Raw genomic sequence first — 57,671 nt, 5'->3', positions numbered from 1 at the left:
ATGACATGGGCAACACGTTGGGGTGCAGACACAATTATGGATTTATCAACAGGTAAGGATATACATACAACAAGAGAGTGGATTATTCGCAACTCACCTGTTCCAGTTGGGACTGTTCCGATCTATCAGGCATTAGAAAAAGTAAATGGAATTGCCGAGGATTTAACATGGGAGGTATACCGAGACACTTTAATAGAACAAGCTGAGCAAGGGGTTGATTACTTTACGATCCACGCTGGTGTGCTATTACGCTATATTCCTCTAACTGCAAAACGGACAACTGGAATCGTTTCTAGAGGAGGTTCAATTTTAGCACAATGGTGTCTTGCACATCACAAGGAAAATTTCCTGTATACACACTTCCACGAGATATGTGAAATCCTTGCAAAATACGATATTTCAATATCTCTAGGCGATGGATTACGCCCTGGCTCAATCGCAGATGCAAATGATACGGCACAGTTCGCTGAGCTTGAGACATTAGGTGAACTAACGGAAATTGCTTGGAAGTATGATGTTCAAGTCATGATTGAAGGTCCAGGTCATGTTCCAATGCACTTAATTAAAGAAAATGTTGAAAAACAACAGGAAATTTGTAAAGAAGCACCTTTTTATACATTAGGACCATTAACAACCGATATTGCCCCAGGGTATGACCATATCACTTCTGCGATTGGTGCTGCAATGATCGGCTGGTTCGGAACAGCAATGCTCTGTTACGTGACACCAAAGGAGCATCTAGGATTACCAAACAAGGAAGATGTTCGCGAAGGTGTTATTGCCTATAAAATCGCTGCACATGCTGCTGATCTCGCAAAAGGACATCCCGGTGCCCAAAAAAGAGACAACGCCCTCTCTAAAGCAAGATTTGAATTTAGATGGCACGATCAATTCAATCTATCACTTGACCCAGAGCGTGCACGTGAATACCATGACGAAACATTGCCTGCAGAAGGAGCAAAAACAGCACACTTTTGTTCAATGTGTGGACCTAAATTCTGTTCAATGAGAATTTCACATGATATAAAAGAACGGACATTAGAGCAATCGGAATCTGAATTAGGACTCATCGAAAACGGACTCCGAGAAAAAGCAAAGGAATTTGTCAAAGGTGGTTCTGCTCTATATCGTTAGCTTATAACATTAAGAGGGCTATATTTAGTCCTCTTTTTTCCTATTTTCATAGAAAAATGGATCTACCCCGATTCGATCTATAGTTCTACCTTTAAAACGATGATCATGTTTTGGTTTATCATCTGCAGCATACCAAACTCCACCGTGTTGAATATCTAACGGTTCATCGTAATTAAAATACGTCCTTTCGTTAAATTCATGATAATGACTACCATCAGGTAACGGAATGGCCGGACCAGTTATTCCGTAATAACGATGATAATGGTTATTTTCAAAAGAGGTAATCCCTTGAAAACGGTGGACATGCTTATCAAAGCTATTACCATTTACATTTCGTGTAAACCCTTTAATTACATGAAAATGCCCCTTATCTTCTGTAGTTCTCACGTATATCCGATGGGCATGATGCGGCTTAACGGTGTAATTAAAATAAGTCACTGTTTCCCCTCCCTTATACTTCTTACTATGCAAAAATTAGTTTATTGTGAAAAAGTTGATCAATGATTTGATAGTATAATTATTAAATAACAACCCTCGCAAATTGTTATCAAATGGCCATTTTTTAAGTCAAAACTTTAGAGCCTCAAAATTTTATAGCTTTCTTAAATGACTCCACATTAACACCACTCGTATTTTTAAAAAAATTTTGCTAGAATTTAAATGAAACCTTTTATTAATATATCCGTATAGTAAGATAGAAATATGATAGATTTTGAGGAGGAGTTTTTACATCATGATAAAAAAATTATTATCAGCAATGCTCGTTATGACTCTAGTATTCACACCAGTTGGTGGATTTTTACTAGGAGATCACATAACAACAGTTAGTGCAAAAGGATATAAATCTGGTAAGAAATCATTTAATTCAAACACAAATAATAACTCATCTTTTTTCAAAAAGGATGACACACAGCAAAAATCTTCGACGATCACAAAAAGTAGTAAAACTACTAAATCTAAAACTGGAAGCATTATGAAAGGCTTATTTTTAGGTGGACTAGCTGGGTTACTACTAGGTGGATTATTAAGTAATCTTGGTATTTTAGGCTCGATTATTGGATTATTTATAAATGTGATTGCGATTATCGCTGTCATTGTTATTATTCGAAAACTATTTACCTTCTTTAAAAAGAAACGTAAAGAAGAGGAAGATTCAGTATGGGGAAGATAAAAATAGCTGAGCAGGATATTGTCAATGCCCTTTGCCTTCATATTGCTCATAAAAGACAAATTACGCCACAAGAAGTTGAAATTGAGCTTATTTATGATGATGATTACGGCTTTTCAGCTGAATCATATGTAAATGGTAGAAAGCAAATTCTTATTACAGCTAATATTATCGAAGCATTGCGATATTGGCTTGATACAGTTATGGAAATTGATCCTTATTCAGCAGCTCTTGAGCTTGTTTTGGATGACGAAGAAGGAATTATTGCATATGCGGATTAAAGACGAGTGGCTTTTGCCCTCGTTTTTTGCTAATTAAGATAAGAAAAGAATAAAGGAATGTTGTTATGCGTTCAATGAAAGTATATATCATCGGCTCAATCGTAACAGATATCATTTTAATCGGTTATCTTTTTACCCTATTGGACAGTATTGGAATCGGATTTTTCCTTCTTTTATCAATACTATTGCTTGCTGGCTCCTTTTTATCAGTCTATTTTATGAAAAAAAATTCGTAAGAACTTATAACCAAAAGAGAGTGACTCAAAAAGTTCAGAACCTTTTGAGTCACCCTCATTCATTACCAATTTTAATAAGTCATATCTGATTGTACATAATAATAAAGTAAATTAGCTGTATGTATCAATGAAGAAGTATGCGTTCTTTCAAACGCATGTGATGCATCAATTCCTGGTCCGACTAAGCCGTGAACAATATCATTTCCTGAACGAATTGCAGCAGATGCATCTGAACCATAATAAGGGTAAATGTCCACTTTATAATCGATATGATGCATACGAGCCAGATTTACGAGCTTTTTTCTAAGACCGTAATGGTAAGGACCACTCGCATCTTTGGCACAAATTGAAACCGTGTATTCATCTGTTGCTTGTCCATCACCGATTGCTCCCATATCAACTGCTAGATACTCAACCGTCTCTTTAGGGATATTTGAATTTCCACCATAGCCAATCTCTTCATTATTTGAGATGAGAAAATGAGTTGTATAAGGTAATGAAATGTTTTCCGTTACAATTTGTTTAATAAGATTCAATAAAATAGCAACACTTGCTTTATCATCTAAGTGGCGCGATTTAATAAAACCAGTTGGTGTGATTTCTACCCTTGGGTAAAATGAAATAAAATCTCCTACCTCAATTCCTAGCTTGCGTACATCGTCAGCATTTTTCACGACAGCATCAATTCTTACTTCGATATTTTTTTGATTTCTCTCTAATTTCCCAGCATCTTTATAAACATGAACAGATGTTTGATGCATCAAAATCGTCCCAGTATAGATATCTCCATTTGCTGTTTCAATTTGACAATATTCACCTTCAATGGAGTTATACTGGAAGCCTCCAATAAGATCGATCATTAATCTTCCATTTGCTTTAACCTCTTTAACCATTGCCCCAAGCGTATCGACATGAGCTGTTAACATTCGCTGCTTCGTTGTATCTTCACCAGGCAAGGTAATAATTAACCCTCCCTTATGATTCCGCTTCATTTCAACATGTAAATCTGCTACATATTTCTCAACATATGATATAACGTTTTCCGTATTTCCTGATGGGCTTGGAATCTTAACCAATTCCTTTATGAGTTGAACAATTTCATCGCTCGTATTCATAGACAAGCTCCTTTCAATTACTAAAAACAAGATAATATCATTTTAACAAAAAATATCGAATACCACATACTTTACGAAAGCTTTCATAATTTAATAATCTCAATCAGCTATTCAAAAAATAATTGGATAATCAAACCAATAGTGGGAAATATAAGTGTAATGTTTATTTACAGTGAAAGGAGGGCCTCTTATATGAAATTGTCTAATAATATGGAGTTTGAATTACGAGGTAGTTTTATTCCGAATATCAGTAACTCTAATCGATTGAAAATTATCGAAGTTAACGATAACAGTATTGTTATCCAAATGAATAATTCTAAGCGTAGAGGTGTTTTTCCGATCGATAGCTTTCAATATTGGATTAAACGAAACTCGTTAATTCAAATCGATCACGAAGAAAAAAGAACATCATAATAATAAAGGGGCTATCTCAAGGTACTTAGCCAGCACCTTAAGTAACCCCCTCTTTAGGAAATTACGATTTACTATTTGGATGTTTTTAGGAAAACGTTGTTGCCTTTAACTTATTTGTCGTTCTTAGTTGATTTCCGCTACTGTGCTCGCTTTCCGCGGTGTGGGTAGTGTGAGAAACTTTTGCGATCTCACTTTTCCCACGCATCCCTCATGAATCTCACAATGCGCTCAAATCAACCTATATATAGTGCAAAAACAACAATCTTTCAGAAAAGAACCGATTTTTAAAACGAAATATCATTGATAGTCACTCTTACTTCACCACCAGGAGTACTTAAGCTCATTGTTTCCCCTAATGACCGAAGCAATAATTGATGGCCGACTGGTGAAAGGAATGAAATAAAACCATTGTCTGGATCCGTTTCCTCTGGGAAACAAATGACAAATTCTTCGATCTCTTCATCATCTTCAAATTTTACACTCACTTTACTGCCTATGAATACCTTCGTTAAAGAAGATTGCTTTTCTAATTGGTTGTTCAATAATGATAAGTAGCTTTCAACTTCTGACGTATACGATGAACAGAAGCTTCTATATTTCTCTCTTTCTGAAGCAAAATAAGTATCCATTAATTCGATACTATTTTCCTCAAGAAATACTAATTGGCTAATAAGAGTCTCTTTTAAAACATCGATCGGATTATGGCTCATGGTAGATAGCCCCCCTTCCATGATGTAACCCTTTGCATAATTTTAACTCACGATTCATAAAAATCCCTCCAGTTACTATTTTTGAGATAATCTACCAATCTCAAAGACCATCATATCATAGCCGTACATAAGTTTCTATCTATGGCATCCCCGTATTTCCCATGAAAAAATAGAGGTACTCAAAAAGGGCTGACCACAAGCCACCCCCAATTTTTTAACAACTCTAATTATTTATATTAGCCTCCAAAAAATAAATCCAATACATTTGATGCTGTTGAAGACTTTTTATTGTAAAACTCTGAGTACCCACAATTATTGCAATAAATAACTAAAAATTGATTATGCTGTACATCGAACATTTTTGATAAACCTGTACCTGTCATTGAAACCTCTTTTGAACTAGCATTTTGGCTCCCACATTTTATACATCCTTTTCCACTCATTCTGTTCAACTCCTTGTTTTCTATAATTGTATTACGTTTATAAACATGCATTTGTTTCACTTTTCATTTATCAATATGTAGATTTTGTTATTACACACCCTTTAACCTTCCAATGCAAATAAAGCCAGTCCTTGAGATTATGACTCTTTAGGAGTTGGCCGCTTGTACTTGACACGAAAACTATGTTTAAATATTCATCCTATCCTACATGAAACGAAAAAGGACTGATTACCTCAGCCCTCTTTCCAATTAGCTTATAACCAAGCTGCACCAACGATAATTAATAAAATGAACAATACAACGATTAAAGCAAATCCTCTTCCATATCCGTAACCGCCACCGCCATAGCCGTAGCCGCCGCAGCCATAGCCGCCGCCGAATCCATATCCGTAACCCATTATAATTCCTCCTTTTAATGGTTTATCACCAAAATGTTGACTACCTAAATAACGGACTTATTTATAATAGTCAAAACCAAAACAAAATTTTAGTACCCAACGAAAGCTGCACCGACAATAATCAATAAAATAAATAATACAACAATTAACGCAAAACCAGCGCCATAGCCATAACCTTTACCTGTACCACTCATAAAACAACACCTCCCTTTCGTTGTACTAATACATTATGTAATTAGGGAGATGTACGTAAGGGCATTCGCACAGAGACATGCTTTTTATTTTTTGCTATGTTAAAAATGATTGTTGATTTTTAACTTTGTTTTAAGTGTCAAGTTTGCTAAATTGTAAGAAATGCGGGTAAAATGAAGAAGTTATAATGATAAAATGATTACTGTTATGAATATTAGAAAGTTAGGGTGAAAAATATTGAAGAAAATACTTTTTATAATGATATGTTTCGTTTTATTTTTTCCATTTATGGCATCAGCACATACAACGCTTGAGTCATCAACACCAAGTGCTGGCGAGGTAGTAACGACGGAATTAAAGGAAATAACACTTGAATTTGCGGGTGAAATTGAAAATAAAAGCACATTTACATTGAAATCAAATAACGACGTCGTTCAAGTAGACTCCATTACAGTTGATGGAAAAACTTTAACAGGACAAATCCCAACACCATTAAAAAATGGCGAATACACAATTACGTGGAACATTGCGGCAACAGATGGACATTTGTTATCAGGAGAAATCCCATTTACAGTAAATATCCCGAACCAGGAGGAGTCTGAAGTTCAAGAGGATCCAGCTGCCGAAACTGATGATGCCCAAGTAAATGAAGAACAATCACCTCAGGTAGACAATGATACTGATTCAAATAATGAAGAAAGCGATGATAACCGTTCTATCATTTCAACTGTTTCAATAATCGTCTTAGTCATTCTCTTAGCAGTTGGAATAGGAATTTTAATCCGTAAAAAGAGGTAGGATATGAATCAATTAATACCAATTACCGAATACATAACATATATGTTATTTTCATACTTGGTAGGCTATGTCTTCCTGCAGTTTATTCCTAGCTCTAAAAAGCCTGAAACGACCGCTTCAAAACAGAGTGTATTAATAGCTGTATTAGGAATCATCATTTTCACTTTTCTTCCAGTGCTTCAGGTGATTTCCTTTTTTTCGACAGAGGGTCTTTTCAGCCTTACATCCTATTCTATTTTAACTGAATTTCAAGTAGGAATAGCATGGTTATACGGTAGCTTCTTTGCCGTTTTCTTATGGATGATTATATATGTTGAAGGATCAAAATATATCCAAGCAGCCCTTTTATTCGTGATGATTATTTCAATCGGATATGCAAGCCATTCAGCTTCAATTTCGTTAATCCCTGGACTAATCTCACATTCGCTCCATTATTTAGTTATTACAATATGGGTAGGTGTTCTAATTCATATTGGCTGGCTGTCAAAAAATACAATTCATTGGCAAGCATTTTTACGTTGGTTTACACCATTATCTATTACATTATTTCTCATTACCATTGTAAGTGGTGTTTCCCTAATGCTTCTTGCAGTTGACTTAAAGGACTATGTCAACGCTTGGGCACTTCCATATGGACAAATGCTGTTATTAAAACATTTAAGTATTATTCCTGTTTTAGCGTTTGCGGTAATTAATGGCTTTTTATCACGAAAAACGAAGCATGATAAAACATTTAATCCAAAGAAATGGATTCAGGCTGAGACTATTTTTCTTATGCTTATCTTTTTCATTACCGGTGTTCTAGGAACCTTACCACCGCCACACCAAGTAAATGCAACAGTCGTTCAATATGGTCCTGCTTCTTGGGTGCAATATTTAATTGGACAAGATATTGTTCCTCCATTTCTTTTTCACATAACACCTGGGCTTCAAGGTATTATGTTGCTTACGATAGCAATCCTTTTTCTAGCGATGATTTTCATAAGCTTTTATAAAAAAATTACACCGTGGATTGCCCTATGCTTTGGATTATTTTTCGTCATAGCCACCTATCTCGGTCTAATGATGTCAGTGAATATCCAATAATGATAGCAGCTTTCATTTTTATAATGAAGGCTGTTTTTCTTTGCTTCGCTTTTAATCTGGATTTCCCGTTTCCAATTCGCTCATCTAAATGGAAAAGAATATACAATATAGGCAAAATTTTTTGAAGATTATTATATTACGATATATTGACTTTTAGAAATTATGAAAATATACTAAACTTTGTGCTTTTTATTAAGTATTTATATTTTTGCAAAAAAACATCTTGGAGGAAATATGCGTTCACTTTTTAGAAAAAAATCAATTACACAGCTTATCCATCAAAGTCAGCAGCGCACACTTGAGCGAACACTTAGTGCGATTGATTTAACAATGTTAGGAATTGGAGCTGTAATTGGAACAGGTATTTTTGTTTTAACAGGTGTGGTTGCAGCAGAGTCTGCTGGTCCTGCATTAATTATTTCATTTATATTATCGGGGATTGCTTGTGCATTAGCTGCATTTTGCTATGCAGAATTTGCTTCAACCGTACCTATTTCAGGCAGTGTGTATACATACACATATGCTACGCTTGGAGAGCTCTTTGCTTTTTTAATCGGCTGGGATTTAATTCTTGAATATTTAATTGCGATAGCCGCTGTTGCTACAGGGTGGTCTGGTTATTTTCAAACCCTCCTTTCCGGATTTGGGATTCACTTCCCAAAAGAATTATCCTCTGCACCTGGAGCAGGTGAAGGAGGAATCATAAATTTACCAGCGGTTATTATTATTTTCCTAATTACAGCATTATTATCTAGAGGGATGAAGGAAAGTAAACGAATCAATAATATTATGGTTGTAATAAAGCTCGCAGTTATCGTTGCATTTATTATTGCCGGAATATTCTATGTAAAGCCTGATAACTGGACACCTTTTGCACCGTTTGGCTTTGAAGGAATCATTACAGGTGCTGCAACAGTGTTCTTTGCCTATATCGGGTTTGATGCTGTCGCAACAGCTGCTGAGGAAGTAAAAAAACCACAGCGCGATATACCGATCGGAATTATTGCTTCTTTAGCAATTTGTACAGCGTTATATATGATCGTATCATTAATTTTAACGGGAATGGTTCCATACACTCAATTGAATGTAGCTGATCCTGTATCATTTACTCTACAATTTGTCGGACAAAACACAATAGCAGGTCTGATTTCCGTAGGTGCCATCACAGGAATTACAACCGTCCTTCTCGTTATGGTATATGCGCAAGTACGCGTTTCGTTTTCGATGAGCCGTGATGGATTACTTCCTAAAAAGCTTTCAAAAGTTCACCCGAAATTTAAAACACCGTATTTAAATACGTGGATCACAGGCTTTATCGCTGCAGCACTTGCTGGATTTATTGATTTAACAACATTGGCACATTTAGTAAATATCGGAACATTAGCTGCCTTCACATTAGTCTCTATAGCAGTCATTGTTTTAAGAAAAACACACCCAACGTTAAAGCGAGCATTTAAAGTACCTTTCGTACCAGTTTTACCATTGATTAGTACGATATTATGTATTCTTTTAATGACAAGCCTTCCTGCGGTAACATGGAAAGCCTTTATCATTTGGATTGTGATCGGATTAATTATTTATTTCACATATTCACGGAAGCATAGTCAGTTGAATAAATAAATTATTACCGCCTTAGTTTCGAAAACTAAGGCTTTTTCTTATGTCCATTGGTAAGTCATATGAACATTCCCCTTACATTTTTTTCATCTGCTCGATCTTTCGCATGAATGTCCTTAAACACTCAGATAACAACTCAAGCAACACAAAAAAGACCGACATCTAAAATGTCGATCACGATATTTAGCTACTTCATATATTCTTACAGACCGACCGGTAGTGATAATTCAAGTTCACAAACTAAGTCATCAAAATGAACAATCTCATATTTTTCATGCTCTTTTTCAGTTTGTTTACTTATTTTGATTATCTCATCACTCGAGTAATTAACTACACCTAAGCCGATGCGTTCGCCATTTTCGTCGATAATCCGAATGACAGCACCTTTGTTAAATTGGCCCTTTACTTCCATAATGTCTGAAGAATAAATACTATGATTATGATCAGCGATTGACAGTTTTGCAGGCTGATAAATGACGAGTTCTCCTTTTGGGCCTGAATGAAAAGCAATCCACTGTCGTTTTTGATTTAAATTTACTGTTTCATCGGTTACTTCAAAATAAGTTCCTTTTGCTTTTCCGCTTACTGCATCAATTAAAATATTCGGAATACTTGCTTTACCTAGAAATGTTGAGATGCCCGATGCCATCGCGATTTTAACTGCATCGATTTTTGACTTCATGCCTCCAGTGCCTACATGGCTCCCCGTCTCACCAGCACCTGCCTCTATTTCGGGAGTAATTTCATACACTTTTTCAAGTAATTTTGCTGCTTCATTTTTACGAGGATCTGAATCGTACAATCCATCAATATCTGATAAAATAATCAATTGTTCAGCACCAACTAAACCGGCGACCTTTGCGGAAAGATTATCATTATCGCCAAATTTCAAGCGGTCGACTGTGACGGTATCATTTTCATTGACGATTGGGATAATGCCTCTTTCTAATAAAACATTTAATGTATTTCTTACATTGTTATAGCGATTTTCATCCGAAAAGTCACTACGGGTAATGAGAATTTGTGATGCTATATAGCCATGAGATAAAAAAATTTCTGAATAAGCCTCGATTAATAAGCCTTGCCCAATTGAGGCAGCTGCTTGTTTTTCAGGTAAAGATGTCGGTCGATCAATAAGCCCTAGCTTACGATATCCAGCAGCAACTGCTCCAGATGAAACAAACACAATTTCATATCCCTCATCTTTCAGCTTTGCCACTTCATCTGCTAGCTTCTCTAATTTACGACGACTTATTTCTCCATGTCGACTTGTTAATGAACTACTTCCTACTTTTATTACAACCCGTTTTTTGTTGTTTAATTGGGTCGACATTGTATCACTCCTGAATTAGTAATCTCTTTAGAATTGGACGTAAAGCTTAACGATACGATTAAATTTGCGCTTCCACTCTAATCAATACTTACTAAAATGCTATCTTTGATTTGAACACTTATTTCCTTTGAGCGTTTTGTTGCATACTCAACAGCTTTTGAGATAGCTAATCCGCCTTGATATACTTCCAAAGCACTTATTCCAGCAGCAGTTGTTCCATTTGGTGATGTAACGTTTTCTCTAAGTAAAGTCGGCGACTCTTCCTGTTCCTGAACCATTTTTGCTGCCCCTACAATCGTTTGCGCAATGATTTGTCTTGCGTTTTCTACCTCTAGTCCTGCTTTCAATGCTTCCTTTTCCATATATTCCATGAAATAATAAAAATATGCTGGGCCACTTCCGGCAATGCCTGTAAAAACATCCATCTTTTGCTCATCGATTATAAATATTCTCCCAATACATTCAAGCAAAGATTTCGCTAATTGGATTTTCTCATCAGTTGTATGAAGACCAGGGGAAATTGCTGTCGCAGATTCGCCAATCATACTTGACGTATTTGGCATAACTCTAACAACTTGTTGGTCATTTTGAAGAATTTGTTCAAAATAAGATGTTGGGATACCTGCTAAAACAGATAATATGAGCTGATTTGCTTGAATATGATGCTTTAGCGTTTCGATTGCTTTCGCAACATCCTTTGGTTTCATCGCAAAAATAAAAATATCTATTTCAGTTAAGGAAAGCTGATTTTGCGTTAACCCAATAACACCATATTTGCTTTCTAATTCGCTTAAACGCTTCTCATTCGTTCGGTTAGTAACAATAATTTGTTTTGGGGAAATTTTTTCTGATTGAACAAAACCTGAAATCATCGCTTCAGCCATGGAGCCTGCGCCTATAAATAAAATCTTTTTGTCAGCTAACATCTCATCTCTCCAATTTCTAAAATTTTGTAAAAAGGGATTAAGGAATAAAAAACGATTTGTCTTTTACGTTTCAATGGTAACATGCTGATATATTTATTCAAGGTAAGACAATAAGGTTGTGAGCATTTCTTCCAATTAGTTAGTGAAAGCGTAAACATCTATTGTTAAATGACGATAAGGACTGTTAATAAGTCATAATCACTTGTCATCGCTTATTTTTAAGTTTTATTGAGTGAAAATTCAATCACTTCATACCATAACAGGAAGAAATTTCAAATTTTTAATAGATTTCTATCATTTATTCAATAGTTAGTTCCTACTCGCTCAAAATGAAGTTAAGCGATGTTTACACTGCCACCAAATATATGGGGAAATATGGTTTAATAACAAATAATTAGAAATCTTTTTTTAATCCTACTATTTATCCTTTTATTTTTCTTCTAACTAGTATACAATTCGACTATGTCCGTCTAAAATAGGCGTGACTTAAAATTTTCGGCTCATAACCTTTCTTACCTGAGGCAAATGAGAGGAACTATATTTATCCCAACTAAAAAAGCGCCTAATAAAGAGATTAACGGGATATTTCTTGGTCATTAACGAAAGGAGAAATATTAATGAAAAAATATGTTTTATTCTTATTAATCGGATTATTCACCTTTTCACTCACTGCATGTAATGATGATGAAAAGAAAGAGTCAGCTAATACTGCGGAAACTAAATCAGATGAAGAAGCAGCTGCAGAAGCAAAGGAAATGCAAAAAAAGCTTGATAAGCAAAAGGTTGAAGAAAATACCGTCGTTGCGATCGTAAATGGTCAAGAACTTAAAGGATCAGATTATAATGCACAATTAAATATAGCACAAACGACGTTTCAACAGATGGGACAAGACCCAACAACTGATGAAGTCGCAAAACAAGTGAAGGATTATACGCTCGAAAACCTTGTTGGACAAACTTTATTGATGCAGGAAGTTGATAAAAAAGGCTATAAAGCAACAGATGAAGCCATTAATAAGAAGCTGGAAACAATTAAAGGACAATATAAAGATGAAAAAGCGTTTGAGCAAGCGCTAAAAAATAACAACATAACACTTGATGAGCTAAAGAAGCAGATCTCAGATGAAGTAAGATATAGTCAATATATCGAAAATGACTTAAAGGTTGAAGAAGTAAAAGAGGAAGATGTAAAAAAATATTACGATACAATGGTTAGCTCATTAAAGGAATCTGATGATAAATCAACAGAAGTTCCAGAGTATAAGGATGTTAAAGAAACATTAAAGGTAAATTTAGAATCCCAAAAAACTCAAGAAAAGCTAAGTGAAAAGGTTGAAGAATTGAAAAAAGCTGCGAAAATTGAATTAAAGATTTGATGCAGATTTTTCAAGTTGCCTGCTACTAGCTCTAGTTCATTAGATAACAGATTACAAAAAGAGCAGTGAGAAAACTATCTCACTGCTCTTTTTAGCTTCACGATTTACGTTTTTTATATAGCTTTAACATCGTATTTGCATGTTTTTGAAATTCATATGGTACATTTACCTCTTCATAATCGATGAGATCCTTTAATTCAGCTAATAGCTGATCGATATAAGGTGAGCGCTTCCCTTCTAAATCTACTAGCGGGAAGATCCGTACTTCATTTTTTGTTACTCGAAGCAATTCCTTTATAGTTTCGATATGAAATGAATAATCTAAACGATCACCGTACGTAAAGAGAAAATGTGCTGATAAGGTTATATTAAATTGTTCATTTTGAAATGGTAACTGTGGCAGAATTGCAGTTACATATTTACTAGGGAATTTCCCAAAATGTTCGACAAAATCTAGCAATGCATTTTTGCGATGTTTGTTTAATTGGTCAAGATTCTTATGAAACTCCCAAACATAGGAATCCTTCACATCATTCATACTCCCAATAACATGATGAATATCATGAAGCCCCTTCTTTTTTATTTGCTCAGCAGGAATCGAATAGACAAGATCACACGCAGTGACATCATATCCCTTTTCAGATGCAATTGCGGTAAAAGAACATGCTCCAGCTGGACAGTCTAAAATTTTCTTCCCGTTTAATAGTTCTTCATTCAAAGAGAACATCTCCATGTATTCCTCATAGCTTCGTCCAATAAATACAATTCTGTCTAAATCTAATTTGTTCTCAACTCTACTCATCTCGTCTCACCTTTCTTTCAATAAAATTAACCCCTAACACCAATTAGTGTAAGGGGTTTTATTGTCTGTTACAACCATTTTTTGAAATGCTATGATAAAGGTTAGTGTTGATAATTTTATGCACTTCTGATCGGAAAAGCTACGTGAGACGAATGCTTGAATCGGAAATCAATAGCCAACCAAGTTAAACAGAGTGTTTTGAAAAATCCCCTAGCTTATTCTCCTACTTTTATAAAGATATCTTCAAGCTTTGGTTCTTTTTCAATTAACCCAGCATCCTTCATCCAGCCTATTATTTCCTGCCATTGCTCTTTATCTTGGCTGCCAAACTGTTGCTCTGATTTCATTAATGGCAGTAAAATATCTAGGCTTTGCACCTCAACTTCCTTTTCTAAAGGAAAATTAGCTTCGTCCTGATTTTTCAATAATATTTCTAACGCTTCCTTTGGATTCTTTGCTGTATATTCATAGCCCTTCGTAGCAGCTCTCCAGAACGCTTCAATGCTCTCTTGTTCTTTTTCCCATGTTTGGTCACTTGTTACAGCGATGAGCTCATAATAGCTAGGGATATTATAATCGGTCGGATTTAGATTTCGAGTTTCATAGCCTTGATGCTTTAAAACTGGAACTTCATGATTTATATATGCCCCAATGACTGCATCTACTTTATTCGTCACAACAGATGATCCTAATTCAAATCCAACATCAATCATTTTTACTTTATTCGGATCTCCTCCATCTGCTTTTACCATTGACTGAATTAATGACTCATTTAACGGGATACCAGGATACCCAACTGTTTTTCCTTCTAAATCCTTAGGTGATTGAATATCACTATCTTCATTAAAAATAACACGATTTAATGGTGAGCGAACAATCGCACCAACTGATTTAATGTTTACATCCTCATTTGCTCGAGCTATTATAACATCTGGTTGATAAGAGATTCCGAGAGTGATTTTCCCTGCTGCTGCTAAATTAATTGGATCTGTTGGATTTGCGGGAAATTGAATATCGAGACTAATTCCCTCTTCTTCAAAATAGCCTTTTTCTTTTGCGACATATAAAAAACTATGAACAGCATTTGGATACCAATCAAGCATAATGCTAACCTTTTTTAATTTCTTATCTTCTTTATTTTCACCCGCAGTTTGATTACTTCCACAAGCTGTTAATAAGCTAAAGATGCTGATTATTAAAATGATGACAAACTTTTTCAATCGAGTTTCCTCCATTTAAGTATATTTTTTTCTACGATTACAACGATAAGAAATAATCCGATTCCAACTGCTGATAACAACACAATTGGCGCAAATACACCGGCACCATCAAATTGCGTCATCATCCGTCTGCTAAAATACCCTAACCCTGCCTGCGAGCCAATCCATTCCCCGATGGCAGCCCCAATGACACTTAGAGTAACGGCAACCTTTAAACCTGAGAAAAAATAAGGACTGCAAGCTGGCACCTGAAGCTTAAAGAAAATGTCCTTCCTATTGGCACCCATTGTTAATAATAAATCCTTATAATCCTTACTCGCCCTTTTTAGACCGTCATATGTATTGACTGTTATTGGGAAAAATGTAATCAGTACAGTGACCATAACCTTACTCCAAATGGAATAACCGAACCAAAGCACAAAGATTGGTGCAAGGGCAATAATCGGGATAGTTTGAGATGAAATGATAAGCGGATAAAACGTTCGTTCAACCGTCTCACTTAAGCTCATCCATACAGCGAGCGCAACCCCAAAGCAAACTGAAATGAGTAGGCCTATTAAGATAATTCCAAGCGTTGCAGGCAAATGTTCAACGAATAGAACGACCTTTAACTCCCATAGCTTAACGATAATATCTGTCGGAGAAGGGAGAATAAATCCCATATTCACTACTCTTGCACCGATTTCCCAAATAATAAGCAGAACGAAAACAAGAAGAATCGATGACAAATATTTTTTTGCAGTTTTCATATTTTCACTTTCTTTCGTAACAGGTCATACAAAAAGTCCTTTTGCTCAAGGATCTTAGGATCATTTAAATCTTTCAGCTTCCTTGGTCGTGATAATGGAACAATTACTTCTTCTAACCTTCTTGCTGGTGTATCGGTAAAGATAAAAATTCGATCAGATAAAAACAGCGCCTCGTTTACATCATGGGTAATGAAAAGAATCGTCTCCTTCCGCCTTTGCCATTGAGCTAATAACCACTCCTGCATTGTTACTTTTGTAATGGCATCAAGCGCACTAAAAGGTTCATCTAATAGCAATACTTTCGATCCGCTCAAAATTGTTCGTAGGAAGGAAACACGCTGTCTCATCCCTCCAGATAATTCATGGGGAAACTTTTTTTCAACCCCTAAAAGTCCAAAATCATCTAAGAGTACAGAAACCTTTTCATAGGCTTCCTTCTTTTTTAATCCCTTTATTTCAAGTGGGAGAGCTGCATTTTCCATAATTGTTCGCCATGGAAATAATAAGTCATGCTGTGGCATATAACCGACTTGACCTAGTCGTTTCGTTGCAAGCTTATTGCGGAGGAAAATTTCCCCTTCTGTAGGCTGTTCAAGTCCTGTTACTAGTTTAAATAACGTGCTCTTACCTGAACCGCTTGGACCAATAATGCTGACAAACTCCCCTTCATTTATATGAAAATCAAAATCTTGTAGAATTGATTGCTTCCCCTTTTCCGATTCATAATGAAAGGAAACGTTTTTGAATTGTAATGCTAAATTATTCATCAAAAGGCCACATCTCTTCTTGATAGGCCATATCCCAAAACATGTATTCAAATCTCGTTGTGTTAAGGAAGATGTCCACCAAATGTCTAAGCTCTGCATCTGATTTCCCCTCTGCTAATTGATCCATTAAATCGATACACCAATTCGCAAGCTTTCCAAACTCATCAGATGCATACATTCGAATCCATTCACCGTAAAATTCATGTTCACTCGCACCAGGTTCTTCATTTAATATTTTTCCAATCTCCCAATAGCTCCACATACAAGGCAGGAGTGAAGCTACAAGCTCAGCAAGTGTACCATTTTGACTTACTTGTAACATATAGTGTGTATAGGCAAGTGTAATTGGTGATGGTTTAGCTTCTTCCAGCTCCTTAGTAGAAATGTTAAACTTCTTTGCATATTGTCGATGTAGCTCCATCTCTTCATGTAATGTCGCATCAAGTAACTTTGAAAACCTCCCCATTGTATCAAGATCCCTTGCCTTAACAGCTCCTAACGCAAACACTTTTGCATATTCAATTAAATATAAGTAATCTTGAATCATGTAAAATCGAAACTTTTCTTTAGCTAATGTGCCATTCCCTATCCCTAGAACAAATGGATGAGTATGATTTTTTTCCCATATTGGTAAAACCTTTTCGCGTAACTGCTCAGTAAATTTCATTTGTTAGCCCCCTAAAGTTTTAAACTCGTTAACGCCTGTAATTAAATCAAATGAAAGCTGTATAGACTCCTGAGGAAAAAGAGCGTATTATAGATGTTTCTACCTCTATCGGTAAGCAAAGCAACTAAACGAGTATCAACTTCAAAATTAGTTTATTGTGATTACATTTGTTTTCGTATGACACCAATCATAAATAAATGATAATAGTACCTTTGTATAAGCTACTAGCTGTTCAATTGACACTTGCTCATTCACGGCATGTGCATGTTGTAAATCTCCTGGGCCATAAATGACTGTTGGTATCCCTGCTTCACCTAACCATCCACCATCTGTTACAGTTGGCGAGACATCAACGATCGCTTGCTTATTCGTTATATTCTGATGTGCCCCCTCCAGCTGTTTCACCCCTGGATGATTTGGGTCAATCTGTAACGAAGGAAAAATTTCACCCCTATCAACAATCATAGACTTACCACCCCATTCAAATTGCGGTGGATTTTCCCTTAACCAAGGATCAGCGTGTGCAACATGCAAAATATGTTCCTCAATTTCCTTAATGATTTGCTCATGTGATTCATCTGGATAATAGTGAACAGTTATCCAAAGTCTACATTCATCAGCTATAAATGCTGCATGTCGACCACCTTCAATGACAGCCGGGTTTATCGTATTTGATCCAGGTGCCATTTTTGGGTAGCTTTTCATGACTGCCCAATGCCGTTCAAGCTCCTGTAAGCCAGCAATAATTTTTGTCATTTTTTCAATCGCACTTGCACCTTTAAGCTTTCCACCCGCATGGATCATTTGTCTTCTTGTTGCATCATGAAAGGTCTCGGTACTTTTTACAGTTATCCACCCTGTAATAACTCCTCCTTGACCTTGAATATGTAAATCACTCGTATCAACAACGATTGCAAAATCAGCTTTATACCCACGTTCACAGCATTGTAAAGTTCCCGCTTCACCGACCTCTTCTCCAATAACTGACTGGAATATTAAGCTACCAGGCAATTCCACACCAGCTTCATGAAGTAATTGGATTGCAAACATTGCTCCAGCTAATCCTCCCTTCATATCAGCTGCCCCCCTCCCAACCACTGCGCCATCTTTCACATATGGTTGAAACGGGTCTTTTTCCCAGTTTTCATCCTCACCTACTTCAGCAACATCGATATGGCCATTGATAATTAAGCTTTTGTACTGTTTTTCATTTACTCCTTTTAAGACACCAACAACATTCGGATCATTTGGATATACATCCCACATATCGATCGAAAACCCTTTTTCACGTAAAAAGCTAGCTACAAAGTGCTGAGCATCTTTCGTATTTCGTGCCGGTGGAGCAGGTGTTTTAAATTCAATTAGCTTTTTTAGTAATGAAATTAATTCATCCTGTCTTCTGTCAACCTCTTTGATAAGATCGGAAATTCTATGTGACAAATGTAACGCTCCTTTCATTTCTTTTTTATTGAAGTAGTTTTAGCCAACAAAAAAACCACTTCCGCAGAGAGAAGTGGTTTGAAATGTAAATATGATAGGCAATTTATACGAAAAACATGCACAAATATGCAATTCCATTATCATTCAAACACCTCTTCCCTACGCTAGTATTATCTAGATCAGGTAATAAGGGTCAAGACAAATGTCTCTCTCAGCTATAAAGCTCCCCTAGTGGTGAAGTCTATTAAATTTTTAAAACTCAAAATCTGTTTAACTAATTATCAATATTAATAACACAATCTACTAAGTTTGGCAAGAAGGAACGACCATTAAGAAACATTCATTTTATTGTCAACAGGTTTAACGGAAATGGATTTTCTTTCGAAGCGATCAAATAAAAAACCGAAAATAGATGCTAAAACCTGTTGAAATAACATACCGATAATAACCGGAACAGCCACAGCTGCCGGAAAGTATTGAACAGCAATAACCGCACCTGCACTTATATTCCGCATTCCACCAGTAAAAATCATGACTGCTGTCGTATCTCTGCTTTGCTTAAAGCATTTTCCAATGAACCAAGCAATTAAATAGCCTATAAAAGCAAGAGCAAACACTGTACAAGTTATTAGCAATAATTTCCTTGTTATATTTACTAAATATGGAGCAACGACGGCACCATTAATCATTACGACAAAGCCAAGCCCCAATTTTGAAAAAGGCGCTAAAGCTGTACCAACCTTCACGCTTTTTCCTTTTGTCCATTGATGAATAAGCATTCCGAGTATTGAAGGAATAACAACCATAAAAAATAATCCATTCATGATTGAGAATGTATTAATCTCTACCTTTTGTCCAACTAATAAAGCTAATGTATGTGGCACAAGAAACGGCGATAAGATTGTATCAAATAAGATAATCGCTAAAGCAAGCGGAATATTTCCCTTATAAATAGTCACCCATATAAAGCTCGTAATCCCGGTCGGAATGACTGCTGCTAATATAAGACCAGTTATCGTAAATTGGTCGTTCGGAAATATAATATGTCCTGTACACCAGGCGATAATCGGCATGATTATATGTAAGATGAGTAAAACTAAAACAAATGGTAAAGGACTTTTTAATACACCCTTTAACGAGGATAAACTCGAATTAAGACTCCCAGAAAATGTAATAAACGCAAAAATCCATGGGATTAAAAACGACAGTGACACGAATTGTTCCGTAAAAACGACGCCAATTACGACGCTCGTAGGTGTGATAAAAGGCATTAATTTTTCAAGTTGTTTATTAATTGATTGAAGCATAAAATTTCTCCTACTTTTACTGTTCACTTTTCTTACGTGAATATTCTTCTATTGTATCAAAGATTTTTCCTCATGTACGCTTACTTAAATAATTACACCTCTTGTTTCCAATTATTCTTAAACATAAGTTTAGCGATATTAACTAACACTATTTCGTAGAACACTCATTTTTAGTGAGGTGAAGTAATGCGTTTTTTTGCGTTTATGCTATTCATTTCTCTTTTTACAAGTACGATGGCTGATGAGGTTTCGCTTACCTTAAATGGTATGGAAATGAAAACAATAAGTCGTTCTGATTTCGCACTATATCCTTTTTCAGAGCTTTTCCTTGATCAAGATAAATATGACAATTTAGTAAAGGAATTAGAAGGCAGTGTTTACGAAAAGCCACAAAATGCTTCATTAGACAAAAACGGAAATATGATTAGCGAAAAAAATGGATACAAGCTTAACCACAAATTATTCAAAAAAAAGTTTAATTCCTTCTTTTTTTCTAAAAATAACGAAACAATTGAAATTCCGCTGCAGACGATTTATCCAAAAGTTGATAGTGAATTGCTTGAGAATATCAGTCAAAAACGAATTAGCTTCTATAAGACAACCTTTAATCCGAAAAATAAAGAAAGGGCGCAAAATATTCACTTAGCCTCAAATGCAATTAACAATTATGTTCTATTTCCTGGAGAAACATTTTCGTTTAATGCGATCGTTGGAGAACGAACAACGGAAAGAGGATATTTACCAGCCCCTGAGATTGTTAAAGGTGAATTAACTGAAGGAATTGGTGGGGGGATATGTCAAGTTTCCTCAACTCTATTCAATGCAGTTGACATAGCAGGGGTAAATATTGTAGAACGATATTCACACAGTCGGAATGTCACATATGTTCCGCCAAAAAGAGATGCTACTGTTAGCTGGTATGGACCTGATTTCAAGTTTCAAAACCTCCATCAGCAACCTTTGCTTATTCGTTCAAAAATCGTAAACAGTCACGTCATCATTGAAATCTTCTCTTCTGAAACATTTAGTATTCAGTAGAGAAGGCACTAGTGACATTTCATTTCAAAAGTTTATTGCTGTACATTGATATAAAAAATAGCACAGTTGTTTAAACTGAGCTATTTTTTATATCTTAAATAAGATTCATTTTAATCATTTAAATAATGTATATTCGCTTCATCATTTTGAACAAATACTTTTATATCCCCTAATGTTTTTTCGTTAACTAAAACCTCTATTTCCCAAATTCCTGATTGCGGAAAGGAAATAGTAGTTGATGAGAGTGAAGCTGGGATATCCCCGTTTATTTTTTTTCCTCTGATAATGTTTTATAACGATTTAAAGGAATTGTAGTATAATTACTAGGCAAATCTTGAATTGGCCCCTTTTTCTCAGAGATTTTCCCTTCGCCTATTACTTTTTGCTTTGTTTCAAGATTTGTGCAGATGATTCGCAAATCCCCTAGAGGTTTTTCATTTTCTAATGACCAAAAAAGCCATTCTATGTTCGTTTCTTTGTTCTTAATCAACGGGTTATTTATAAATCCATATCTATTTTCTTCTCCTCGTACTTCATAAACCATCATTACATCCTTTATTTTTTCACTAATTGTAAAAGTTTGTGTCAAGTCTGAATCATTCAGTTCAGCATTTCCCCTTGAAAATGCCTTAATGCGTTTCTGTGCTTGTTCTTTAATAATTGGTTCTTTCGCTTCAGCAACTAAGTTATTTTTTTCTGATGAACACCCGGATAATAGGATTGTACATATAATTAGAATACCAATGAACTTCATTGCTTCTCCTTTCGAATTTTGATTTTATAGATTAGTCGAAAATATCCGTTCTTGGTTTCACTTTTCCAAATTTTCCAGGCTAATGCATTTCATTGGAATAAGTACATCTATTACACTTTTTTAAGTTCATACAAAAAAATGAGACTATCTCAAGGCGAGATCATTTCCCTCCAATAAACACCGATATAAGGACGTATAATCATTTTTATAAATCCCAATTTTGTGCTTATGGAGTCTGACCCTTTGCTTTTTGAGACAGCCTCATTTTCAATTTATTACTCAATTAAAACATATTTCTTTTGAATAGTTCCTCGTTGTTTTGTTCTACATTAATACTTCTTTACCCTCTTCAATTGCCTGCAAGCACGCTTCAATCACTCGCATGTTTTGAATCGCATGCTCTCCGGTGTAGGAAGGATCTTGATCTTTTAATATAGCTTCTGATAAATGGTCTACTTCTAACACGTAAGTATCTGCAGGGAAAGTCTCAGTTCTTTCACCGTTTCCACTAACAACCTTCACAATGCCATCCCCATTGCCATGTTGATCTGGTCGAAAGGCATATGGTACTGTTATTTTTCCCTTTGTACCAACAACCTCATAATATTGGCCACCAAACATATCAAAGCTGCAATCAAATGTTGCTTGCACACCATTTTCAAGTGTCATTAGAACAGTCGTAGTTATGTCTACACCGGTTTTGTCATCAATCGTAGCTGTTGCTTTTATTAGTTTTGGCTCAGAGCCTGTGATCATTCGGATCACGTGGATGCAATAACAACCAATATCATATAATGCTCCCCCGCCCATTTCTTTTTTCATCCGAATATTTGTATCTCGGTCACTTAAATAAAAGGAAAAGCTTGAGCGAACGATTTTTACCTCTCCGATTTCACCATTTGCAATAATCTCTTTAACTCGTTGATTCATTGGATGAAATTGGTACATGAATGCTTCCATGAATTTAACATTCTGCTCGCGGCACACTGCAACCATTTCTTTCGTTTCCTCTGAATCTAAAGTTGCAGGTTTTTCACAAAGAACATGTTTACCATGCTTTGCTGCTTCAATCACCCATTTTTTATGCAAGTGATTTGGTAATGGAATATAAACAACATCTATTGAAGGATCTCGTAATAGCTCCTCATAGCTTGAATACGTTGTCGGAATATTTAAATCCCTAGCAATTTCGTTAACATTCTCCCTTCCACTTGCGATTGCAGCTACTTCTGCGAGTTTAGACCGATGAATAGCAGGAATAACTTGCTCACGGCCAATTTTTGCCGTACTAAGAATTCCCCAGCGTACCTTTGACATTTAGTTACCTCCTAGAAACAATGGTTATCTTCTAAATTTCGACAACCCTTCATTCAATTCCTTTGTTTGTTTGTAAACATCTTGATATAAAGAAAAGAGCTCTTTATATTTCTCGACGTTTTCTGCAATTGGTTGATAGACATTTGCTTGTTGCACAAAGAGATCGGCAATTTCCTGTAATGTAGAAGACCAGCCAGCACCATAAGCTGCAAGAATAGCGGCCCCTATTCCCGGTCCTTGCTCACTTTGTAATTTAACGACCTTTGCATTAAATATATCGGCCTGTATTTGCAGCCATGTTTCATTTTTCGCTCCACCGCCAATTGAGGTAATTTGCTCAATAACCTTTCCACTTTCACGGAATATTTCAATTGACTCATGTAGGGAGAACGTAATTCCTTCAACTACAGCTCGAGCGAAATCCTTTTTCGTATGAGCTCCCTCCATCCCAATAAAGCTAGCACGGATTGTCGGATCAGCATGAGGTGTTCTTTCACCTGCGAGATAAGGTGTGAACAATAATCCGTTCGCACCAACTGGTACTTCGTCAATCCCATCAAGTAATTGTTCAAAGGATTCGTGCTCAGCGAAAACCTCTTTAAACCAGCTAAGACTATAGCCTGCAGCTAACGTTACACCCATTGTATAAAAGGCATTTTCTTTACCATGATTAAAATAATGTACTTTACCTGCAAAATCACGATCATTTCGTTCTTCATAAGAAAGAACTACCCCTGACGTTCCTACACTACACAATGTTGTCCCTTCTGTTAAAATACCTGCTCCAATTGCCCCACAAGCATTATCAGCACCACCTGCAAACACCTTTGTTTCAGGTGACAAGCCTGTTTGATGAGCAAATTCATCTGTAAGAGTCCCAACACATTCATGTGATTCCACTAATGGAGGACATAGCTCTTCATTTAATTCAAATAACTGACATATTTCTGTACTCCACTTTTTCTCGCCTACATTTAATAGCAAGGTTCCTGCTGCATCTGAATATTCGCTATGAATCTTTCCTGTCATTCGGTAGCGTAAATAATCCTTAGGCAGTAAAAATACGCTAGCTTTTGCAAAAAGCTCAGGTTCATTTTCTTTAACCCACAAAATTTTCGGTAACGTAAAGCCTTCTAATGCTGGATTTTTCGTAATATCTAGCAATCTTTCTTTTCCAACAACATCATAAATTTGCTTGCATTGAGCTGTTGTTCGAACATCATTCCATAGAATTGCATTACGCAATACGCTATGTGATTCATCCAATAAAACAAGACCATGCATCTGCCCTGAATAGCTAATTCCTTCAATATCTGCAACATTACCATTAAATTTGCTAACTAATTCAGCTAACCCTTCACGAGTTTTTTCTACCCATTGCTCTGGCTCCTGTTCGCTATACCCAGATTTCTCATGGATTAGCGGATATGACTTCGAAACTTCCTCAACAATTGTTCCTGTCTGATTAATCAAAATAAGCTTAACTGCACTCGTCCCTAAATCAATTCCAATAACATATTTCACTATAAAAACCTCCAGTTTGTTAATAGAAAAAAACGAGGGATATACCACTTATGTATACTCCCTAAGTAACCCCTTACATTTAATGATTTTATAAAAATGGAATAACATATTCTTCTAATCTAGAAAAATCAAAAGCAAAAAACGTTATCAAAATTATAACATCGGGAAAAATGTTTGTCTATCCATTAAACTAAGTTTATAATGAAACAATACGAGTAAACAGATAGTGGCTCTTTCCTCCCGATAATATATCGAAAAAATCATATGAAAATCGTTTAAATAAGTGGGCAGAAAGTAAAACTACTATATAATGTAAAGAGAAGCAAAACTGTTGAAATTAGGTGAAATCGTTGGAAAGAATGACATGGAATCAACAAGTAGTGAAGAAAAATAATACATCTCTTGTTTTTCGAACAATAACACAGCAAGAGCCGTTATCAAGAGCAGATATCGCACAGGATTCTGGCTTAAATAAAGCAACCGTATCATCACTTGTAAATGAATTGTTAGAAAAACAACTTGTGTATGAATCTGGTCCAGGAGAGTCAAGCGGCGGCCGTCGTCCAGTCCTCCTTCATTATAATCAGTCAGCAGGATATTCAATCGGAATTGATATCGGTGTTAATTATATTTTAGGTGTTGTAACAGATTTAAAAGGTAACATAATCAATGAACAAAAACTATCCATGAAGGATTCAGCATTCGAAGACGTTCTTAATCGAGTAAAAAAAATGGTTTATACGTTAATGGAGCCACTCCCACAAAGTCCGTACGGCGTTGTCGGAATTGGTATCGGAATCCCTGGAATCGTTGATAAGCAAGGAAATATTTTGCTCGCCCCAAATTTAGGCTGGAAAAACTGTGAAATTAAACAACAAATTGAAGAAGAATTCAACATCCCAGTCATTGTTGAAAACGAAGCAAATGCAGGTGCATATGGTGAGAAGCAATTTGGAGTCGGAAAAAGCTTCAATGATATTATTTATGTCAGTGTCGGAATCGGTATTGGGGTTGGATTAATCTTAAACAATCAATTGTACCAAGGAGTAAATGGGTTTTCCGGTGAATTAGGTCATATGGTGATCCAAATGGATGGTGCCCCTTGTCGCTGTGGAAGTAAAGGCTGCTGGGAAGTGTATGCCTCTGAGCACGCACTCATCGATAATGCCAAAGATTTAGACGATCCAACACTTGAATCAATCATCGATTTAGCAAAAAATAACGACGAAAAAGCGATCGCCTTATTTGAAGAAATCGGAAAATACCTTGGCTTTGGCATCAATAATATAATCAATACTTTTAATCCAGAACAAATTATTATTGGCAATCGCTTAGCAATGGCAAAGCAATGGATTGAACAACCGCTCCAAGATATCGTCCAATCACATGCCCTTGCCTTTCAGCAAAAAAACCTACAAATTAGCTTTTCTCAGCATTCAACACATTCAGCTGCACTCGGCGTATCTGCCTTTGCTTTTGAGCAGTTTTTAGAAAATGAGTTACAAGAAATTTAAAGGTTCCTTATAATAGAATGGAAAAAAGACTTGATAATTGCAAGTCTTTTTTTCTTTGTTCAATAGCAATTTGGGTGAACCCATAAAATTTGTCAACTTATTAAAATTATCTGTCAACATTAGAGGAAAATCTGTCAACTTTAAAGAAAAATCTCTCAACTTTGCAGTAAAATCTGTCATTCGACATCATTCGTCATATTTTTTTACAAATAAAAAACCCGATCCTCTAAAAGAGAATCGGGTTTATCATTTTAAAAAGGTGCCGCGATTGCCGCATCGTATTATAGAGTTTTAAACCACCACTCCTACAAGTGGGTGTTTGCAGAAGCTTTCGTATCGTCCTCTACTCAGATGGAGGCATGATATTCCGACTTCAATATAAAACTCCCTATTTCAGCTTAAAGGTTAAAACTTTATAAGAAATGCGTACAGCGCAGCTTGTATAGTAATAATACTAAAAATGAACCGAAATTGCAACTCATGTTCTTATATTCTTTTCGTTTTATGAAAGTTCCCTTAATTGGTAAACCTCACCTTCTTAATAAGAAGGCCATCCTTGCGAATCCCAATACAAATCATTAATGAGCATTGTTGGCATTCCGTTGTTTTCAGCATCATAGGCATGACGAATAATTATATTATTATTGTAAACATCTTGATGACCTGGTCCCTTCCAACGAACATTACCTGCATCCATAATTGTACCGCCGCCATTCATCATGCTCACACCATTTTTATCGACGTATGGACCTGTAATATTTTTGGAACGGCCATAAGCAATTTTGTAAGTGCTGTTCACACCTTGACAGCAGCTATCAAAGGAAACAAATAAATAATAATAACCGTTTCGGTAAGTGATGCTTGGAGCTTCTATTGGATTGTTAGGAATATTTGGTCTTGATGCAATTGAATAAACTGTACCTGTTGGTTTCATCGTATTTTTATCTAATCTTGTTAATTTAATTCCACTCCAGAATGAGCCATATGAAAGCCATGGGTTTCCTTCAGCATCAATTACAAGGTCACCGTCAATCGCATTAAAATTAGAAGAGCTCGTTGATCTTACGACTAAACCATCATCTCTCCATTGTCCAGACGTTATACTATGGGTCGATAATAAGCCAATAAGTGAATTATTTGTACCAAAGCTTGAAACAGAATAATAAAGCCAATACCTACCATTATAATATTGAATATCTGGTGCCCATTGATTTGACTCATGGTTTGGTACATATGTTTTCCACCATGATGGAGCTGTCGGAAAAATAACTGGGGTTGTATACCAATTCGTCCCATTGTCAGACCGTAATACACGAATTCCATTTTTCCCTACTTCACCTGTTCCAAACACATACCATGAATTTCCTTCTTTAATTATTGAAGGATCATGGATCATTCTTTCTCCTTCAACATTCCAAAATGCCCCATAAGCCTGCTGGGGAACTGCGATCATTGCTAAAATGATGGCAATCCAAGAAAAATACTTCAACCGTTTCAAATTCATCTCCTCCTCTTTGTTCCTTAATAGTTACAATGGTAAAACCTATTTACAAACATCACCTCCTTCGAATATTAAACGCTTTCATTTTGTGTAAAAAAATAAGACACACGATGATACAAAACTACGAAACTCACAGTTTGCATCATCGAATATCTTATTATGTTCACGCATAGCTGTTGTATAAAGTTCGTTTTAGCTCACCATTTTGAGCCATTTGGAGATGGACATTTTTTGTTTGTGAATTTTGCTCGATATTCCACTAAGCAGCCGCTATAGGAGCAAGTAGTCCCATACATTAACGACGAACAGGCTTTACAAGTATCTAACCTTAAGTGATACACATCGTTTGAAACAATAAGTTGCTCATCGCCCTTATGCTTAGAAAGAATGTGTTCAATTTCTTCTCGTTTTATGATGACATTTCTTGTACAGCCTTTACATGTATTTGTTGTCATCTCTACCATCACCCTTTTTTATTCAATTGTTAAGCTAACAACTGACATTGGAGGTAATGATACTTGTAATTCGCCATTTTCAATTTTTGCACCTGTAAATTCAGTTGGTTTTACAGCATCTGGTTGTTCAAATGTATTATGTGCATCCATTGTGTCAGCCGTTAAGATCGTACCAGAAAGACTTGCGATTTGTTCTTTAATACCGCGAAGCTGGATCGCGAAGGATGCTGATTCTTTATTGTCAATATTACATAAGCCAATATGAACCTTTCCATCTTTATCCTTTGATGCTGTAATCGAAATTTGATCAACCTCTAGATCCTCATATTTATGACGATTCACATTAGCATCAACGGCTAAAAGCGTTGCATCCTGGTGTACTTTGTACATATCAAATACATGGTATGTTGGCGTAAGTATCATTTTTTCACCTTCTGTTAATACCATCGCTTGAAGTACGTTAACGGTTTGAGCGATATTTGCCATGTGTACACGATCACAATGCTTATGGAAAATATGAAAATGAATGGCTGCAACAACTGCATCACGAATTGTATTTTGTTGATAAAGGAATCCTGGGTTCGTTCCAGGTTCAACATCAAACCATGTCCCCCACTCATCAACGATCATCCCAACACGTTTTTCAGGATCATATTTATCCATAATCGTACTGTGTTTCGTAATAAGTTCGTCCATAAAATAAGCTTGTTCGACCGTTTTAAACCATTCATACTCTGGGAAGCCAGTTGCTGCACCCTTACCTAACCAGAAATCACCAGGTCTTGTATAGAAATGTAAGCTTAAACCGTCCATATAGCGACCAGCTTCACGCATCAACACTTCTGTCCAGTTATAATCATCTACATTTGCTCCACCGGCAATTTTATAAATTTTGTTATCACCGTAGTTTCTAACATATGTTTGGTACCTGCGATAAAGATCAGCATAATATTCTGGACGCATGTTTCCGCCACAGCCCCAGTTTTCATTGCCAACACCAAAATATTTCACATTCCATGGCTCTTGTCTTCCGTTTTCTTGTCTCCAGTTAGCCATTGGTGATTCGCCGTCAAATGTCATATATTCAACCCATTCTGACATTTCTTGAACTGTACCACTACCAACGTTACCGCAAATATATGGTTCACAATCTAGTAGTTCACATAGCAACATAAATTCATGTGTACCAAAGTGATTGTTTTCAACAACGCCACCCCAATGAGTATTAACCATACGTTTACGGTTTTCTCTTGGTCCAATCCCATCTTTCCAGTGATATTCATCAGCAAAACAGCCACCAGGCCAGCGAAGAACAGGGATATTAATTTGTTTTAGCGCTTCCAAAACATCATTACGAATTCCTTTTGTGTTTGGAATTGGCGAGTCCTCTCCTACCCAAATCCCCTCATAAATGCAACGACCTAAATGTTCAGCGAAATGACCGTAAATATGTTTGCTTATTTTCCCTTTTTCAACATCCGCATTGATTACAACTTTATTTGACATGATTTCATCCCAACCTTTTTATTATAGATTCATAGATTCATCGAAAAATAAGAGGTAGAGCATTTCGACAAGTATACTTGTTCATTCGATTAACTCTACCTCCTATTATGTTAAGAAACCTTATTTATAAACGACGTCATTCCAACGTAATTCATTTTTAAATGCATGTTTATTTGTATCATTGTTGATAACAACACACTCAATACCAACTAGTTCAGCAAAGTCTCTTAATTGATCAACTGTTACTTTGTAAGAGAACACTGTGTGGTGAGCTCCGCCAGCAACGATCCAGTTTTCTGCACCTTCGCTTAAATTTGGTTGTGGAGTCCAAAGAACTCGTGCAACAGGAAGATTTGGCATATCAATTTCAGGCTGTACAGCATCTACTTCATTAACGATTAAACGGAAGCGATGTCCTAAGTCAATAATTGATGCATTTAAAGCCGCACCGCTCTTTCCATTAAAGATAAGGCGAGCAGGGTCTTCCTTACCACCGATACCTAGTGGATAAACAGCGATTTTTGGTTTTGTTGCTGTAATTGTAGGGCAAACCTCAAGCATATGTGAACCAAGAACAAGCTCATTTCCAGGTTCAAAGTGATATGTGTAATCTTCCATGAATGAAGTATCTTCATTATCAGCAATAATTTTAGAAATGCGTAAAAGTGCAGCTGTTTTCCAGTCACCTTCTCCGGCAAATCCATAGCCTTGTGCCATTAATCGTTGTACAGCAAGACCTGGTAATTGCTTCATACCATGTAAATCCTCAAATGTTGTTGTAAATGCTGTATAACTTCCAGCTTCTAAAAATGCTTTCATTCCAAGCTCAATTCTTGCTTGGTAACGAATTGATTCACGAACAGGACCATCTTCAAGACCTTCTGGAACAATATCGTATTCTGCTTCGTATTCGTTCATTAACTCGTCGATTTCCTGTTCTGTCACTTCATTCATTTTTGCGACTAAGTCACCAATTCCGAAACCATCAACTGTCCAACCAAGCTTAATTTGCGCTTCTACTTTATCGCCTTCTGTAACAGCTACATTACGCATATTGTCACCGAAGCGCGCTACTTTTAAATGTTTGCTTTCAGAGAACGCAACCGCTGTGCGCATCCAGCTTCCAATCGTATTTCTTACATCACTGCTTTCCCAGTGACCGACAACAACTTTACGCTTTACATGTAATCTGCTACCCATAAATCCAAATTCACGGTCACCATGAGCGGATTGGTTTGTGTTCATGAAGTCCATATCGATCGTATCCCAAGGAATGTCACGATTAAATTGAGTGTGTAGGTGTAGCATTGGTTTTTGTAATGCAGTTAATCCAGCAATCCACATTTTAGCTGGTGAGAAAGTGTGCATCCATGTAATAATCCCGGCACATTTTTCATCAGCATTTGCTTCAAGACATAATCTGCGGATTGAATCTGCTTCTTTTAATACGGTTTTAAATACCAATTTATATGTAACCGCTGGGTCACTATCTAAGCCTTCTGTAATTACTTTTGAATTTGCTTCAACTTCACGAATTGTATCGTCACCGTATAGGTCTTGACTTCCTGTTACAAACCAAAATTCATATTCTTTTACTTTTAACATCTCTGATTCCCCCAGTAAGTTGTTATTGATTTACTTTTGATGTAGTCTTTTGACCGTAGTAAGCATTTGCTCCATGCTTGCGAAGATAATGCTTATCAAGTAAAAATTGGTCAATTGGCTGAATAGCTGGGTTTAATTGATACGTATGAAGGGCCATCTTTGCAACTTCCTCTAACACAACTGCATTATGGACAGCTTGCATCGCATCTTTTCCCCAGCAAAATGGCGCATGACCAGATACTAAAACACCAGGCATTGCAACTGGATCAAGACCAGCGTTTTCAAATGTTTCGATAATGACGTTACCTGTTTCCAACTCATACGCACGTGTGATTTCATCCTCTGTTAAAGGTCTAGTACATGGAATTTCTCCATAATAATAGTCTGCATGAGTTGTACCTAAAGCAGGAATTGGACGTCCTGCCTGAGCCCAGCTCGTTGCCCATGGCGAATGAGTATGAACGACACCACCTAGTTTAGGAAATGCTTTATAAAGCGCAATATGTGTTGCCGTATCTGATGAAGGACGTAAATCGCCTTCAACGACTTCACCATCTAAATTAACTACGACTAAATCTTCCACTTTTAATTCATCGTAAGGGACACCACTTGGCTTAATAACTACTAATCCCTTTTCACGGTCAATCCCACTGACATTCCCCCAAGTAAACGTTACCATTTGATACTTTGGCAGAAGTAGATTAGCCTTTAACACTTGCTCTTTTAATGATTCAAGCATTCTCTTAATCTCCCCTTTTTATGAAGGGTGGCACAGCTTGTTAAAAAGTGATGCTGTACCACCTTATATTTAGGTATTATTGAGTGACTTTATCCTTTTGTGTGACGCTTTCTCGTTTGATTTTCTTTAAGTTTTTCATGACATCATTTGCACCGCGTCCAAAATAGTCATATAGACGAGTATATTCAGCAAATAATTGGCTATATACTTCAGTGTTTTTTGGATTTGGACGATACACTGTATCTTTTAAACGTGCCATTTCTTTTGCAGCGTCTTTTATATCATCATATCCGCCACGCTCTTTACCAGCTGCCACTGCTCCGAACATCGCAGAGCCTAAAGCAGGTGTTTGAGATGAAGCTGAAATACGGATTTCCATATTTAATACATCAGCATAAATTTGCATCATTAACGCATTTTTCTCAGCAATCCCACCGCAAGCATACACTTCATGAATCGGTACACCGTTCCCTCTAAATGCATCAACGATAGTACGAGTACCAAATGCTGTTGCTTCGATTAGAGTTCGGTAAATTTCCTCAGGCTTAGTAAGCAATGTAGCACCTAATAAAACACCAGTTAAGTCAGCATCAACCAATGTTGAACGGTTTCCATTCCACCAGTCAAGAGCAATTAAACCGCTTTCACCAACTTCAAGCTTTGCAGCCTTTTCAGTTAATAATTGGTGGATGTTCATTCCCTTAGCTTCAGCTTCTTCATAGTAGCTTGCTGGTACACAGTTCTCAGTAAACCATTCGAAGTGGTCACCAACACATGATTGTCCTGCTTCATATCCCATAAATCCCGGGATAACGCCATCTTCTACAACACCACACATGCCTGGAACTACTTTTTCCTCTTCACCAAGTAAAATATGACAAGTTGAAGTTCCCATAATCATTAGAAGCTTTCCTGGCTCAGTAATTCCAACTGCAGGCACTGCAACATGGGCATCAACGTTTGCAATAGCAATTGCTGTACCAGGCTTTAAGCCAATCATTTTCGCCGCTTGTTCTGTTAATTCCCCAGCCTTTGAGCCAATTGGGTAAATGTCAGTTGATAGTTTCTCTTCAACAACATTTTCCAATCTTTCGTCAAGCGCCTTAAAGAACTCTTTAGAAGGATAGCTATCTTGCTTGTGCCAAATTGCTTTATATCCTGCCGTACAGCTATTTCTTTTCAGCTCTCCAGTTAACTGGTATGTTACCCAGTCTGTTGCTTCAACAAATTGGTCTGTTGCTTCATATATTTCAGGCGCTTCATTAAGGATTTGCCATAATTTTGGAAATAACCATTCAGAGGATATTTTCCCGCCGTATCTTTGCAAAAATTTCTCTCCTCTTGCTTCAGCAACCTCATTTAAGCGATTTGCCTCATCCTGTGCTGCATGGTGCTTCCAAAGCTTCACAAATGCATGTGGATGATTTTTAAATTCTTCGGTTAAGCAAAGAGGTGTTCCAAATTCATTTATCGGTAAAACTGTGCATGCAGTAAAATCAATCCCAAGTCCAATAACATCTTCAGGAGAAATGTTGGCTTGTTTTAGTACATCTGGAATCGTTACTTGTAAAACTTCCATATAATCAGTTGGATGTTGAAGAGCCCAGTCATTTTCAAGCTTTGTTACTCCATCAGGTAAAAATTCATCCATTACACCATGTGTGTAAGGTTTAACTGATGTTGCAATTTCATTTCCAGTACCGATTTCTACAAGTACCGCTCTTCCTGATTGTGTCCCATAATCGACACCAATTGAATATTTAGCCATTCTAGTCACCCCAGCCTCTTTCTTTCTCATACCCAAACATTTTTCTTATAAAATATCATTACTAGTTCATTTCTTATCATACGTACAAGTTAAAGGCTATTTCATATAGATAATTGTTAAAATTCAAATAGTAAAATACTAATTTTTTAAGTAATTCAACTTATACGTATAACCTTAATTAGATTTTAGCACTTATCGATAATTTTTCAATACAAATTTTCAATATTTCTTTAAAAATTGTACTTTTTTTGCCGATCACCCATCTAACTTATCCTTACAAGTTGGTTTTTTAACCTTTTTTGCGTTTTTTTCCGATTAATACAATCCCTTGTTTGTCTTTTCCCGTAAAAACGAGTGTAGGATTCCAGCATTCGTAGTCCCATGCTGGCAGGACAATGATTTCAGCACTTGATAAGTCATTCGTTAATGTTAGCTCAACTACATTATTCTGTTTTAATTCCCATGAACCTTTACTATTTTTGCTATGAACTTCTCCATCTCTAGTAAACTCATAAACTTCCGAACAAATCATTCCATTGTTATGTTTATCTTGTATAATAATATCCCATACACCTGGAATCTCCTCTTGATCGATAGGTTGTTCCTCTTCCCCTGCATATCTTTCTGGAGATACAAGCGGCCAGCCATCTTCAGTCCAGACAATTTTACGAATATGAAGACCGTGGTGGATTTTTGTTCGTTCTCCCCTAGCATGGTGACATATATAGAAGTTTCCATTGTCTTGTAAAACAGAGTTATGTCCCGGCCCGATCCAGCCTTCTTTGTCAGCAAATTTATAACCGCCGAGAATTTTTAAGCCTGTCTCATTCGGATCGATCTCAATGTCTCTCATATCATTGCCGTTAATATCAAGATAAGGACCTTCGATTCTATCCGAAACAGCTACGCGAATATTATAATCTCTGAATAATGAATCATATGAAACAAATAAATAATACTTTTTCAATTCTGGATGGTACACAATGTATGGACCTTCTATTGCAGCTTCAACACTTTTCGGACGGCGCGCTAAAAGAATTCCTTCATTCTGTTCGGCACGCTTCCCTGTGCTAGGGTCAATTTTACATAGATAAATACCTCCAAAAAATGATCCGTATACCATCCAAGGTATTCCGTTTTCATCAAATGTTATGTTCGGATCGATCGCATTTGGTCCTGATACACCATGCTCGGTTTTAATCACCTCACCTTGGTCTACCCATGGTCCTTCAATATGCTTACTTGTGGCTACACCAATAAATGACTGATTTTTACCGAATTGGCTAGCAGCATAATATAAATAATAAGTATCTCCATATTTAGCAACATCTGGTGCCCAAAGTCCTAATGCTCCAGTCCATTCAAACGCAGCTTCCGGAATTTTATCGAACGCATGTCCGACCCATTCCCATTTAATTAAGTCTTTTGATTTCCTAATTTGGATACCTCCAGACGGTGGTCCACCAACTTTTGCATCTGTTGAAAAGACATAATACGTATCACCATCCTTAATAAGTGCTGGATCGTGTACATTATGTATCGTCCATAATTTCTCATTGTTGGCGATTGATTCGTCATATAAATCATCTTTTACTGGTTCATTCGGATAAATCATTCTTCTTCCTCCTCAACAAACTGCTTTCCCCATATAGCAGTCCCTTCATTATTTAGGCCTGTAAAAACAAGTGTAGGCTTCCATTTTTCATAATCCCACTCAGGCAAGATTGTTACTTCATCAATCCAATAATCATCAGGAGCTTCATTTGGGGCATACCAATAAAGCTTTAATGTATTTTCGTCTAGCTCCCAATAATCTTCTCCATTAGCATCATTTATTTTTCCATTTTTTAATAGCTTAAGATTAGTAGATGTTTGCATGCTATCATCAAATCGCGGAAATTCGATTCTCTCCCAATTTCCTATTAAATTTTCTTCCTTTATTTGAGCGGAATCTTTCGGTTTTCCCGCATATCGTTCTGGAGATACAACTGGCCACCCATCTTTAGTCCATATAATTTCTCGTACATGGAGATGTGACCAATACAAGTCCTCACCAGCTCTTGCATTATGTGTTAAATAGTATTTGTCCCCCTCTTGAAGCAGACCATTATGACCTGTTCCAAGCCAGCCGCTATCATCATTAAATGCATATGAGTTAATAATTTTTGTTCCTGTATCAAACGATTCATCTGACGTGTCTATCATATTTTTACCATTGAAATCTACATATGGGCCTTGGATATCCTTTGAACGTGCAACCCGAACATTGTATGTGTCCTCCAAATAGCCATATGAGACTGTTAAATAAAACATATCTGTATCACGGTTATACATCATTGCTGGTGCTTCAATTTCAAAATCATTGCTTTTCCGTTTCGCAATGAGTGTTCCTTCTTCACCAGATTTTTTCTGCTTTCCTGTTGTTTTATCTAATTCAGTAATAAAAATCCCACCAAAGTAAGAGCCATACACCATCCACGGATTTTCGTTTCTATCTATTATGATCCCTGGGTCGATTGCGTTTACTGTTTTTTCGTCACCCTCTTTTGTTTTTATAACAGGTCCTTGATCTTGCCATGGACCTTCAATGGATGAACTAGTCGCTAAACCAATATATGAGTTTCTCGTACCGAACTGGGAAACCGAATAATAAAGATAAAATTGACCATTCATTTCAACAACATCTGGTGCCCAAAAGGTTGTTGTATTTCCATTAGTCCACGCTTTCGCTTCAGTTGATAAGTCATCAAAGACTCGTCCAACAAACTCCCACTCTATCATATCGTGCGATTTTCGAATTTGAATACCTGGAAGTGGAGTCCCTGCAACCATATAATCGGTTGAAAACGTATAATACCAACCATCTACCTTAATGATTTCTGCATCATGGGTATTATTCGTTGACCATTTTGTTTCATCGTGGATAATATCAACATTCACCTTTTCAAATGGTAATTCTTGAGGAGATGTTGGATATTGGGAATTTCCAAGCTTTTTAGGAGTTTGATTCGTTTGATTAATATAATAGAATCCAGCAAACGCCATTACGATGAGTAGAATCAATATCGAAATAAAAAGCGTGGTTTTCTTTTTTGTTATCATCATTATTTAGCTTCTTTCTCTATTAAATAGACGATTTACTTACTTTGCGTACATCCAATCGTTAAACAGTTTTTCCCTACTTTTCAATTATTAAGTGGCTGTAATTGATTATCTTTTTAATAGTAGAAAAGGCTGACTATCATCATAATCAGCCTCTCCTTTATTCAGATTGAATGCATTAATTTGTATCAGGTCTAGGAACTCCAAAGTTTGGCGTTCCATCCTCATTCCATTTAATCGCTTGAACGCGTGCGTGGCGATTTGGATCGTATAATGGATCTCCTTCAATCTCCTTGTAGCTTCTAGCATGATAAACAAGCAAATCTAGTGAACCATCCTCAGATACTGTAAAGCTGTTATGTCCAGGCCCATATTGACTATTAGCTTCATTTGTTGTAAAGACAGGCTCAGGTGATTTCACCCAAGACTTCGGATCCAATAAATCACTATCTTCATCTGCAGTTAATAATCCCATGCAATAATGATGATCAGTAGCACTTGCTGAATACGTCATGAAAATTTTGCCGTTTTTCTTTAAGATTGCTGCACCTTCATTTACTAAAAAGCCAATTTTCTCCCAATCATATTCTGGAGTTGTAATACACACTTGTTCACCTTTCAATGTCCAAGGATTCTCCATTTCAGAAATATATAGGTTTGAATTCCCTTCAATCTCAGGGTCTTTTTGTGCCCATACATAGTAGCGAACACCTTTATGCTCAAACGATGTAGCATCTAACGCAAATGATTCCCACTTCGTTTTTACTTGTCCTTTTTCGACCCATTCTCCCTCTAGTGGATTAGCTGACTCATTTTCAAGAACAAACATGCGATGGTCGAACAAACCTTCATTTGTTTCAGTTGTACGTGCTGCTGCAAAATATACATACCATTTTCCATCGATATAATGCAGCTCTGGCGCCCATATATTAGCACTCATTAATCCGCTTTCATGCTTTACCCAAATTGTTTTTTCTTCAGCTTCAGCTAAGCCTGCAATTGTCTTTGCACGACGAATAGCAATTCTGTCGTATTCAGGTACTGAACCAGTGAAATAATAATACCCATCTGTATGTTTATACATAAATGGATCTGCACGTTGTTCAATTAGTGGATTTTTTACGTTATATTCAGTCATATTAACAACTCCTATATCATTAATTTGATGTACATTGTAAACGGATCATATTCCAAGACATTCTTGGTAAAGTAATTTCGATATGATCTCCAGACTTATTGGAAACATCGACATTTCTTGGTTTCACATTGTCTGGATTAGCAAAATTATTAACCGCATTCAGATCTGTCCCATCCATAACAACATGCTCAATTACTTGGACAGAACCAAAGGAACGGAACTGTGCATCCAACACTAAATCCTCATCCTCAGAACAATTTAATGCAAAAATACTTAGTGTATTATCCTCTGCATTATAAGTTGTCGAAGATTGGACTAGCGGAATATCACCGTGGCGATTTGTCGCAAGCTTCGGTGCTTCTATTAATGTGTTTAGTACTTCCCCTCTACCATAATTAGATACTTGATAGAAAGGATAGAAGATTGCTTGTTTAATAGCAGGACCACCTTTTTGGGTGAAAATTGGCGCAATTACATTGACTAATTGGGCCAAGGAAGCCATTTTAACGCGATCGACATGCTGCAATAGTGTACACATAAGACCACCAAATACTAATGAATCTAATAACGAATAGATATCCTCTAAAATTGGTGGTGCTACTTCCCAATCCTTTAACTCAACCTTCTTTTGATACCATACATTCCATTCATCAAATGAAATATACATTTTCTTTTTACTTCTATATTTCGCTTGCACATAGTCAGCTGTACTTGCTATCGTTTTTATAAAGTTGTCCATATCAGCGAATGAACCGAGAAAATCATTCGTATCGCCTAAATTTTCGTAATAGCGGTGGCATGAGATATAATCAACATGTTCGTACAAATGCTCTAATACGACGCGATCCCACTCAGGGAAAGTAGGCATCTCAGCAGAAGAGCTGCCACATGCAACTAATTCAATGGTCGGATCTACCCACTTCATTATTTTCGCTGTTTCTCTTGCTTTTTTACCGTAATCCTCCGCACTTAGTTGGCCAATTTGCCATGGACCATCCATTTCGTTCCCTAAGCACCAAACTTTAACATTATATGGATCCTTGTGTCCGTTTTGGATTCGTAAATCACTCCAATATGTATTCCCTGGATGATTACAGTATTCTACAAAGAATCCAGCCTCTTTCGGTGTTCCTGTACCTAAATTAACAGCAAGCATCGGTTCGATATTTAACTTGTTTGCCCACTTCATAAATTCATCAATTCCAACCTCATTGGGCTCAGTCGTTCTCCAAGCAAGATCCAATCTTCTAGGTCTGTTTTCTATGGGACCGATTCCATCTGTCCAATCATAGCCTGATAAAAAGTTCCCTCCAGGATAGCGGACAATTGGTACGTTTAATTCCTTTACTAAATCCATGACATCTTTACGGAAACCATCCTCATCTGCAGTTGGATGTCCCGGTTCATATATCCCCGTATAAACAGCACGACCTAAATGTTCAATAAACGAGCCAAATAGCTTAGGGTCTACTTGACCAATTTTATAATTTTTGTCAGCAAAATAGGTTACTCGTTTCATATCATTTCACCTCTTATGTCGTTTATCTGTTATTTCCTCTAATTTGAAATGAATATTCTTAGAAAGCTGCCTACAAGAGACAGCCTTTTCGCGATTAAACAAAAAGTGGCAGGAATCCGGTAAACTAGCTAGCCCATTCTAGTTATCGAAATAGATTAGGCTAGCTAGTTTACCTTAAACCGCCACATGTATTTGTTTTTTCGTGTATCGCTGTAATTGCTTTAGCTTCCTAGCATTATCCTTTGACACCTGAAATCGCAACAGATTCGATTATTTGCTTTTGGAAGACGATAAATACAATTAACATTGGTAATAACGATACAACAGATGCAGCCATAATTAGTGGGAAATCACTTTGAATGGCATAGGTAGCATTAAAGTTCGCAATAACAATTTGTAATGTTTGTTTTTCCGGTGAGTTTAAATATAAAATTGGCGCTAAATAATCATTCCATATTGCCATAAACCATAAAATCAATTGTGCAGCAACAGCAGGTCTTACTAATGGGAAAATAATACGATAGAAAATCTTAAAGTATGAGCATCCATCAATTTTTGCTGCTTCAATTACTGAGTTCGGAATACTTGTTAAATACTGCCTTAAGAAGAAAATCATCATAATATTTCCGAATAGCCCAGGAACAATAAGTGGCAATAATGTATCGACCCAGCCAATTTGTGTAAAAATCATAAACTGTGGAATCATTACAACTGGATATGGAATCATCATTGCTGTTAAAAGCAATAAGAACAGTTGATTTTTAAACGGGAAATTCAATTTACCAAACGCAAATGCAGCTAAGGCTGACGTAAATGTACCAATAACCGTTACTGACAATGCGATAATTAAGCTGTTTTTAATCCCACTTAAAAGCGGACCCTTTTCCCAAATTTCTTTGTATTTAATCGGATCAAATGATTCTGGGATCCAAACTGGAGGCAATGCATATACCTCTTGAATGTTTTTAAATGAGGTAGCAACCATCCAAATTAATGGTGCGATCATAAATATTGCACCGATTGTTAAAACGACGAAAATAATAATGTTTGTTATTCGTTCTGTTTGTTTTAAAGATTTATATTTTACTGTTGGTTCGGTTTTCTTTTCTACTACTGCTTCCATTTCTACCACTCCTTTCTCATGCAAAAGCGTCGATTAATCAAGATCGTATGATTGTTTTTCGTTCACTCTAAATTGAATTAACGTTACGATAAAGATGAATATTCCTAATACGACAGCCATTGCAGAACCATAACCCATTTCAAAGTTTCCAAAAGCCTTTTGCCAAATATAGAATACAGCAGTTGCTGAAGAAAACTCTGGACCACCAGTAGGTGTCATAACATTGATCTCTGTAAAGAGCTGTGCCCCTCCGATGATGTTTGTAACAACGATGAAGAATGTAACAGGTTTTACCATTGGTAGAGTAATATTTTTGAATACTTGGAAAGCATTTGCACCATCTAATTTAGCAGCCTCGTAATAAGTTTTCGGAACACTTTGTAATGCCGCTAAATATAAAAGCATACTGTATCCTAAGCCTTTCCATACAGTCATTAAAATTAAGGCTGGTTTTACTGTGTCTTTATTCATTAACCAGCTAGGACCGTCGATTCCGAAGATAGCTAAAAATTGGTTTACTAAACCGAAGTCACCGTTATACGCAAACTGCCATAAAATTGCGACTGCCGCAATCGATGAAATAACAGGGATATAATATATTGTTCTAAATACTTGAGTACCAGGTATGCCGCGGTTTAAACCGATTGCAAGTAATAGCGCTAAAACTAAACCGATTGGAATTCCTAGCATCATAAATACAGTATTGTACAATGCTTTATGGAAGGACTCATCTGTTAACAGGTCAATATAGTTTTGTAAGCCAATCCACGTCATTTGACCTAAACCGTCCCAGTTAGTAAATGAGCCATAAATGGAATAAAGTGCTGGAGCTAATGTAAAAACTAAAAATCCAATAACAGGTGCAGCAATAAAAATATAAGCATTTCTTCGCTCACTACGATATAACTTTGAAGTTGATGTTTTCATTTCTTCTCCCCATTTCTCTTAAAAGGCTACGAGTTAAACCTTAACTACTAGTAGAGAGTTAATAAGTTAAGAGGGTGCTAGCCTATTACTCTAGCACCACAATTCATTAACAGGTTATTTCTTTTTAGCTGTTTCCTCTTGTTGAATTGATTTGTCTAATAATTCTTGCATTTTAGGTTGAGCTTCTTTTACATATTCTTCAGCAGTTTTCTTACCGTCTAAGACAGGTTGAATATTTTTGAAGAATTCATCATACCATTCACCAGTGTAAGTGAAGTTTGTTGGTAAATCACGACCGTATTCGCTAATGATTTGTAAATATTCTTTCTTATTTGCAGGCTTGATTGAAGTATCATTAGCCCATTCTTCTGCTACTTTAGTGTTATTTGGTACTTGAACTTGTTGGTCAACTAATGCTTGTTGTCCTTCTTCATCAGCTGATAAATATAAAGCAAGCTCTGTAGCTAATTCAGGGTGCTTTGTTTTTGCAGATACACCAATTCCTAATGAACCAATCCAAGCACTTGTTTCTCCAGTTGAACCAACAGGCCATGGAAGTAAATCAAATTCAAATTTTAAATCTTTAAATGCTGCTAAGTCCCAAGGAGCAACTGGGAAGAAACCAATTTGTCCTTGCATGAAACGTTGGTACGTATCAAGTGTTTGTCCCTCAGCAATAGAAGGTGTTACACCGTGAACGTTTTGTAAATCAGCGAAAAATTGTAATGCTTCAATGAATTTAGGGTCATCTACTGTTACTTTTGTATGTGTTTCATCTAACCAGTCAGCACCATTACTCCAAACAAATGGTTGTAATGACCAGTTAACATTTAATCCAGTTCCCCATTGGTCAAGCTTTCCATCACCATTGTTATCCTTTGTTAACTGCTTGTTAACTTCTAACCACTCTTCAAGTGTGTATGGCTTGTCCGGATCTGGTAATTCGATACCAGCCTCTTCGAACATTGTTTTGTTATAACCAAGTGCAAATGGTCCTAAGTCTTTCGGTAAACCATAAATCGCGCCTACACCAGCTGTTTCTCCATCATATCGATATTTGTTAATACCAGCTTCCCAAATGCTTTTAACTTGTTCTGATCCTTCAACATCCTTAGTGATATCCTTTAATACACCAGAGTTAACATATGCTTTTAAGTTACCAGGATTGTAGAAGAATACATCAGGTACACTCTTACCAGCAATTGCTGCTTGTAATTTCGTATCGTATTGATCACCAGTTGTTACTACTACTTTTACTTTTACGCCAGGATTTGCTTCTTCAAATTTCTTTACTACATTTTTATAGGCAGTTTGTTCATGAGGTTGTCCACTAAACATGAAAGTTAAATTTTTAGTGCCACCTTCTCCTCCAGAACTATCTTTACTGCCACATGCGCTTAGTACTCCAGCTAACACTACAACGAGAGCTGCTAAAAACATTAATTTGCTTAGCTTCTTCTTTGATTTTTTAAACAATTTAATCCCCCCAAAGCTTATTTGTTAGATAAGAGCCTTACGCAGCAATTTGTAGAATCTTGTCTATATTTTTACAAATTGTTATGTAAGCGCTTCTTTAAATCAATAGTATTATACCTGTTCGTACATGTCAACAACTTTTTTTAAAAATAAGTACATGTAAAAAATATGTCGATCTATATGTACGTACATCTATTGATTTTCCGCCTTTAAACCTGTAAGGATTTATTCTCTTAACAAATTTCAATTGACACTTTAATTAAACTGTTTTTTCTAATTATCATCTAGAATAGTTGCTTCCTCGTAAGTCCTGAATTCCACTCCTAAAATACTCAAGGGAAACAACAGATCAAAAAAAGAGAATGCTTCAAAAGTACATCTGTTACGTAACTCTTGAATCATTCTCTTAGTTTAATTTTCTCTTTTTAACTGTTGAACCGTTTTAAATTTAGCATAATAACTAAAAAAGGCGAAATACGCGATTGCCACACCCATTAGAAATGGCATTAAAAAGGTTAATTTTGTTAAGCAAAGATAAAGAATTGCCAAATTCATAATTCCAACGATTAAGCTTTTCCCTGGGTGGATAATCATAAATATCAAGGCTTGTTTAAAAGCAGGGAACAACTTGATATTATGGTGAACAATCACAGCAAAGAAATACGTTGTAAAAATGAAAAGCAAAAGTAAAATCATTAATAAAATGATTGTTACATATATGTTTTGTTTAACTAAAAAGGCAATATCCGCAATTCCGATCGCCCAAAGTGGTACAAGGATAAGCCCGCCTAGTAAACTCTTTCCATAGTTTTCACGGTATAATGTCCAATACTGTTTAATAATTGAAAAATCATGTTCACCGATAATCCACTTTCTCACAACACCGAACATAGCAGATGTAGCTGGGAAAAACAAAAACGGGGCTAAAACCGCTATGAATAGAAGATTCATAACGATAAATGGGACATCGTCTGTTAACAAAATTGTAAAGACAAAAAAGCTAATCGGCAAATTAAACAATACCCATAAAAAATTAGTTAACGCGAAACGTGTAAACCATTCTAATAGTTTAAAAATCCCTTCAAAAACTGATGTCGATTGCATATCTGTCCCTTCTATCTACTTAAGATTTTCTTAATGATCTCATCATATTCCTTAATAACCAATGAAGGTTGATGATGTGATTGCGGCTTACGATTTCGGTAATTAAACCAAATCGATTTCCACCCCGCTTCAATTGGTGGTGCGATATCATTTTCCCATGTATCGCCAATATATAGACATTTTCCTGCTGATATTTTCACCTGTTTTTGAACATATTCAAATACCCTCTTGTCTGGCTTTGTCAGACCGATGCCATCAGAGATAAAGATGAGTTCATTTGAAATGATACGGTCAAGTTGCAATGCTATTATTTTTGACATTTGATGTTCTACTGGTCCATTCGTGATAATTCCAACAACTTTATCTTGATTTTGCAGCTCTTTAATAATTGATTTCACATGTGGAAATAACTCAATAACTTTTTGTTCATATTGGTAACGTTCTTGAATTTCTATTGCTTGTTCATTTGAAAGATCTATTTCGAATTCTCGAAGAGCGCATTTTAATCTTTCGCTCCGAACCTGCTCTAGGGTCAATTCACCTTTCGTATATGACTTCCAAAGCAAATCACTGTAAAAACGCACTCTTTTATAAATAACCTCATAATTTGCTGGGTCTATTTGTAGTTTCGCGTATTTAAGAGCAGATTGAAAAGGCAATAATTGGTCATACAATGTATCGTCTAAATCGAAAAATATCGCTTCTGCATCTGGAAGATTATACAGCATGATGTGTACCTACAAGCTCATTCCAAAATTTAAGCATTGTATAACGATTTCTTAATAAATGCGCCTCGTTTAAGCTATTTTGAACAAGCTCAGCATCAATTTTTAAATCAGACGGCTGCGTAGGTCCTTTTACCTTCTTTAGTAAATCCCCTACAGTATCTGCATTTGGTAAAGAATCGATTACCTTCTGGATCTCTTCTTGCTTTTCTAAAATTGCTGAAATGATTTCCTTTTGCTTATCCTTTAATTCTGCTAATCTCGTAGAATTGCTTATTAAGTCTTTCACATCATTTTTATAAAGCTTCAAAATTAGCTGTGTTGACACTCCAACCTTTGCTCCATGGAGGACTTGCGGCTTGTCTTGTTTTAAAAATTCCATTTCCCAATAATGTGACAAATGGTGTTCTCCTCCTGATGCTGGTGATGAATGACCAACTAACAGCATCGCTAATCCTGACTCTATAAGTGATTCGATTAAAATTCGAATTCCCTCTTCATTTGCTGCTGCAATGAGATCTACATTGTCGACGCATTTTTTTAACGATGCCTCGGTTATCGATGCTGATAAAGAACAATATGGTTCACCTGCCGTTAAATGTGAGAACCTCCAATCAGCAAGCGAGGTGAATTTTGCTAGCATGTCACCAAAACCAGCAGCAATCATTTCCTGTGGCGCTTCTTTTAAAATCGTCAAATCCGCAAAAATCGCAATTGGGGACTGCATTTGATACGTTGTTTTTACCCCTTTAATGACTACAGGAGCACCCATTGAATTAAACCCGTCAACAGAAGGGGCTGTCGGAACAGAAATGAATGGTTTCCCCATTTTAAAGCTGGAAAACCTCGTAATATCATGAATTGTACCAGAGCCTACTGCAATGACAACCTCAGAATCCTGTGATATCCCTAACATCGCTTCAATAAGTGCGATTTCATTTGCGATTACATCACCTTGTTCATTCGGCTGAATCAAAACGACTTCAGTTTTTACATTAGATGCATTTAACGCATCTGATAGCTTTTGCCCCGCAACATTAAATGTAATCTTATCTGCTACAATGGAAACTTTGCGATATGACTTGCTTCTCATGTATGAACTTGCTTGTTCTAAAGCATCATGACTAACGACAATTTCCTCAATTGTACACTCAAAATGATCGTTACCACATGAACAATCCTTGGCAAGATTTGAAAGCTCAGTTACTGAAAGCATTAAAAATTCCTCCTTTTTCTCTGTTCAATTCAACAGCCAAAAGTATGTTTCTGCTTCAAATTCCCTTAAATAACATACTTCGATTCATTAGAATTTTTAGAAATGGCACTTGTAGAATTTCTTATGACAATTTCGGGTTCGTAAACCTTTTGTCTCGTTTCCTCCCAATCACCATTTTCAACTGCAGATACGATCCACTTCGCTGCTTCAATTCCCATATCCATCTTTGGATGAGTAACAGATGTTAACTTTATTTCACTTGCCTCTGCTAAATAAGAATCATCATACCCAACAATTGACAATTCCTCAGGCACTTTAATTTCAAGATCCCTTAATACATTTAGCACTTTAATGGCAATTTCATCATTGTAACAAACAATTCCCGTCGGTTTCTCGTCTGAAACGAGTATATCCTTCAATTTTTGAAGATATGATCCTTCTTTTTCCTCAGTTGTATACGTAACAATCATTTCTGGGAAAAACTGAATATTATTTTCACGAAATGCTCTAATAAAGCCTTGCATCCGGTTTAACCCTTGATTATCGTCACTTTTAAAAATCCCGATAACTTTCGTATGACCAAGTTTTATTAAATGGTCCGTTGCGATAAAACCGCCTTTTTCATCATCAAGAATTATATTAGGAGGATTTAATTGTGGATAATATTGATTGATCATTAAATAGGGAATTTGGTTTTGTTCCATTTCAAGATAATAATGAAGGTTTGGATTATAGCTACTACTTCTTGTTGGTTCTACGATTAAGCCATCAATATTTCGGCTTAACATCGCTTCTAAACATTGCTTTTCCTTTTCAGGATCATTATCCGTACACGCAAATGTTAATGAGTAGCCATGTGATGATAGGTATGATTCAATTCCTTTAATAATTGATGGGAAAATATAATCAGAAATATAGGTTGTAATAACACCAATATTTTTTCCTGTCGAGCTTACTGGCTGAATTTGGATTTGTTCACGTCGGTTCGATACAAATGTACCTGCCCCTTGCTCACGATATAACCAGCCTTCATGAACTAAGTCTCCAACAGCCTGCCTCACCGTATGTCGACTTACTTCGAACATTTTTACTAGCTCATTTTCCGAATATATTTTTTCTCCAGGTAAAACCTTTCCTTCATCTATCCATTCTTTTATTTGATTTTTAACCATGCTTGCTTTTGTTTGTTGAGCCATTATGTCACCACTTTCAGCTTGTATGTTACGAATTTAACTTATTCGTACAACTAAAAACATTATACACTAAGAATTGAGATTTTTAAAAGATTCTTTCTTCTATCAACTATTTATTCCGAAAAGCGGAAGTGCCTCGCTTAGCCCCGACAAGCATAAGACACAAAAGAAATGAAGATGCTCTATATCTTCAATTCTTTTGTGGCTTATGACCTCGAGGGGCTAGGCACTGGAGCTAGACATCCCGAAAAGCGGAAGTGCCTTGGTCAGTCCTGACAAGCTTAATACGCATAAGAAATGAAGGTGTTCTTTCATCAATTCTGATGCGGCTTGGACTCGATAGGCTAGACATATGCGAAATACACATGTACGTTCCACGGTAAAAAACAATCATAGCAATCGTTCGCAATGATTTTATATAAATTTTTACCTTTTTATTATTAATTACAAATATAAGCTTGTCCAATTGATCAATATAAAGATGCAAACAAGTTCACTTTATCACCTATACTATTTTCAGAATAACTTCTCTTTCCATTTACAAAAATGAGTTGACTACTTATTAGTCAACTCATTTCGATAATCCGTACTTATTAACAGACGTTATGCTGCTTTGTTTTTATTATAAATATCGAATGCAACAGCTGCTAATAAAACTAACCCTTTAATTCCTTGTTGCCAGTCAACACCTAAACCTAATAAGGACATCCCGTTATTCATAATCCCCATAACGAGACCACCAATAATTGCTCCAGGTACAGTTCCTATTCCACCGTAAGCAGATGCTCCTCCAATAAAGCAAGCTGCAATGGCATCAAGTTCAAATAGGTTACCAGCTTTTGGTGTAGCCGCATTTAAACGGGCTGCAAAAAGTAAGCCTGATAATGCAGATAAAACACCCATATTCACAAATACCCAAAATGTCATCCGTTTTGTTTTAATCCCTGACAATTGAGCAGCCTTCTCATTTCCACCAATTGCATAGACATGTCTACCAGCTTTGGTTTTATTCGTAATAAATGTATAAAGGACAATTAATATCGCTAAGATGATTAAAATATTTGGAATTCCTTCATATGCAGCTAGAACATATGTGAATACATTTAACACGGCAACCATACCGATAAGCTTTAAAATAAACAATCCTTTTGGCTGAACATCAAATTGGTATTTTACTTGTGTGCTTCTAGCTCTCAGCTGAGTAATGATAATGATGACAGATAACACAATACCAATGATAATTGTTAATAGATGTAAGGATGAGGCACCACCAATATCAGGAATAAATCCAGAGCTTATCTTTTGGAATGATTCCGGAAATGGAGCAATTGATTTTCCTTCTAGGACAATCATTGTTAAGCCTCTAAAGAGAAGCATACCAGCTAACGTTACGATAAATGCTGGGATTTTTACATAAGCTATCCAAAAGCCTTGCCAAGCTCCAATCAATGCACCGACTAATAATGATACGATAACCGCAACAAACATTGGCATTTCATAATTTACCATTAGAATGGCCGCAACCGCCCCAACAAAGGCTGCAACTGATCCGACCGATAAGTCAATATGCCCCGTTATAATAACCAATACCATTCCGACAGCTAAAACTAATATATAGCTATTTTGTAAAATCAAATTCGTAATATTTAAAGGTTTCAACAACAGTCCATTTGTTAAAATCTCGAAAAGAACCATAATGAATACTAAAGCAATAATCATACTATATTGTCTCATATTATTGCGGAGCAATGATTTAAAAGGAGATTCATTGCCTAAACTAGGTTGATTGTTTTGAATTGGTGTTTGCATGAAAATTACCCCCTTACCTTACTTTTAGTCATATAAGTCATTAGAACTTCTTGATTTGCTTCCGCTCTTGTCACTTCACCGGTGATCCTACCTTCATTTAACGTATAAATTCGATCACACATCCCTAATAGCTCAGGAAGCTCTGACGAAATCATTAAAATTCCTTTACCCTCACTCACTAACTCATTGATGATCGTGTAAATCTCATATTTTGCCCCAACATCGATTCCTCGTGTTGGCTCATCTAAAATTAAGATATCAGGCTCAGAATAAATCCATTTACTAAGAACAATTTTTTGCTGGTTCCCACCGCTAAGATTTCCTGCCTTTTGAAAAATACTTGGTGTTTTAATTCTCAGCTTTTTACGATATTCTTCAGCTACTGAAATTTCCTTATTTCTATCTAAGATAAAGTTTTTCGAAATTTTATTAAGGTTCGGGAGTGAAATATTTTGTTTAATATCATCGATTAAAATTAAACCGTTTCCTTTTCGGTCCTCAGAAACATAGGCTAAGCCATTATCGATTGCTGTTGCAACATCAGGTATTTCTACCTGCTTCCCATCCTTAATGATTTCTCCACTTATCTTTTTCCCGTACGTTTTACCAAAAATACTCATTGCTAGCTCTGTTCGCCCTGCTCCCATTAGTCCTGCTATCCCAACAATCTCTCCTTGGCGAATATGAAGGTTCACATCGTCAATGACCTTTCGTTCAGTGTGTAACGGGTGGTACACATTCCAATTTTTCACTTCAAATATTGTCTTCCCGATTTTTGGTGTTCGCTCTGGATAACGATTTGTTAAATCTCTTCCAACCATCCCTTTAATAATTCGATCCTCATTGACCTTATCTTTTTTCACATCCAATGTTTCAATTGTTTGGCCATCGCGAATAATTGTTATTGAATCAGCAACCTTCTCAATTTCATTTAATTTATGAGAGATAATAATTGCTGACATCCCTTGCTCTTTAAACGCTAATAGTAGATTCAATAAATTTTCGCTATCATCTTCATTTAACGAAGCAGTTGGTTCATCAAGGATAAGCAGCTTTACTTCCTTCGATAATGCCTTTGCTATTTCTACTAGCTGCTGCTTTCCAACCCCAATCGAATCTACTTTTGTATTAGGTGATTCCTCCAAGCCAACTTTTTTCAGCAACTCTCTCGTTTTCATCGTTGTTACATTCCAATTAATTACACCGCTTTTAGCAATTTCATTACCGAGAAAAATATTTTCTGCAATCGATAGCTCTGGGATTAACGCCAATTCCTGATGGATAATGACGATACCAAATTCCTCACTCTGCTTAATATCCTTAAACGTACATACTTGATTTTGAAAGAGAATATCTCCTGTATACGTACCATAAGGATAAACACCGCTTAATACCTTCATTAAAGTTGATTTCCCTGCCCCGTTTTCTCCACATAACGCATGGATTTCTCCTTCGCGGACCTTTAAATTAACATTATCGAGAGCTTTTACCCCGGGAAATTCTTTTGTAATGTTTCGCATTTCTAATATGATGTTTGACATCTTTTCATTCACCTACTCTCCCTTATTGTCCAAGCTGCTCCTTCGTATAATAGCCACTATCTACTAAAACAGACTCATAGTTTGTAATGTCAACAGAAACTGGGTTTAAAAGATAAGCAGGAACGATTTTTTTCCCGTTATGATATGTTTCCGTATCATTTACCTCCGCTTCTTTTCCATTCAGAAGTGAATCCGCCATTTCTACAGCCTTCTTAGCTAGTTCACGTGTATCTTTAAAAACGGTTTGTGTTTGTTGTTTATTAATAATCGATTTGATTGATGCAAGCTCAGCATCCTGTCCTGTTATGACAGGCATCGGCTTTTCAGCACTTCCATAGCCAATACCTTTTAATGAGGAAATGACTCCAATGCTTATTCCATCATATGGTGAAAGAACAGCATCAACTCGTTCTGATGAGTAATATGCACTAAGTAAATTATCCATCCGTGATTGTGCAAGTGCTCCATCCCATCTTAATGTAGCTCCTTGATTAAACTTTGTTTGATTACTTCTTACGACTAGCTTGCCTGATTTAATATAAGGTTCAAGAACTGACATCGCTCCATCAAAAAAGAAGTAAGCATTATTATCATCAGGAGAACCGGCAAAGATTTCGATATTAAACGGACCATCCTTTTCCTTTAAGCCTAGCTTTTCTTCGATATAAGTTCCTTGTAAAACTCCAACCTTGAAATTATCAAATGTTGCATAATAGTCGACATACTCGCTATGTTGAATTAAACGGTCATAAGAGATAACCTTTATTCCGCGTTTGTTAGCACGTTCTAAAACACTTGTCATACCAGAACGGTCATCAATCGGTGCAATAACGAGAACATCAACACCTTTTGTAATCATATTTTCGATTTGTGCTGTCTGATTTTCGATAACATCCTCCGCATACTGTAAATCTGTTTTATACCCTAGCTCTTCAAATAATCTTTTCATGTTTTCGCCATCATTGACCCATCTCTCAGATGATTTCGTAGGCATTGAAATACCAATATACCCCTTTGTTTCACCATTCACCTCATCTATCCCACAGCCTGATAAGGCAATAAGTAAGATAAATACTAAGAATAATGTAAACGATTTCTTTTTCACGTGTGCCTCCCCCTTTCTCCTTAACTAGCAAAAGATCTCGCTTTAATGTAAGTGCTATCATTTTGCTAATCAATAAAGCTGTTAAGAAATTACTAAAAATATACCATCAAAAAAATAGTAGGTCTTTTCAATAAAATAACTATTTTTATAAAAAATTAACTTTTATTTAAACGCTTTCATTACTTTTTTTGTAAAAATCATTAAATCGTGAGTTCAACGGCAAAAAGGCTTAGAGAATATCTTCGCTAAGCTCGTTTCCTACATTCATTTTATCTATCCTAATTTCCTTTAAATACAAAAAGGGTAGCAGCTACCCCTTTCACAATAATATTAATTTCGTGGATCTACATAATCAGGATAATCAGTAATAATTGCATCAACATTCATTTCAAAAAGAAAGTCTGCTGCTTCTTGACTTCTTACCGTCCATGAGCCAATTTTCATACCAAGAGAATGAACTTGATTCACTAATTCTTCTGTAACAATACCATAGCTTGGGTTAAACCAATCTGCATAAGTAGAAAATTCTTGTAATGCTTCTGTTGTTGTATCTGCTCTGTTAGAAGTTAATACACCAACTGGAACCTTAGGAAGAAGGTCGTTTACCTTTTTCATCGATTCAAAATTAAAAGACTGTATAATGATTTTTTCGTTTTGTGGCTTATCTAGATTTCGTTCCTTTAATGCCTTTGCTACTTGCTCTTCAATTCCAGGATAAAGCTCTGGAGCCTTTAATTCTATTAAAATTCCAACCTTCCCATGGTAACGCTCTAATATCTCTTCAAATGTTGGGATTTGCTCTCCAACAAATTGTTCTCCTTTCCAGCTACCCGCATCAAGACTTCTTAGCTGATCAAATGTTAAATCGCCAACTTTTCCTGTTCCATCTGTTGTCCGATCGACTGTCGTGTCATGGATTAATACTAATTTGCCATCTTTACTTCTTTGCACATCGATTTCAATATAATCGGCTTTCATCTCAACAGCTAAATCAAATGCAGCAATTGTATTTTCAGGTGCATAACCTGTTGCTCCACGGTGTGCTACATTATCCACCTGTTTTCTTTCGCCAACTGTTGGACTTTCTGCAAAAGCTTGATTGAACGAGCCGAATAATAATGAAAAAGCAACCCCTGCACCTACTAATAATTTTTTGCTCATTTTCTTCATCTCCTATTCTATATTGTGTACAAATTAATTCTAGAAATAGTATGTTGAGCTAGTTAGTAGAAATATTTAAAGATTGATGAAGATTATGTTAACAAAATTCCATCTAATTCCTTAATTTTATTTACAAATTTTTTATCGATTTAATAGAATCGAAATAGACGTCTCTACGCCATTATACCTATGACTTATGATTTCTGAATATGTGAGCCCCTCTATAAACCTTTTAGATACTAAGTCGTTTTAGAACATCAAAGATATATATAGTTTAAAAAAATCAAAAGACTAAATCTATTAGATTTAGCCTTTCAAGCTATAGCATCATATTTTGCTTCCGATACTTAATCGGAGATACCCCAGTTACCTTTTTGAAAGCGGTACTAAAATAATGCTGGGTATCATATCCAACCATTTCAGCAATTTCAACGATTGGCATATCTGTTTGATTCAATAATTCAATTGACTTTTGAATTCTCATATTTGTAACGAATCTGACAAACGAAACGCCTAATTCCTGCTTGATTATTCGGCTTAAATAGACAGGTGAAACGTGGAGATGGCTTGCGACACGTTCTAATGTTAACGAAGGGTCTGTGTAATTTTCCGTGATAAACTGTTTTGCTCGTCTCACGATTGGCGATATTGCTGCTTCATTTTCCAATTCATCACTCAATAGCTGGTAGACTTCCTGTACAGAACCGACACTTTCCTCAATATGCTTTTTTACAATATTCACAGACATTTGAAGTGCTTGATAAAGATCATGTTCAATTTGGCACCAATTTTGCTCTTGGTAATCATCCCAAATAATCACGACAAAACGCTCTGACACATCTAAAAACAGAATATGGTGTTTTGCTTCTAAGTGACATGTTATCTCATTTCGGATAGAAGTAAGAATGATTCCTTTCTCTTTTTCATTAAGGAAAGGTTTTTTTGCACTATATTCCGGACAATGGATCATAACAAGCTGTTTTGGGATTTCCATTGGAAGCTCAAGAAAGCTGAGCTGTCTTTGAACTTCAGCATCTTCTAGTTTTCCCTCACTCCATTCTCTAGCAAACTTCTCACGGAGCAAAGGCATATTTTTTGCAAGCTGGCTTGATGCAATGCTTAATAGTTCATCTTGTTTAACGAATTCTTCTAGCTGTTTTTTCACCCCTAGAAGTACTTCCCTCAGCTGAAGTGGATCTGCAGGCTTTAAAATATAATCTGTTACCTGTAATCTAACAGCCTCTTGTGCATATTTAAACTCATCATGTCCTGTAATAATCACTACTTTACAGCTTGGAAGCTTGTTACGAATTTCCTTAATCAAGCTCAAGCCGTTCATAATTGGCATATTTAAATCAACTAATAAAATATCTACCTGATATTTTAGCGAAAGTTCCAAAGCCTCTTCTCCATCTTCCGCCTCAGCGATAACATTCATACTAAGTGAAGACCAATCGACAGAGTCGCGTATTCCTTCACGAATAATCGGTTCGTCGTCTGCTATAAGCACATTCCAAACGGTTTTTTTCATCGGCAAATCCTCCTCTCTACACGATTATTTCGGTCGTTCCTTTTCTATCGGTAAAACAATTGTAACAGTTGTTCCATTCGCAATTTCGCTATCTATTGAAATCCCATAAGCTTCACCATACGTTAGCTTCAAACGCGATTGAACATTCATCATTCCATAGCCAAAATCCGCTACTGCTCCCTGTTTATTTTGTGTGTCGACGTTGTTCAACTTTTGTCTTATCAATTGCAGGCGATCACTTTCAATACCTTTCCCATCATCCTTCACGGTAATGACGAATGTATTGTTCGAGACCTGCGCTTCAATATGAATATGTCCTGGCCCTTTTCTTTCTTTAATCCCATGATAAATAGCATTTTCAACAATCGGTTGAAGTATGAGCTTCACAATCATGAAATCATTAGTTTTCGGGTCTATCTCGAGCGTATAATTTAATTTGTCACGATATCTTGCTTTTTGGATTTTTAAATAGCTTTTAATATGCTCAATTTCCTCTGAAAATAAGATAATGTCATTTCCTTTATTTAAGCCAATGCGAAACAGCTTAGATAATGAGGCAACTACTTCTGCAACATCTACTGCCCCTTGCTTTCTAGCCATCCAGCTAATCGTATCCAACGTATTATACAGAAAATGAGGCTTTATATGGGCTTGGAGACTGCGGAGCTCCGCCTCTCGTTTTTGCCGCTCTTGACGTTCCGTTAGCTTTAGTAGCTCATTTATCTTTATAATCATCAGATTAAAGCTTCGTCCAAGCATCCCAATTTCATCTTCTCTGTCCCCTTTATAGCGAATATCAAGATTACCTGATTCAACTTTTTTCATAAAAGACATCAATTGGACGATTGGCTGAGACATCGAATTTGAAAGATAATAGGATGCTGTCACACCGAATAACACGACTAAAAATACAAAGCAAATGACGAATAGATGAATCGTTCTTACCTCAACAACCGATTCATTTGATGAGAAAATCCCAACGGTTGTCCAATTTGTAAACGGTTGCTTTTGATAGATAAATTGCAGCTTATCCCCATCTATCTCTTCGGAAAAAAATCCTGAGTCCTCAACATTTAGTAAACGCTTTGGAACCTCGTTAATTAACGGATTGGCCGGTGCATAAATTTGTTCTCCTTCTTCATCAATCACCATAAGATAGCCAGATTTTCCTAATTTCACGTTTTTTGTAGCCTCTGCAATGACGCGTAATTTTAAATCGATCAATACAACTCCTAATACCTTTTGAGTTTCCGGCTCGATAATCGCACGGACAACAGTAACAACCTCGCTGTTTTTATAATTTACATGACTCGCAAGGCTTCGCTCTTTTGGATGACCGATAATTTTAACGATCCCTTCATTTGCTACCGCTTCCTTATACCAAGATTCTTTCGTAAGATCCTTATTTCCCCTCGTGTATAAATCATTACTAATATACTCTCCCTGACTGTTAACGACTAAAATGCTTGCAACTTCTGGGTAAAGTGTCGATAACCCTTGCATAAATTGCCTTATCGAATAATCCTCATCCTCAGTAAAAGCACTATTTTGCTCAGTAAGAAATTCTTTTATTTCCGGATCCATTGATAAAAGATAGCTTATATTTTGCATATTGCTAGCATATGATTCAAGCTTCTTATTTACTTGATCAATTAATTGTAACGTATGCTCCGTTTCTTGCTTATCAATGATTCGCTCAACCGTATATCCTGTTAAGCTGCCTAAACCAATTGAAGGAAGGATACTAATAATGAGCAATAGGGCGATGATTTTATGTCTGATCGGAAAATTATTTAGTTTGAATGCTCTATGGATCATGAATGTTCAACTCTCGATCGTTTTATTTCACTCTGCATAAAAGTCTTCCACATTTTCTTTTGTTACAATTGATATCCCTGTATCTACATATTTAGGTAAAATCGATGTTTCATTGCTTATATTGTTTGATGCCATTTCTTGATTATATTGATAAAGAAACTGTAATGACCAATAGCCCATATTCCATGTTCCTTGCGCGAGTGATGCAGAAATATCCCCCTCATGAATTTTATCAAGCGTTTGCTTATCCGTATCAAAGCTAATAATCTTTATGTCATTGCCTTTGTTTGTCGATTTTTTTGCATTAGCAATGCCTACCCCACCATTTGCCTCTGTTGTAAAAATACCTTTTATTTCAGGATAATCCTTGATTATTTCCGATGCGGCCTTTTCCGATTGAAGCTGATCGCCTTTACCATCTTTAATCGCCACTACCTCCATATTTGGATATTGCTTTTCAATTGTTTCGACGAAACCATCTGTTCTTTCCTTATGATTTAGCTGATTTGGCAAGGTTATGACCCCAACCTTTCCTTTCCTACCTAGTAATTCAGCCATTTTATGTGCACCGGTTTCACCAGCCGAGAAATTATTTGTACCTAAAAAGGAAAAAGCCTTACTCCTTGGAGCATCTGAATCGAATAAAACAACAGGAATCCCTGCTTCAACAGCTTTGTTAATTGTTGTATTTAATTCATGAGGATTTATTGCAGAAATCGCAATACCTGCTGGCTTTTTAGCAATTACCTGTTCAAGGACAGTAATTTGCTCATGTGAGTCATACTGTGTTGCCCCGCGATATTCCGTCGATACATCTAATTCATTTGCTGCATCCTCAAATCCTTTTATCGCATTTTTCCAATAATCAATCCCTGCCTGAAACGTAACCATCACATATTCCCTTCCGTTATCATTCAATTCAGTCTGCTCTGGACGGAAAAGACTTGTTAGAGGTTGCTTTAAGTGATAGGCATAAACATAAAGAAAAAATAGGAAAAATAAAAGTGCATATACGATTAAAAGCTTTTTCACTTGTCGACACCTCTATTACTACCTTTTTAGTTTTCATTATACACATGTATAGTTACTCGTTCATTCCCTTATTGTAGCAATAAGAGATTTGTAAGGGAATAACCTAAAAACCCTTTCCTATTAAGGAAAGGGTCAGACTGTAGACAAACTCGATAAAATCGAGTTTGCATACAGTCTTTTTTTATTTAAAATATTTATTAATAGATATTTTAGAGGTGATGGATAATGATGACAAGAAACAATAATACTGA

At 36.2% G+C, this 57,671-nt stretch carries 53 protein-coding genes and 1 riboswitch (1 of these 54 running past the window's edge); of the genes, 11 read left to right on the top strand and 42 right to left on the bottom strand.

Annotation, left to right across the window (positions count from 1 at the left end):
* Nucleotides 1–1,134, top strand: the 3' portion of a protein-coding gene (gene thiC / locus ACTJJ9_RS11115) for a phosphomethylpyrimidine synthase ThiC (RefSeq protein ID WP_370877225.1). Its footprint begins 624 nt before the window's first position; only the last 1,134 of its 1,758 coding nucleotides appear in the window; its start codon lies beyond the left edge, outside the window; it ends in the stop codon at nt 1,132–1,134.
* 24 nt (nt 1,135–1,158) lie between these two features.
* On the opposite strand, the gene ACTJJ9_RS11110 is transcribed toward thiC, so the two are convergent.
* The gene (locus ACTJJ9_RS11110) at nt 1,159–1,572 is read right to left on the bottom strand and encodes a YmaF family protein (protein WP_145581815.1); all 414 of its coding nucleotides are present in this window, start codon (nt 1,570–1,572) and stop codon (nt 1,159–1,161) included.
* A 295-nt stretch (nt 1,573–1,867) separates the two neighbouring features.
* Between ACTJJ9_RS11110 and ACTJJ9_RS11105 the strand changes: the two genes are divergently transcribed.
* The 3 genes from ACTJJ9_RS11105 to ACTJJ9_RS11095 all read left to right on the top strand — a co-directional run bounded on the left by ACTJJ9_RS11105 (nt 1,868) and on the right by ACTJJ9_RS11095 (nt 2,819).
* A complete protein-coding gene (locus tag ACTJJ9_RS11105) occupies nt 1,868–2,305 on the top strand; it encodes a hypothetical protein (RefSeq protein ID WP_307190531.1) in 438 nt (145 codons plus the stop codon).
* The gene (locus tag ACTJJ9_RS11100) at nt 2,293–2,583 is read left to right on the top strand and encodes a YxcD family protein (protein WP_095301495.1); all 291 of its coding nucleotides are present in this window, start codon (nt 2,293–2,295) and stop codon (nt 2,581–2,583) included. Before ACTJJ9_RS11105 ends, ACTJJ9_RS11100 begins: the two co-directional genes overlap by 13 nt.
* Nucleotides 2,584–2,648: 65 nt before the next feature.
* The gene (locus tag ACTJJ9_RS11095) at nt 2,649–2,819 is read left to right on the top strand and encodes a hypothetical protein (RefSeq protein WP_170944407.1); all 171 of its coding nucleotides are present in this window, start codon (nt 2,649–2,651) and stop codon (nt 2,817–2,819) included.
* Between the two features lie 71 nt (nt 2,820–2,890).
* Here the strand turns inward: ACTJJ9_RS11095 and ACTJJ9_RS11090 are convergent, their stop codons facing one another.
* Nucleotides 2,891–3,934, bottom strand: a complete 1,044-nt coding sequence (locus ACTJJ9_RS11090; RefSeq protein WP_145581814.1) for a M42 family metallopeptidase — start codon at nt 3,932–3,934, stop codon at nt 2,891–2,893.
* Between the two features lie 192 nt (nt 3,935–4,126).
* Here ACTJJ9_RS11090 and ACTJJ9_RS11085 point away from each other — a divergent pair, with 192 nt between their 5' ends.
* Complete coding sequence (locus ACTJJ9_RS11085; protein WP_095301493.1) at nt 4,127–4,348, top strand: hypothetical protein; 222 nt, start codon at nt 4,127–4,129, stop codon at nt 4,346–4,348.
* 284 nt (nt 4,349–4,632) lie between these two features.
* Here the strand turns inward: ACTJJ9_RS11085 and ACTJJ9_RS11080 are convergent, their stop codons facing one another.
* The 4 genes from ACTJJ9_RS11080 to ACTJJ9_RS11065 form a co-directional block, all read right to left on the bottom strand.
* Nucleotides 4,633–5,058 carry a GreA/GreB family elongation factor gene (locus ACTJJ9_RS11080; protein WP_174879473.1) on the bottom strand — a complete coding sequence of 142 codons (426 nt, stop codon included), beginning with the start codon at nt 5,056–5,058 and terminating at the stop codon, nt 4,633–4,635.
* Between the two features lie 236 nt (nt 5,059–5,294).
* Nucleotides 5,295–5,501 (bottom strand): zinc ribbon domain-containing protein, encoded by a 207-nt coding sequence (locus ACTJJ9_RS11075; RefSeq protein WP_145581812.1) that lies wholly within the window; start codon nt 5,499–5,501, stop codon nt 5,295–5,297.
* Nucleotides 5,502–5,755: 254 nt separating this feature from the next.
* Nucleotides 5,756–5,899 (bottom strand): YjcZ family sporulation protein, encoded by a 144-nt coding sequence (locus tag ACTJJ9_RS11070; RefSeq protein ID WP_095301490.1) that lies wholly within the window; start codon nt 5,897–5,899, stop codon nt 5,756–5,758.
* Nucleotides 5,900–5,988: 89 nt separating this feature from the next.
* The gene (locus ACTJJ9_RS11065; protein WP_095301489.1) at nt 5,989–6,093 is read right to left on the bottom strand and encodes a YjcZ family sporulation protein; all 105 of its coding nucleotides are present in this window, start codon (nt 6,091–6,093) and stop codon (nt 5,989–5,991) included.
* Nucleotides 6,094–6,328: 235 nt separating this feature from the next.
* On the opposite strand from ACTJJ9_RS11065, the gene ACTJJ9_RS11060 reads away from it, so the two are divergent.
* From ACTJJ9_RS11060 to ACTJJ9_RS11050, 3 genes are all read left to right on the top strand, one after another.
* Nucleotides 6,329–6,889 (top strand): copper resistance CopC family protein, encoded by a 561-nt coding sequence (locus ACTJJ9_RS11060; RefSeq protein ID WP_145581811.1) that lies wholly within the window; start codon nt 6,329–6,331, stop codon nt 6,887–6,889.
* A gap of 3 nt (nt 6,890–6,892) precedes the next feature.
* The gene (locus ACTJJ9_RS11055) at nt 6,893–7,975 is read left to right on the top strand and encodes a copper resistance D family protein (RefSeq protein WP_145581810.1); all 1,083 of its coding nucleotides are present in this window, start codon (nt 6,893–6,895) and stop codon (nt 7,973–7,975) included.
* 234 nt (nt 7,976–8,209) lie between these two features.
* Nucleotides 8,210–9,595 (top strand): amino acid permease, encoded by a 1,386-nt coding sequence (locus ACTJJ9_RS11050; protein ID WP_145581809.1) that lies wholly within the window; start codon nt 8,210–8,212, stop codon nt 9,593–9,595.
* A gap of 199 nt (nt 9,596–9,794) precedes the next feature.
* On the opposite strand, the gene proB is transcribed toward ACTJJ9_RS11050, so the two are convergent.
* Nucleotides 9,795–10,925: a glutamate 5-kinase gene (gene proB / locus ACTJJ9_RS11045; protein WP_095301485.1), complete on the bottom strand. Its 1,131-nt coding sequence runs from the start codon at nt 10,923–10,925 to the stop codon at nt 9,795–9,797.
* 77 nt (nt 10,926–11,002) lie between these two features.
* Nucleotides 11,003–11,851 (bottom strand): pyrroline-5-carboxylate reductase, encoded by an 849-nt coding sequence (gene proC, locus ACTJJ9_RS11040; protein ID WP_095301484.1) that lies wholly within the window; start codon nt 11,849–11,851, stop codon nt 11,003–11,005.
* Nucleotides 11,852–12,468: 617 nt separating this feature from the next.
* Here proC and ACTJJ9_RS11035 point away from each other — a divergent pair.
* Nucleotides 12,469–13,227 (top strand): SurA N-terminal domain-containing protein, encoded by a 759-nt coding sequence (locus ACTJJ9_RS11035; RefSeq protein ID WP_095301483.1) that lies wholly within the window; start codon nt 12,469–12,471, stop codon nt 13,225–13,227.
* A 97-nt stretch (nt 13,228–13,324) separates the two neighbouring features.
* Here the strand turns inward: ACTJJ9_RS11035 and ACTJJ9_RS11030 are convergent, their stop codons facing one another.
* The 7 genes from ACTJJ9_RS11030 to ACTJJ9_RS11000 form a co-directional block, all read right to left on the bottom strand.
* Entirely contained in the window at nt 13,325–14,029 is a 705-nt protein-coding gene (locus tag ACTJJ9_RS11030; protein ID WP_095301482.1) for an SAM-dependent methyltransferase, read from the bottom strand.
* 215 nt (nt 14,030–14,244) lie between these two features.
* Entirely contained in the window at nt 14,245–15,249 is a 1,005-nt protein-coding gene (locus ACTJJ9_RS11025; protein ID WP_095301481.1) for an ABC transporter substrate-binding protein, read from the bottom strand.
* On the bottom strand, nt 15,246–15,998 hold the full coding sequence (locus ACTJJ9_RS11020) for an ABC transporter permease (RefSeq protein ID WP_145581808.1): 753 nt from the start codon (nt 15,996–15,998) through the stop codon (nt 15,246–15,248). Before ACTJJ9_RS11020 ends, ACTJJ9_RS11025 begins: the two co-directional genes overlap by 4 nt.
* Nucleotides 15,995–16,765: an ABC transporter ATP-binding protein gene (locus ACTJJ9_RS11015; protein WP_145581807.1), complete on the bottom strand. Its 771-nt coding sequence runs from the start codon at nt 16,763–16,765 to the stop codon at nt 15,995–15,997. Before ACTJJ9_RS11015 ends, ACTJJ9_RS11020 begins: the two co-directional genes overlap by 4 nt.
* Complete coding sequence (gene tenA, locus ACTJJ9_RS11010; protein WP_145581806.1) at nt 16,758–17,432, bottom strand: thiaminase II; 675 nt, start codon at nt 17,430–17,432, stop codon at nt 16,758–16,760. The genes ACTJJ9_RS11015 and tenA overlap by 8 nt, the downstream gene beginning before the upstream one ends.
* 147 nt (nt 17,433–17,579) lie before the next feature.
* Nucleotides 17,580–18,872: an acetylornithine deacetylase gene (locus ACTJJ9_RS11005; protein WP_145581805.1), complete on the bottom strand. Its 1,293-nt coding sequence runs from the start codon at nt 18,870–18,872 to the stop codon at nt 17,580–17,582.
* Nucleotides 18,873–19,011: 139 nt separating this feature from the next.
* Nucleotides 19,012–19,112, bottom strand: a riboswitch (TPP riboswitch).
* 89 nt (nt 19,113–19,201) lie between these two features.
* The gene (locus ACTJJ9_RS11000; RefSeq protein WP_145581804.1) at nt 19,202–20,179 is read right to left on the bottom strand and encodes a bile acid:sodium symporter family protein; all 978 of its coding nucleotides are present in this window, start codon (nt 20,177–20,179) and stop codon (nt 19,202–19,204) included.
* Between the two features lie 186 nt (nt 20,180–20,365).
* On the opposite strand from ACTJJ9_RS11000, the gene ACTJJ9_RS10995 reads away from it, so the two are divergent.
* Complete coding sequence (locus ACTJJ9_RS10995; RefSeq protein WP_440768659.1) at nt 20,366–21,217, top strand: VanW family protein; 852 nt, start codon at nt 20,366–20,368, stop codon at nt 21,215–21,217.
* Nucleotides 21,218–21,482: 265 nt separating this feature from the next.
* On the opposite strand, the gene ACTJJ9_RS10990 is transcribed toward ACTJJ9_RS10995, so the two are convergent.
* The 3 genes from ACTJJ9_RS10990 to xylB all read right to left on the bottom strand — a co-directional run bounded on the left by ACTJJ9_RS10990 (nt 21,483) and on the right by xylB (nt 24,812).
* Nucleotides 21,483–21,971, bottom strand: a complete 489-nt coding sequence (locus ACTJJ9_RS10990) for a hypothetical protein (protein ID WP_145581802.1) — start codon at nt 21,969–21,971, stop codon at nt 21,483–21,485.
* Between the two features lie 324 nt (nt 21,972–22,295).
* Nucleotides 22,296–23,288, bottom strand: a complete 993-nt coding sequence (locus ACTJJ9_RS10985; RefSeq protein ID WP_145581801.1) for a Gfo/Idh/MocA family protein — start codon at nt 23,286–23,288, stop codon at nt 22,296–22,298.
* Nucleotides 23,289–23,312: 24 nt separating this feature from the next.
* Nucleotides 23,313–24,812: a xylulokinase gene (xylB, locus tag ACTJJ9_RS10980; protein WP_145581800.1), complete on the bottom strand. Its 1,500-nt coding sequence runs from the start codon at nt 24,810–24,812 to the stop codon at nt 23,313–23,315.
* Nucleotides 24,813–25,171: 359 nt separating this feature from the next.
* Between xylB and ACTJJ9_RS10975 the strand changes: the two genes are divergently transcribed.
* Nucleotides 25,172–26,326 (top strand): ROK family transcriptional regulator, encoded by a 1,155-nt coding sequence (locus ACTJJ9_RS10975; RefSeq protein ID WP_145581830.1) that lies wholly within the window; start codon nt 25,172–25,174, stop codon nt 26,324–26,326.
* Between the two features lie 538 nt (nt 26,327–26,864).
* Here the strand turns inward: ACTJJ9_RS10975 and ACTJJ9_RS10970 are convergent.
* The 24 genes from ACTJJ9_RS10970 to ACTJJ9_RS10855 form a co-directional block, all read right to left on the bottom strand.
* Nucleotides 26,865–27,779, bottom strand: a complete 915-nt coding sequence (locus ACTJJ9_RS10970; RefSeq protein WP_095302819.1) for a glycoside hydrolase family 43 protein — start codon at nt 27,777–27,779, stop codon at nt 26,865–26,867.
* A 245-nt stretch (nt 27,780–28,024) separates the two neighbouring features.
* Entirely contained in the window at nt 28,025–28,282 is a 258-nt protein-coding gene (locus ACTJJ9_RS10965; protein ID WP_145581798.1) for a DUF6171 family protein, read from the bottom strand.
* 18 nt (nt 28,283–28,300) lie between these two features.
* A complete protein-coding gene (locus ACTJJ9_RS10960; protein WP_145581797.1) occupies nt 28,301–29,788 on the bottom strand; it encodes an alpha-N-arabinofuranosidase in 1,488 nt (495 codons plus the stop codon).
* A gap of 120 nt (nt 29,789–29,908) precedes the next feature.
* Complete coding sequence (gene araA / locus ACTJJ9_RS10955) at nt 29,909–31,393, bottom strand: L-arabinose isomerase (RefSeq protein WP_145581796.1); 1,485 nt, start codon at nt 31,391–31,393, stop codon at nt 29,909–29,911.
* Nucleotides 31,394–31,415: 22 nt separating this feature from the next.
* Nucleotides 31,416–32,132 (bottom strand): L-ribulose-5-phosphate 4-epimerase, encoded by a 717-nt coding sequence (gene araD, locus ACTJJ9_RS10950; RefSeq protein WP_095302813.1) that lies wholly within the window; start codon nt 32,130–32,132, stop codon nt 31,416–31,418.
* 76 nt (nt 32,133–32,208) lie between these two features.
* On the bottom strand, nt 32,209–33,900 hold the full coding sequence (araB, locus tag ACTJJ9_RS10945) for a ribulokinase (protein ID WP_145581795.1): 1,692 nt from the start codon (nt 33,898–33,900) through the stop codon (nt 32,209–32,211).
* A gap of 289 nt (nt 33,901–34,189) precedes the next feature.
* Complete coding sequence (locus ACTJJ9_RS10940) at nt 34,190–35,515, bottom strand: arabinan endo-1,5-alpha-L-arabinosidase (protein ID WP_145581794.1); 1,326 nt, start codon at nt 35,513–35,515, stop codon at nt 34,190–34,192.
* Nucleotides 35,512–37,005 (bottom strand): arabinan endo-1,5-alpha-L-arabinosidase, encoded by a 1,494-nt coding sequence (locus ACTJJ9_RS10935; RefSeq protein ID WP_145581793.1) that lies wholly within the window; start codon nt 37,003–37,005, stop codon nt 35,512–35,514. The genes ACTJJ9_RS10940 and ACTJJ9_RS10935 overlap by 4 nt, the downstream gene beginning before the upstream one ends.
* A gap of 175 nt (nt 37,006–37,180) precedes the next feature.
* Complete coding sequence (locus ACTJJ9_RS10930) at nt 37,181–38,140, bottom strand: glycoside hydrolase family 43 protein (RefSeq protein WP_145581792.1); 960 nt, start codon at nt 38,138–38,140, stop codon at nt 37,181–37,183.
* A gap of 19 nt (nt 38,141–38,159) precedes the next feature.
* Complete coding sequence (arfA, locus tag ACTJJ9_RS10925) at nt 38,160–39,659, bottom strand: arabinosylfuranosidase ArfA (protein WP_145581791.1); 1,500 nt, start codon at nt 39,657–39,659, stop codon at nt 38,160–38,162.
* A 235-nt stretch (nt 39,660–39,894) separates the two neighbouring features.
* The gene (locus tag ACTJJ9_RS10920) at nt 39,895–40,782 is read right to left on the bottom strand and encodes a carbohydrate ABC transporter permease (protein WP_145581790.1); all 888 of its coding nucleotides are present in this window, start codon (nt 40,780–40,782) and stop codon (nt 39,895–39,897) included.
* Nucleotides 40,783–40,815: 33 nt separating this feature from the next.
* Nucleotides 40,816–41,709 (bottom strand): carbohydrate ABC transporter permease, encoded by an 894-nt coding sequence (locus ACTJJ9_RS10915; RefSeq protein ID WP_145581789.1) that lies wholly within the window; start codon nt 41,707–41,709, stop codon nt 40,816–40,818.
* A 114-nt stretch (nt 41,710–41,823) separates the two neighbouring features.
* The gene (locus tag ACTJJ9_RS10910) at nt 41,824–43,149 is read right to left on the bottom strand and encodes a sugar ABC transporter substrate-binding protein (protein WP_145581829.1); all 1,326 of its coding nucleotides are present in this window, start codon (nt 43,147–43,149) and stop codon (nt 41,824–41,826) included.
* Nucleotides 43,150–43,596: 447 nt separating this feature from the next.
* Nucleotides 43,597–44,289 carry a DUF624 domain-containing protein gene (locus ACTJJ9_RS10905; RefSeq protein WP_145581788.1) on the bottom strand — a complete coding sequence of 231 codons (693 nt, stop codon included), beginning with the start codon at nt 44,287–44,289 and terminating at the stop codon, nt 43,597–43,599.
* An 11-nt stretch (nt 44,290–44,300) separates the two neighbouring features.
* Nucleotides 44,301–45,017, bottom strand: coding sequence for an HAD family hydrolase (locus ACTJJ9_RS10900; protein ID WP_145581787.1), 717 nt, complete (start codon nt 45,015–45,017; stop codon nt 44,301–44,303).
* Entirely contained in the window at nt 45,007–46,230 is a 1,224-nt protein-coding gene (locus ACTJJ9_RS10895; protein ID WP_145581786.1) for a sn-glycerol-1-phosphate dehydrogenase, read from the bottom strand. The genes ACTJJ9_RS10900 and ACTJJ9_RS10895 overlap by 11 nt, the downstream gene beginning before the upstream one ends.
* A gap of 65 nt (nt 46,231–46,295) precedes the next feature.
* Nucleotides 46,296–47,426: a GntR family transcriptional regulator gene (locus ACTJJ9_RS10890; protein WP_145581785.1), complete on the bottom strand. Its 1,131-nt coding sequence runs from the start codon at nt 47,424–47,426 to the stop codon at nt 46,296–46,298.
* Between the two features lie 600 nt (nt 47,427–48,026).
* Nucleotides 48,027–49,232 carry a multiple monosaccharide ABC transporter permease gene (gene mmsB, locus ACTJJ9_RS10885; RefSeq protein ID WP_145581784.1) on the bottom strand — a complete coding sequence of 402 codons (1,206 nt, stop codon included), beginning with the start codon at nt 49,230–49,232 and terminating at the stop codon, nt 48,027–48,029.
* A gap of 5 nt (nt 49,233–49,237) precedes the next feature.
* Nucleotides 49,238–50,773 carry a multiple monosaccharide ABC transporter ATP-binding protein gene (gene mmsA / locus ACTJJ9_RS10880; protein WP_440768658.1) on the bottom strand — a complete coding sequence of 512 codons (1,536 nt, stop codon included), beginning with the start codon at nt 50,771–50,773 and terminating at the stop codon, nt 49,238–49,240.
* 22 nt (nt 50,774–50,795) lie between these two features.
* Complete coding sequence (gene chvE, locus ACTJJ9_RS10875) at nt 50,796–51,842, bottom strand: multiple monosaccharide ABC transporter substrate-binding protein (RefSeq protein ID WP_249922068.1); 1,047 nt, start codon at nt 51,840–51,842, stop codon at nt 50,796–50,798.
* A 366-nt stretch (nt 51,843–52,208) separates the two neighbouring features.
* Entirely contained in the window at nt 52,209–53,039 is an 831-nt protein-coding gene (locus ACTJJ9_RS10870; protein WP_145581781.1) for a glycerophosphodiester phosphodiesterase, read from the bottom strand.
* 319 nt (nt 53,040–53,358) lie between these two features.
* Nucleotides 53,359–54,570, bottom strand: a complete 1,212-nt coding sequence (locus ACTJJ9_RS10865; protein WP_145581780.1) for a response regulator transcription factor — start codon at nt 54,568–54,570, stop codon at nt 53,359–53,361.
* Nucleotides 54,571–54,594: 24 nt separating this feature from the next.
* Entirely contained in the window at nt 54,595–56,388 is a 1,794-nt protein-coding gene (locus tag ACTJJ9_RS10860) for a cache domain-containing sensor histidine kinase (protein ID WP_145581779.1), read from the bottom strand.
* Between the two features lie 27 nt (nt 56,389–56,415).
* The gene (locus tag ACTJJ9_RS10855; protein ID WP_145581778.1) at nt 56,416–57,420 is read right to left on the bottom strand and encodes a substrate-binding domain-containing protein; all 1,005 of its coding nucleotides are present in this window, start codon (nt 57,418–57,420) and stop codon (nt 56,416–56,418) included.
* Nucleotides 57,421–57,671 lie beyond the last annotated feature (251 nt).

The sequence above is a fragment of the Metabacillus sp. 22489 genome (assembly GCF_052044855.1).
Taxonomy (GTDB): Bacteria; Bacillota; Bacilli; order Bacillales; family Bacillaceae; genus Metabacillus; species Metabacillus niabensis.
The sequence above is the reverse complement of the archived record's forward strand: the minus strand, read 5'-3'. Positions and strand labels throughout refer to the sequence as shown.

What these genes read in the sequence shown, in the direction of transcription:
- ACTJJ9_RS11050 (WP_145581809.1), top strand. Translation starts at nt 8,210, where the DNA reads ATGCGTTCACTTTTTAGAAAAAAATCAATTACACAGCTTATCCATCAA.
- ACTJJ9_RS10995 (WP_440768659.1), top strand. Translation starts at nt 20,366, where the DNA reads ATGCGTTTTTTTGCGTTTATGCTATTCATTTCTCTTTTTACAAGTACG.
- mmsA (WP_440768658.1), bottom strand. Translation starts at nt 50,773, where the DNA reads ATGTCAAACATCATATTAGAAATGCGAAACATTACAAAAGAATTTCCC.
- ACTJJ9_RS11070 (WP_095301490.1), bottom strand. Translation starts at nt 5,899, where the DNA reads ATGGGTTACGGATATGGATTCGGCGGCGGCTATGGCTGCGGCGGCTAC.
- ACTJJ9_RS11065 (WP_095301489.1), bottom strand. Translation starts at nt 6,093, where the DNA reads ATGAGTGGTACAGGTAAAGGTTATGGCTATGGCGCTGGTTTTGCGTTA.
- ACTJJ9_RS11095 (WP_170944407.1), top strand. Translation starts at nt 2,649, where the DNA reads ATGCGTTCAATGAAAGTATATATCATCGGCTCAATCGTAACAGATATC.
- ACTJJ9_RS11020 (WP_145581808.1), bottom strand. Translation starts at nt 15,998, where the DNA reads ATGAAAACTGCAAAAAAATATTTGTCATCGATTCTTCTTGTTTTCGTT.
- ACTJJ9_RS10890 (WP_145581785.1), bottom strand. Translation starts at nt 47,426, where the DNA reads ATGGCTCAACAAACAAAAGCAAGCATGGTTAAAAATCAAATAAAAGAA.
- ACTJJ9_RS10895 (WP_145581786.1), bottom strand. Translation starts at nt 46,230, where the DNA reads ATGCTTTCAGTAACTGAGCTTTCAAATCTTGCCAAGGATTGTTCATGT.
- araD (WP_095302813.1), bottom strand. Translation starts at nt 32,132, where the DNA reads ATGCTTGAATCATTAAAAGAGCAAGTGTTAAAGGCTAATCTACTTCTG.
- ACTJJ9_RS10920 (WP_145581790.1), bottom strand. Translation starts at nt 40,782, where the DNA reads ATGGAAGCAGTAGTAGAAAAGAAAACCGAACCAACAGTAAAATATAAA.
- ACTJJ9_RS10990 (WP_145581802.1), bottom strand. Translation starts at nt 21,971, where the DNA reads ATGAAGTTCATTGGTATTCTAATTATATGTACAATCCTATTATCCGGG.
- ACTJJ9_RS11015 (WP_145581807.1), bottom strand. Translation starts at nt 16,765, where the DNA reads ATGAATAATTTAGCATTACAATTCAAAAACGTTTCCTTTCATTATGAA.
- mmsB (WP_145581784.1), bottom strand. Translation starts at nt 49,232, where the DNA reads ATGCAAACACCAATTCAAAACAATCAACCTAGTTTAGGCAATGAATCT.
- ACTJJ9_RS10900 (WP_145581787.1), bottom strand. Translation starts at nt 45,017, where the DNA reads ATGCTGTATAATCTTCCAGATGCAGAAGCGATATTTTTCGATTTAGAC.
- ACTJJ9_RS10905 (WP_145581788.1), bottom strand. Translation starts at nt 44,289, where the DNA reads ATGCAATCGACATCAGTTTTTGAAGGGATTTTTAAACTATTAGAATGG.
- ACTJJ9_RS11105 (WP_307190531.1), top strand. Translation starts at nt 1,868, where the DNA reads ATGATAAAAAAATTATTATCAGCAATGCTCGTTATGACTCTAGTATTC.
- ACTJJ9_RS11100 (WP_095301495.1), top strand. Translation starts at nt 2,293, where the DNA reads ATGGGGAAGATAAAAATAGCTGAGCAGGATATTGTCAATGCCCTTTGC.
- proC (WP_095301484.1), bottom strand. Translation starts at nt 11,851, where the DNA reads ATGTTAGCTGACAAAAAGATTTTATTTATAGGCGCAGGCTCCATGGCT.
- ACTJJ9_RS10930 (WP_145581792.1), bottom strand. Translation starts at nt 38,140, where the DNA reads ATGACTGAATATAACGTAAAAAATCCACTAATTGAACAACGTGCAGAT.
- ACTJJ9_RS10970 (WP_095302819.1), bottom strand. Translation starts at nt 27,779, where the DNA reads ATGATCGCAGTTCCCCAGCAGGCTTATGGGGCATTTTGGAATGTTGAA.
- ACTJJ9_RS11035 (WP_095301483.1), top strand. Translation starts at nt 12,469, where the DNA reads ATGAAAAAATATGTTTTATTCTTATTAATCGGATTATTCACCTTTTCA.
- arfA (WP_145581791.1), bottom strand. Translation starts at nt 39,659, where the DNA reads ATGAAACGAGTAACCTATTTTGCTGACAAAAATTATAAAATTGGTCAA.
- ACTJJ9_RS10940 (WP_145581794.1), bottom strand. Translation starts at nt 35,515, where the DNA reads ATGATTTATCCGAATGAACCAGTAAAAGATGATTTATATGACGAATCA.
- ACTJJ9_RS11075 (WP_145581812.1), bottom strand. Translation starts at nt 5,501, where the DNA reads ATGAGTGGAAAAGGATGTATAAAATGTGGGAGCCAAAATGCTAGTTCA.
- ACTJJ9_RS11030 (WP_095301482.1), bottom strand. Translation starts at nt 14,029, where the DNA reads ATGAGTAGAGTTGAGAACAAATTAGATTTAGACAGAATTGTATTTATT.
- ACTJJ9_RS11085 (WP_095301493.1), top strand. Translation starts at nt 4,127, where the DNA reads ATGAAATTGTCTAATAATATGGAGTTTGAATTACGAGGTAGTTTTATT.
- araB (WP_145581795.1), bottom strand. Translation starts at nt 33,900, where the DNA reads ATGGCTAAATATTCAATTGGTGTCGATTATGGGACACAATCAGGAAGA.
- araA (WP_145581796.1), bottom strand. Translation starts at nt 31,393, where the DNA reads ATGTTAAAAGTAAAAGAATATGAATTTTGGTTTGTAACAGGAAGTCAA.
- ACTJJ9_RS11080 (WP_174879473.1), bottom strand. Translation starts at nt 5,058, where the DNA reads ATGAGCCATAATCCGATCGATGTTTTAAAAGAGACTCTTATTAGCCAA.
- ACTJJ9_RS10860 (WP_145581779.1), bottom strand. Translation starts at nt 56,388, where the DNA reads ATGATCCATAGAGCATTCAAACTAAATAATTTTCCGATCAGACATAAA.
- ACTJJ9_RS10935 (WP_145581793.1), bottom strand. Translation starts at nt 37,005, where the DNA reads ATGATGATAACAAAAAAGAAAACCACGCTTTTTATTTCGATATTGATT.
- ACTJJ9_RS10960 (WP_145581797.1), bottom strand. Translation starts at nt 29,788, where the DNA reads ATGTCAAATAAAGTTGTAATCAATGCGGATGTTGAAAAAGGGAAAATA.
- ACTJJ9_RS10910 (WP_145581829.1), bottom strand. Translation starts at nt 43,149, where the DNA reads ATGTTTTTAGCAGCTCTCGTTGTAGTGTTAGCTGGAGTACTAAGCGCA.
- ACTJJ9_RS10965 (WP_145581798.1), bottom strand. Translation starts at nt 28,282, where the DNA reads ATGACAACAAATACATGTAAAGGCTGTACAAGAAATGTCATCATAAAA.
- ACTJJ9_RS10975 (WP_145581830.1), top strand. Translation starts at nt 25,172, where the DNA reads ATGACATGGAATCAACAAGTAGTGAAGAAAAATAATACATCTCTTGTT.
- ACTJJ9_RS11055 (WP_145581810.1), top strand. Translation starts at nt 6,893, where the DNA reads ATGAATCAATTAATACCAATTACCGAATACATAACATATATGTTATTT.
- ACTJJ9_RS11000 (WP_145581804.1), bottom strand. Translation starts at nt 20,179, where the DNA reads ATGCTTCAATCAATTAATAAACAACTTGAAAAATTAATGCCTTTTATC.
- ACTJJ9_RS10915 (WP_145581789.1), bottom strand. Translation starts at nt 41,709, where the DNA reads ATGAAAACATCAACTTCAAAGTTATATCGTAGTGAGCGAAGAAATGCT.
- ACTJJ9_RS10865 (WP_145581780.1), bottom strand. Translation starts at nt 54,570, where the DNA reads ATGAAAAAAACCGTTTGGAATGTGCTTATAGCAGACGACGAACCGATT.
- ACTJJ9_RS11090 (WP_145581814.1), bottom strand. Translation starts at nt 3,934, where the DNA reads ATGAATACGAGCGATGAAATTGTTCAACTCATAAAGGAATTGGTTAAG.
- ACTJJ9_RS10985 (WP_145581801.1), bottom strand. Translation starts at nt 23,288, where the DNA reads ATGTCAAAGGTACGCTGGGGAATTCTTAGTACGGCAAAAATTGGCCGT.
- proB (WP_095301485.1), bottom strand. Translation starts at nt 10,925, where the DNA reads ATGTCGACCCAATTAAACAACAAAAAACGGGTTGTAATAAAAGTAGGA.
- tenA (WP_145581806.1), bottom strand. Translation starts at nt 17,432, where the DNA reads ATGAAATTTACTGAGCAGTTACGCGAAAAGGTTTTACCAATATGGGAA.
- ACTJJ9_RS10870 (WP_145581781.1), bottom strand. Translation starts at nt 53,039, where the DNA reads ATGAGCAAAAAATTATTAGTAGGTGCAGGGGTTGCTTTTTCATTATTA.